This window comes from Serratia sp. MMO-28, assembly GCF_037199905.1.
GTDB lineage: Bacteria > Pseudomonadota > Gammaproteobacteria > Enterobacterales > Enterobacteriaceae > Chania > Chania oryzae.
The window spans coordinates 1-44,999 of sequence record NZ_JBBCVB010000042.1; the positions used below are offsets into that span (position 1 = coordinate 1).

Sequence of the window (44,999 nt, forward strand, 5' to 3'; positions counted from 1 at the left end):
CTGAATAACACCACCTTCTCGTTGGCCGATACCAATGCCAGCGCTCTGGCGTTGGCTGGGCTGACCTTGGGGAATGGCAGCGTGACCACGGTGGGGGTCGCCGGCACGCCGGGCACCGAAACGCTGCGCGCCCTGACGCTCGACGGCGGTACGCTGAACTTTACCGGCGGTGCGCCACTGTCTAGCGCCGAGAGCACCATTACAGCTCAGACCCTGGCCGCTAACGGCGGCACCATCAATCTGGTGGGCGCGGGTTCCTGGGAGAATGTCCTGCCGGTGGTGCCACCGAACCTGTCGATCCTGGATCAGAACCGCGGGGCGACGGCGATGCAGTTGATCAGCGCCACCACGGCCAGCGGGGCCGATACTCTGACGCTGATGATTAACGGTGTGACGGTCGCACCAGGCCAGGGCGTGGTGTCGGGGATCGATCAGAACGCGGTGCATGTGGCGGATGCGACCTATAGCTACTTATTGTCCAATACTAACAACCTGAACGCGACAGGTTTGTACCTGAACTATGGCTTGAGCATGCTCAATCTGCTTCAGGACAGCCCCAACGCGCTGGTTATTGCCACCGATACCAGCCCGGATTCCAACAAAAATCTGACTGCGCAACTGACCGGGGTGGGCGGCGTTGCCTTTGATGCCAGCAACGGTGCGTTGACCGTGACCAACAGCCAGAACAACTACACCGGTAGCACCACGATAAGCGGCGGCGATGTGCTGCTGGGCAGCAACAATGCCTTGGGTGCCACCTCATTGCTGACGGTGGCCAGCGGTGCCAGCCTCAATAGCAACACCTTCAACCAGACGGTAGGTACGCTGACCAACCAGGGCACCGTCACGCTCAATACGGGCGTGCTGACCAGCGGACTGCTGACCAACACCGGTGTGCTTGATCTGGCAGGCGGTACGCTGAACCTGTCGTCAGGGGGCACGTCGGCCGCCCCTGGCGGCTTGACCGGGGCGGGCACGCTGAACGTGAACGGCGGAGATTTGGCGCTGAGCGCGGCCAACGGCGATTTGTCAGCCACTACCCATATTGCATCGGGAGCCTCCGTCACCGCGAACGCGGCCAATGCCCTGGGCACCAGCGCGGTGGATGTTGGCGGTACGTTGAACCTGAACGCCGCAGACACGCTCGCCAACGTGCTGAGCGGGGCTGGGACCATCAATACCGATGCGGCGGTGACCCTGAGCGGCAGCAACGCCTTCAGCGGCACCCACGCTATCAATGCGGGCGGCGCGCTGACGGTCAGCGCGGCCAATAACCTGGGCACCTCGGCGGCCCGGGTCAATCTGGCCGATGCCACCTCACAACTGATATTCAGCGGGTTGAGCGGGGATGTGGCCAATACCCTGAGCGGTGTGGCTAATTCGACGGTGACCGTGAATAACGGGGCCACTCTGTCACTGTCCGGTAATAACAGCGGCTTTGCAGGCCAGTTCGGCATTACCGGCAACAGTGCGCTGAGCGTCAGTCAGAACGCCAATTTGGGCACCGCGTCGGTCACGGTTGATGGCGGCAGCCAACTGGTGTTTGCCGGGTTAACCGGCACGCTGAGCAACCAACTAGGCGGGGAAGGCACCTGGTCGCTGTCTAACGGCAGCAACGTGTTGCTGAACAATGCCAATGCCTCGGCCTTTATCGGCACGGTGAGTATCAACGGCGGTTCAGTCCTGAACCTGGACAGCATTGATTGGTTCAACCCTGCCGCCACGGTGGATATTGTGAGTGCCAGCGACACCCTGAACATCAGCAACAACGGTGATTTCACCTTTGATAACCGCCTGTTGGGCGCTGGGGTGTTGAATATCAATACCAACAATAACCTGTTCAGCTTTGGCAGTAACGTGGGGGCCGGGTTCATCGGGCGGGTCAATCTGCAGAACACCCAGTTCCAGTTGTCGAACAACAACACCACGAGCAACAGCAACACGGTATTGAATCTGGAAGCCAACAGCCGCACGTCGGTGGGGGACGGGGTACAGGATATCGGCGCGCTGGAGATGAACGGCGGGACGTTGATTTTCAGCAACATCATTGATAACAGCGGGTTGTTAACCTCGGGCGGTACCGTTGCAGCCAACAGCATCGATACCACCGGGGGCGGCACGGTCAGTGTTAACCTGCCGCCGAACGTCTCTCCGAGCCTGGAGGGGATCAGTACGCTGGCACTGGATACCGGGGCGATTGTGGTGGATCTGGTGAAGGGGGCTGCGACCGGCACCGGGCGTGAGCTGACCCTGACAGACGGCAGCAATGCGCCGATCATCCAGGACTATTTTGAAGGCATCACCAACCCGAACAGCAGCGTGGTGGCGGCGATGGGGACCTTTGGTTTTGGTCTGACCACTGGCGATCAGCGTGATGGGTTGTACGTGAACTACAGCCTGAAGAGCATGGATCTGCTGACATCGGGCGATGAGGCGCTGGAACTGGTGGGAACTGCGAGCTTTAACGGCATGCCGGGTAACGAACTCTTTGCGCAAATCACCGGTAGCGGGGATCTGGCGATCACCGAGGCGGATCCGGGCGCGATCATCGTGCTCTCGGGCACCCAGAATGACTACACCGGGGCCACGTGGGTGCGGGCGGGCACGTTGCAACTGAATGCGGATTCGGCCTTGGGGAACACCTCGGAGCTGGCCATCAGCAGCGGTGCGGCGGTAGATATCCACGGACACACGCAAACCGTAGGGGCGTTGAACAGCGCCGTCGACAGCCAACTGGAGCTGGGCGGTGGCACCCTGACGGTGAGTGAAGGCGGTGTGGTTGACGGTGCGTTGGTTGGCACAGGCGATTTGGTACTGAGCAGCGGGACGCTGGCGGTCAATCATAACAACACCGGTTTCAGCGGAACCACCACCCTCGACAGCGGTGCGACGGCGGACGTCACGCAGGCCCAAGGGTTAGGCACCGGTGATGTGGTGGTGAACGGTACGCTGCAACTGGATGGCGCAGCAGGTGGGCTGTCAGCAGCCACCCTGGTCAACGCGTTGCAGGGCAGCGGCAATACCGTGCTGAGCGATGGGGCCTCGGTCACCCTAGGGGGAAATAACAGTGCCTATGTGGGCACCTTCACCACCCAGACGGGCACCACCCTGACGGCGACCCAGGGCGATAACTTCGGTGCTGCGTCGGTCCTCAATGCGGGCAGCCTGGTGCTCAATACCGCCGGCTACTGGGATCTGACTACGCCGATCAGCGGCAGTGGCAGCCTGATGAAACAGGGGAGCGGAACCGTCCTCATCGGTAACAGCCCGGTGAGTGCTGGTATGACGACGGTGCAGTCGGGTACGCTGCTGGTGGGTACACCTCCGGTGGATGCGCCCGTGCAGCAGGCCGCACCAATGGCCTTTGCCCTGGCCTTACCGACGGCGTCTGCCTCGGTGGGCAGCGCCACGCTGACCAGCGACGTGACGGTGCAGGCCAACGGCACCTTTGGCGGTGATGGTCAGGTGATCGGCAACGTGTCCAACGCCGGGAACCTGGTGGTCGGGCGTGCCGCTACCGGGGGCAGCTACAGTGATTTCATCATCAACGGCAACTACGTGGGCAACGGCGGTAACGTCGCCCTGAATACCGTACTGGCCGGGGACAATGCGGCCACTGACCGGCTGGTGGTGACGGGCAATACCTCCGGCACCAGTACGGTCAGCGTCAGCAATATTGGCGGAGAAGGGGCGAAGAACATCAACGGGATCCAGGTGATTAACGTCGGTGGGGCTTCGAACGGGGTCTTTACCCTGAACGGCCGTGCCCAGGCAGGGGTGTTGGAATACTTCCTCTACCAGGGGACACCGACAGACACGACAGACGGCAACTGGTATCTGCGCTCCAACTATCAGGACAAGGTGGTGACCTACAACCCGGAATCCGGGGCCTTTATCGCCAACATTGCCGCCGCCAACACGTTGTTCAACACCCGGTTGGAGGATTTACACGCCGGGGATAGCCGCGACAGCGGTGATGTGAGCGGCACCGAGACGCGCTCCAGTCTGTGGCTGCGTCAGGTGGGGTCACGCAACAAATTTGAGGATGCGTCCGGCCAACTGTCCAACTCAAGCAATCGCTATGTGGCACAGTTGGGAGGCGAAGTGTGGGATACGCAGTTTACCGGGCAGGATCGCTTCGGGTTAGGGGTGATGGCTGGCTACGGGCGCGCAACCGGCACCACCGATTCGGGGGAAACCAGCTACAAATCCGACAATAGCCTGACCGGGTATACGGTCGGGGTGTACGGCACCTGGTATGCGAATGCCAGTGAACGCCATAGCCCGTATGTGCATGGCTGGCTGCAGTACGAATGGTTCAATGCCTCCGTCAGCAGCAGTGCCTACGACAGCGGTAATTACCATCTGCGCGGTGTCAGCACCTCGCTGGAAGGCGGCTATCCGATTGAAATTTATCAGGGTGAGGAGAATAATACCTATATCACACCGCAGGCGCAGTTGACGCTGAACGGGGCGAAGATGAGCGACCTGCAAAACAACGGCTCTCTGGTGCAGCAGGATGGCAACAACAACCTGCAGACCCGTCTGGGGGCCAAGCTGTCGAACGACACGCTGATGGGGAAAGACAAGTCACGTATTCTGACCACCTATCTGGATCTGAACTGGATCCATAACACCCGCCTGCCGGGCGTAAGTTCAGATGGCCTGGGAGTACAGCAAACCGGCAGCCGTCATCTGATCGAAGTGAAAGTGGGGGCTGAAGGCAAGCTCAGTAACAACCTGAGCGTGTGGGGCAACCTGACCCAGCAGATAGGGCAGAAAGGGTATGATGACAAGGCGGCGATGCTGGGGGTGAAATACAGCTTCTAAGCCTGGTGAGATGTTGATGAGCGCGGGCTGCCTAAGCGGGCAGCCCGCGGTTAACAGGGATAATGATTGGCAGGCTGGGGGGCTTCAGGCTGGCTTACTGTTGCTGGTCATGTATTCAATATGTTGATGCCGCATTAAATGTAATATTCGCGTTCAATAAAAGTACCGATGACCCTGTTATGCATTTCGGGTGATTTTGAGTACCCCAGCGTCTTACGATTGAGGCGTTTCAGCCGGTTACGCAACGTCAGATTTTCACGCTCAATACGCTGTGTATACAGTTTTCCAACAATGTGTTTTGTTTTTGGAGGTTCGTCGTTGTAAGCCCTGTAACCATCAGTACACCAAAAGGCCACATTAAAACCTGAAAGCAGTTTCAGCAAGTTACGCAGCGTTTTCTTGCTTCGAGAACCAAAAACATGAGCGATAATCCGTTTCAACCGCGGCTCCCAGGCGTACCACAGCCAGCGCTGCCGTTTCTTGTTGCCGATAAATGACCACATCTCATCTACTTCGCAAATCAGTTGAATTTGCAGGTTATCCCGCGGCAGCGTGGTTACATTCCGCAGCGAGAGTTTTTTAACGTGCGCACGACGGCATTGATACTAATATGTAACGCCCGCGCAGTGTCACGAATACACGCATTATTCATCGCCAGGTCAACGATTTGGTCTTTCATTCCAGGCTGGCAGGCACGATAGGCATAATCAATCTGGAAGGTGCGTTTGCAGGACTGACAATGGTAACGCTGATGCCTCCCTTTGCCATAACCGTGTTTCTTTACAGGAGCTGTCTGTTTAAAAAACGGACACCTTACATCAACTTTAGCCATTTTATCCCACTTTCAGAACTAGAAATTTTACAATGTAATCAATACATTGAATACTTGACCCTTCAACCGTAAAGGTGTCGGTAACAGGAGTGATAACCTTGAATCCAACCGAAGACCAGCAGCACATCATTCGTTTTCTCAATAAACAGCATGTGCTCACGCTGTGCGCCGGTAATGGTGCGGAAATGTGGTGCGCCAACTGCTTTTACGTGTTCGACGCCGAGCGTATGGCGCTGTGGCTGATGACCGAGCCGCATACCCAGCATGGCGGCCTGATGCAGCAAAACAGCACGGTGGTGGGAACCATTGCCCCGCAGCCCAAGAGCATCGCGCTGATCAAAGGCGTGCAGTACCGTGGGGAGATCGCTTTGCTGCAGGGTGATGACGATCGGCTGGCCCGCGAGCGCTACTGCCAACGTTTCCCGGTGGCGAAGGCGATGAAAGCCCCGATCTGGCAGCTCACACTGCAGGAGGTGAAGATGACCGACAACACCTTGGGTTTCGGCAAAAAGCTGCATTGGGTGCGTCCATCATCTTGTTAAAATAGCCTGTTAATAACGCGACCATTAAGGAGAGATGGATTGAAAAGCAGAGATCGAGTTGCACTGGTGCTGGTGGCAGCGTTTGCCCCCCTGGTGATGGCGCAAGAGAGCGGTGTCTCTTTCAGCCACAAGAACTGGGAACTGGTATGTGACAACACCAATACCTGCCGTGCTGCGGGCTACAGCGACGGGGATGAATCCACGGGGTCAGTGCTGTTCACGCGTCTTGCCGGCCCCGGAACGGTGCCTACGGGGGAGGTGACTTTGGGGGATATCGAGTCTGATGGTGCCAACCCGGTGGCAGCGCTGACGCTGTGGATTAATGATAAATCCATCGGTGCCGTCAAAGCGGCAGCGGATGATACCTGGCGTTTATCCGAAGATCAGACCCGTGCCGTGATTAGCGCGGTCAAAGGCAGTAGCCGCGTTGAGTTTAGAGGTGGCCCGTCGCCCTTTGTGCTTTCTGGTGATGGGGCTTCCGCCGTGATGCTGAAAATGGATGACGTTCAGGGGCGCATCGGGACTCCGGGGGCATTGGCACGAAAAGGTGACAAGCCAGAAAGCAGCGTACCAGTGGCCATTCCTGCCCCGGTGATTCAGGCTGTGAAGGTGGCGAAAGCGCAGGAGCGCCCGCTGACTGCGCCAGAAATCGCGGCGTTGAAGCCCAAGCTGTTGGCAACGTTAAAGCCGGATGATTGCGACCGCCTGCAGCCTTCGGCGGATCGTGATGAGGAAGGCGAAGAGGCCATCACTCTGACTCCGCTGGGTGACAAGCATGCCGTTATCTCAGCGTTGTGCTGGCGGGCAGCCTATAACGAGGGCTACGGTTATTGGGTGATCGACAGTGCTTTGCAAGAAGCTCCGGTGTTAGTGACGACGTTGGGGTCGGATTACGGTGAAGGCGTTATTTCTTACAGTCAAAAAGGGCGCGGATTGGGCGACTGTTGGGGAATGGGAAGTTGGGTGTGGGATGGTCAAACCTTCCGCCAGAGCAGTGAAGCCACGACGGGTATGTGTCGTTATATTCGCTTAGGCGGAACCTGGAGCCTACCGACCTTTGTTGCAGATGTGAAACCCGCGCAGTAAGGCGAAAGAAAGCGTGAGATGTTCCGTTGAGAAAGGGCATCTTTGGCGGTTCGGTAGATAATAATGGAGAACGTATGGCAAGGGTATTAATCACCGGGGCTTCCGGCCTGGTCGGCGGCGAACTGTTGCAACTGTTGCAGGCCGATCCGCAGGTAACGGCGATTGTCGCCCCCACGCGGGCGACGCTGGTGCCGCACGGCAAGCTGCAAAACCCGCACGGCGGCGATCTGTCTGAACTGCTGGCGGGGTTGGATCAGCCGGTGGATGTGGTGTTCTGTTGCCTGGGCACCACGCGCCGTCAGGCTGGCAGCGCCGAGGCGTTTCGCCATGTGGATTACCAGTTGGTGATGGCATCGGCACTCGCCGGGCAGCGGCTGGGGGCGCAACACTGCTTAGTGGTGAGCGCCATCGGTGCCAATCCTCGTTCTCCGTTTTTGTACAATCGTACTAAAGGCGAGATGGAGCAGGCACTGCGCGCGCAGAATTGGCCGCGCTTGACGCTGGTGCGGCCTTCTATGCTGCTGGGCCGGGCGAAACCGCGTTTGCTGGAGCGGCTCAGCGAACCGCTGTTTGCGTTGCTGCCCGGTAAATGGCGCTCCGTCGCCGCCAAAGACGTGGCGCAAACCCTGCTGACGCAGGCCTTCAGCGCTGGCAGCGGGGTGAAAATTGTAGAATCAGACCAACTGCACTGTGCGCGGTGATCGCTCTTAGCGCTGGCTCGTTCAGCGCTCATTGATGCCCGGCAGTGGTTAAAATGCCTGCGTTTTTAACCGCTGGTTGCTGCGTGGTTTGTCGAACCGGTTGTAAATTGGCATAAAATTGTTTCCCCAGCGCCAAGAAGATCACCCCAGAAGGTGAGGCATGTGTTACTGTGCCAGTAAAAAACGTTAAATTTACCCCACCGCAAAATACCTTTTCAACGAACTTAATCCTGCCTCCCGCCGGTGTGATATCCAGGCTTAACCGGCCGTTATGGCCGGTCATTGCGCCATCTGGGGCAATCTCCCGCGGTTTGTAATATTGCAGCGCTACAGCCGTGAATGTTGGTTAGTGCTTACTCTCTTCTTACCGATAACGTTCTGATTCACCCTTGTTGCCCAATCGCGGCCAGTAAGGCCGTAGTTCGGCCATCGGTTGAGACGTAAAATTGTGAGTAAGTGCTCACTGGAGGGTCTGGTAGACAGGGGTATTGGTGTGCTGCTGCTGTTGACGAGGCCGCTTTTGCTGTGAACAAAAATCAGTCACCTGAGCTTATGGTGTTGTCACAAATGTGCTAACGTTAATGAATCATGAGCAGTAAATTATTTGAGGAGATGTGAGAATGGAAAGCCGTATCCAGTTTCGTATTGGAAACGAAACAAAGCAATTGGCGCAGAAAGCGGCAGAGGCTAAAGGCACCACCTTAAGTGAAGCCTGTCGTCAGCTAGCCGAACAACTGGCTGCCGAACAACGCATAACCGAAGAGCATGAAAATTGGCTTAAGGGTAAGGTCGACGCTGCTTTTGCCCGCTTACATGAAGGGAGTGCGGTTTATCTCAGTGAATCGCAGGCTGAGCAACGGATGGATGATGTTAAAGCCAAGGTCAGGGCCAGATACGCAGCGAAATAAGGAAAGCCATGCGCATCGAATGGGATGATGTTGCGTTGCAGGATCGGGAACGCATTTTTGAATTTCTCTATCCGTTTAACCCGTTGGCCGCAGAACAGGCCGATGCTGAGGTTGAGCAGGCGGCTAAACGGTTATTGCATAATCCGGATCTGGGTAAACTTTGGTATGGAGAGGCCCGTAAGCTATTGGTCAGCAAAGCCTCTCTGGTACTGGTTTATCGCGTTGTGGGCGATGTCATACAAGTCTTGGCGGTTGCCCATCAGCGCGAAAAATTCCCCGGCTAACGCAGCTTATGCACTACCTGATTGCTGCTACCGCGCCAAATCAGCGCCGGGTCTTTTAATTCCTGCACAAACTTGCCGTCTACCAGCACGTTGATTCGCTCGACGATCTGCTTCTGTGCCTCATTCAGTTCCCCCAGCTTATAACCGGTCCACAGCCAGATATCCTTGCCGGGGCATTCGGCGCGTACCCGCTTCACCAACTGCAATACGGCGGCGACGTTGGCAGGGTGCAGCGGATCGCCGCCGGAAAGCGACAGCCCTTGGCGCGGCACGCGGCTGTCGTTGAGATCGGCCACGATCTGCTCTTCCATCTGCGGCGTAAACGGCAGGCCGGAGTCTAGCCGCCAGGTGCTTTGGTTGTAGCAGCCTTTGCATTGATGTACGCAACCGGCGACAAACAGCGTGCAGCGCGTGCCGGGGCCGTTGACCACGTCGATGGGGTAATACTGGTGGTAATTCATTTTTTATTCCTTTCCCCCTGGCACGGCAGAACTAGTGCTGTTTATTCACACTATGGATAGATATGGTGTAAATCACCACCGCCTCCGGTTTTGCCACATCAGGCGAGACTTTTACTGCAGAAGGAGGGATGACGACCTGAACTTCACCCCCGTCACGGATCAGCTTCACGCTGTCGCGCAGGATCGGCGGCATATTCGCTACCCGGAATATTTCGAAGGCGTTATCAATTTTCGGGCCGTCAACCACGGTACCGTCAATGAGAGTACCTTTATAATTTACCTCAACGGTATCCGTATCTTTCAGGGGCGCGCCAGTGCCTTTATTTTTTACGAAGTAAAACAGCCCCTGCTTGGTCTTTTTGACCCCTTCCTGTTTGGCAAACGCCTCCAGCCACGCTTTATCTGCGGCAACCATTTTGTTTTTTCTGTCCTGCATCAGAACCTTAATCTGTTCATCCAGGACGCGCAGCGTGTCATTAACATCTTGCTCGCTCATTTTGCTCTGATGGTTAAAAGCGTCGCTGAGGCCTGCCAGCAAAATATCTTTACTGAGCGTGATGTGCAGTTCTTTCTGTTGCGCAAGCTGGCTGTCTATGTAGTTTGCCAAGGCTACGCCGGTTGCATAAGCGCGTTTTTGTTCTTCACTGTCTAGCTGCAACGCTGGAGTGGGGCTTTCTGCCTTGTTTTCTGTTTTCTGCTCGGTTGGTGGCTCAGTGGGTAACGGTGGGGCCAACAACGCCGTTGGCGCAGGCTCTGCCACCGGAGTGTTCACGGCCTGAGTGGGTTCAGCCAGGGTATCAGCAGCCCGTTTTTTCTCTGGTACTGCAACATCGATGATGCGTGATGGCGGCATCATTATGGGCGGAATGGCAAGAATTGAGAGGGCTGATGTCTGCGCCGTCGTCACGGGTTCTCCCTCGCTGGTGGCTGATACATAGCCTGGGAGCGCCAGGAGACTGAATAAATACACCTTTTTGAATGAGAAAATAAAAGACATCGCTAAACCTTGAATAAACAATGATTACGGGCAAACAGCAAAAGAGCATAAGAGGTTTGGCCACAAAAGCAATTCTTGCCTTACGGAAAGGTGTCATCCGCAAGGCTTAAAGGATATCGATTAACCTATCTGCCCATTCCCCAGGTGTTTCACCCGGCGTTTTACCTCTTCCTGCTTACCGGCATTGAACGGCCGTGCGTCCGGGCTGCCCAAATAGCCGCAAACGCGGCGGGTGACCGACACTTTTGCCGAATCATGGTTGCCGCATTTCGGGCAGGTGAAGCCTTTGCTGGTGCAGGAGAACTCGCCGGTAAAGCCGCACTCGTAGCACTCGTCGATCGGCGTGTTGGTGCCGTAATAAGGCACGCGGGTGTAACTGTAGTCCCACACGTCTTCCAACGCCTTCAGGTTGTGCTGCAAATTCGGGTATTCGCCGTAACAGATGAAGCCACCGTTGGTGAGCGGTGGATAAGGCGCTTCGAAATCCAGCTTGTCGTAAGGGTTCACCTTTTTCTCTACGTCGAGGTGGAAACTATTGGTGTAGTAGCCTTTGTCGGTGACGCCCGGCACCACGCCGAACTCGCTGGTGTCCAAGCGGCAGAAACGATCGCACAGGTTTTCGCTCGGCGTGCTGTACAGGCTGAAGCCGTAGCCAGTTTCTGCTTTCCAGCTTTCGGTGGCGGCCTTCAGGCGCTCAACGATGGCGATGGCTTTGGCGCGCAATTGCTGATCGTCATACACGTGCTTCTGCCCACCGAATAGGGCGTTGATGGTTTCATGCACGCCGATATAACCCAGCGAGATCGACGCCCGGCCATGTTTGAAGATCTCGGCGATATTGTCGTCGGCTTTCAGCCGCACGCCGCACGCCCCTTCCATATACAGAATCGGTGCCACGCGCGCCTTGATGCCTTCCAGGCGTGCAATGCGCGTCATTAACGCCTTTTTCGCCAGCAGCAGGCGTTCATCCAGCAGCGCCCAGAAACGGCTTTCATCGCCGTGCGCTTCCAGCGCGATGCGCGGCAGGTTCAGGCTGATCACGCCGATATTGTTGCGGCCATCGTGGATTTGCTCGCCGTTTTCTTCGTATGTCCCCAAGAAGCTGCGGCAGCCCATCGGCGTTTTAAACGAGCCGGTAACCTTCACCACCTGATCGTAATTGAGGATATCCGGGTACATGCGCTTGCTGGCGCATTCCAGCGCCAATTGCTTGATATCGTAATTGGCATCGCCAAATTTGTGGTTCAGGCCGTCGCGGATGGCGAACACCAGCTTCGGGAACACCGCCGTTTTGCGGTTTTTGCCCAGCCCGGCGATGCGGTTTTTCAGGATCGACTGCTGGATCATGCGCGATTCCCAGCTCGTTCCCAGGCCAAAGCCGAAGGTGACAAACGGCGTCTGGCCGTTAGCGGTGTGCAGGGTGTTCACTTCGTATTCCAGCGACTGGAAGGCGTCGTAACACTCTTTCTCGGTACGCGCCATCGCATAGCCTGCCACATCCGGGATCTGCCACTGCTGCGCGATCTCTTGGTGCTTGCGGAAGCTGGCGGTGACAAAAGGCGCCAGGATCTCATCGATCCGGTTGATGGTGGTGCCGCCATAAATATGGCTGGCCACCTGGGCGATGATCTGCGCGCTGACGGCGGTGGCGGTGGAGATCGACTTCGGTGGCTCGATCTCGGCATTGCCCATCTTGAAGCCGTTGGTCAGCATGCCTTTCAGATCGATCAGCATGCAGTTGAACATTGGGAAGAACGGCGAGTAGTCGAGATCGTGATAGTGGATCTCGCCCCGTTCATGCGCCAGCACCACGTCGCGCGGCAGGATATGCTGCTTGGCATAGTGCTTGGCGACGATCCCGGCCAGCAGATCGCGTTGGGTGGGGATCACCTTACTGTCTTTGTTGGCGTTTTCGTTCAGCAGCGCCACGTTACTTTGCTCCACCAGGCCGCGGATCTCCTGGTTCAGCCGCCCGCGCAGTTCGCGCGACACATCGCGATCGTGACGATATTCAATGTAGGTACGTGCCAGTTGCTTGTAGTGGCCAGCCATCAGTTGGTTTTCAACCGCCTGCTGGATCTCATGGATGTCGACACGCGGGCGTTGTTCCATCTGTTGAGCGACCACACGGGCGACGGTAGCGCAGTAGTCGGCATCGATCACACCAGCGGCCAGCGCGGCCCGCTCAACGGCCTGCTTGATGCGCTCTTCGTCAAAAGAGACCTGACAGCCGTCCCGTTTAATCACTACTGGTTTCACGTTGTTACTCCTGTTCCCGTTGGGGAACGTTACACCCGCATGTTGGGGTATTGGCACATTTTCGGCTTATCCACAGGGCAATGCCGCAGAACACAAGGGCTGCGGGGGAGTGTGGATGACGCTGTGGATAACTACTATATATAGATAATTAATTTACTGTGAGCACTATATATGGGTGTGTCGTCGGCTTTTTTGACCTGGGACAAAGAATTCAGGAGAGCGTTTGAAGGATGTACAACGGTCAATTTCAGGAAGAATGGCAGCCCTTGCTATCAGCGGGCTGAACGCCAAATGGCCGTAACACGCCAAAATCGCCAAAGCGTGATGACGATCGCATCACGCCGGAGGGGGGCGAAAATGGTCCAGTAAAAAATCAACCCAGGCACGCACCCGTGGCGGCAGATCGGCCGAGGCGTAATACAGCCAGATTTGGGTTGGCCGTGGCCAGTATTCCCGCAGTACCGGTTGTAACGTGCCTTGAGCAAAATGCTGTTCCGCATACCATTGTGCCAGGTAAACCACGCCCAGCCCGGCGAGGGCGGCATCCAGCAGCATTTCTGGCTGGCTGATCATCAGGCGGCCAGGCAGATCCAGTGCCTGAGTGATGCCGAACTGCTGTAACCGCCATTTAACGCTGCGCCCGGTGGCTGGGTTGCGGTGCAGCAGGCAATGGTGTTGCCGCAGATCTGCCGGGATTTGCGGCGTGCCCTGCTGGGCCAGATACTCGGGAGCGGCCGCCAGCACCATCTGCATTGGGTAGAGCGGGCGCGCCACTAAGCGGCTGTCGGGATCGATCTGGCTGCCGATCCCAACGTCAAAGCCTTCCCCCACCAGATTCACCACCCGCGCATCCAGTGACAGATCCAGATCGATCTGCGGGTAGCGCGCGAGAAACTCTGGGATCAGCGGCATCAGCATCTGGCGGCCAAAGCCGGGGATCATGCTGACGCGCACCGTGCCGGTAGGCTGCTGCTGTGCGTTACCCAGCGTTTCCAGCGTGGCGGAAAGCGCCTGCCACAGCGGAGCCACCTGAGCCAGCAACGCTTTGCCCTCTTCAGTGAGCAGCACACTGTGGGTATTGCGCTGGAACAGGCGCAGCGCCAGCTTTTCTTCCAGCACGCGGATATTTTTACTCACCGCAGCGGGCGTGACGCCCAACTGGCGCGCGGCGGCGGAAAAGTTTTGCGTCTGGGCCGCACTGAGAAATGCAGGCAGCAGACGGTGCACGTCAAAAGGCAGCGACATCGTGGTTGATACTTTAGGTTGAAATTAATGTGACTGATAACAGCCTACACCGGAAACGGCAGAAATGAAAAAATGGGGCAAGTTAATAACCTATTGGGTTAATAATGCCGGTCAGTTAAACGCAAAACTGCATAATCATGCCGCAATGGCTAAAGGAGTCGCCCCCTGTGGGAGAGGGCCGGGGTGAGGGGACTGGTTAGCCTTAACTGACAAGCATTACCTATTGGGATAGGCTCTATACCCAAAATAATTCGAGTTGCTTGTAGGCGGCAACGGAGTGAAGCCCTAGGAGCATAGATAACTATGTGACTAGGGTGAACGAAGGCAGCCAACACCCAAGCAACTTGAAGTATGAAGGGTATAAATCAATTAAGGATCGAATTATGTCTCGTACTCTCGTGTTAACCGCCCACCGGTCCCCGGATGATTCCCGGATCAACAAAGCGCTGATCGCGGCGCTGCGCCCATTGCCGAACGTCACCGTACATGAACTGATGCGCACTTACCCGGATTACCAGATTGACGTGGCCCGCGAGCAGGAGCTGCTACAAACCCATGATGCCATTGTGATGCTGTTTCCATTTTACTGGTATAGCTCACCGGCGATCCTCAGTGAATGGCAGGATGCGGTATTAACCTACGGTTTCGCTTACGGCAGCGAGGGCAACAAGCTACATGGCAAACCGTTGCAACTGGTGGTGACCACCGGCGGTAATGCGCAGGCCTACTCGCCGGAAGGGTATAACCGCTATCCGGTGGCTGACTTACTGCGCCCGTTTAACGCTATGGCCAATCTGACCGGCATGGATTACCTGCCGCCACACTTGGTGCAAGGGGTATTTGATATGAGCGATGAACGCTTGGCGCAGGAAGCGGCTGGCGTGGTGCAGTTGGTACAGCGTCTTTAAGCTTTTTGGCGCATCTCTGTCAGTAAATCATTCAGGCAACTGGGCTGATGTATCACCAGGTTTTCTTTCTGTTTTTTGCTCAGTTGCTTAACCCGATATTCCAGCTTCAGTGCCGTTGAGCGATCGCCTGCCTGGCAGTGAAAAACCAGCTCCAGTTCACCTTTACCCCGCAGCGCTTTTGCCCCTTTACCGGCCTGATGCTGCGCTATACGCCGCGCCACATCGGTGGTGATGCCGGTATACAGCATGCCGCCCGGCATGCGCAGTATATAAAGGTGCCAGATAACGTCATCCATTGGTGTACAGACCATTTTTCAAAGTGATAGGGAAGAAGGTATGGCCTTAGCCGCAGGGTGTAACACAAGGATAGGTCCCATTACGGCCCTTCGGTGCGCTAGTTCCAGATACTTCAAGCTTAAAACGACTTTGCCATCAACCTCAGGATATGGATATATCCGTCATCAATCAAACCGCAGAGCTTGGGCTGATGCCGGGGCGTTATAAGCAGATTTGTCACTCAAATGGCCCCAGTCCACAGGAGCGTGCCCCAAAAGCCCGTCACCGGTGTTGTCGGGCTTGAACATGGCTTTGCCTTGCTGACGGTTTTTTGGCGTTGCGGCGGCATCACGCTGAATTAAGGGACACAGCCTAAATAAGACTAAAATAATAGGGTGATTATACCCTTCATACTTCAAGTTGCTTGGGTGTTGGCTGCACTCTTTCACCCTGGTCACATAGTTCGCTATGCTCCCAGGGATTCATTCGTTTGCCGCCTACAAGCAACTCGAAGTATTTTGGGTATAGATGGCTAAAACGTATAAAAATTAATCATTCTTACCAGGGTAAGAGACCGATCTGGTGCATAAAAAATTGGTCAAATGACCTATTAATTAACATTAATCACTAATCAGTTAGTTTTATTAATGTCTATCTGCCGTTAATTATTTGGAGTAATAAATAGTAATTACGTATTAAATTAGTTTTTTATTCCATTTATCGGTGTGTTGCTATTTCTTTTAGATGAATATTTTATTTTGAATATTCTGATGCAGATTCCAATTATTTTCTATAACATCTTGCAGTAAAGTTAAGTGATTCTGAACATTTAAAATGTATGTTTTGGTAAGGGAAGGTAAGTGGGGAAAATAGCGTGGACTATTTTGTAAAGTGAATGGTGAAGTATGTTTAAAGTTGAAAAGCCCGATGTTGCATTCCGTCGTCTACTGAATGAACTGCTTCCTTATGCAGAAAAAATAGTGCCAAGGCAGCCGGGGGAAACGACTCAAGGTGTTAAAATAGAGTCAGAGCCTGACTTTTTTAATTTATACCTTTTGGAAAGAGGCAGTGCTAATCTTTGTCGATTAGATGACAACCTTATCGTTTCTACAGTTTTTTCTCCTTATGTTATTGGTTTGGCCTGTTATCCGGGGGGCGGTGTCTATTATTCGATCGAATTGGGGGCAGATAGTTGTATTTATCAAATACCTAGGACGCGTGCGCAATATTTGATTAATAAGTTAGAGTTGCAAAAGGAGCTTATAAGTATTATTTCTTATAAGTTGTCAAGAATGTGTTTTCGCGATAATTGTATCTTTAAATATAAGTCTGAAGATATTGTGAAAGGCATGTTGGCTCATTTGATGGAGTTTCCTGAGGATTTCAGGAAAAATACCTCTGTACTGGCGTTTATTGAAAAACGCACCACGCTATCACGCAGCAGCATTCAACGTATTTTAGCGACATTAAAAAATGAGAGCAAGGTGCATATCGTTAAATCCCGATTGGTAAATATTTGCGATCTCTCTATGACGCGCAAGTAGAAATAAAAAACCTTATACTTCAAAAGCATGGTGGAGTTTTTCACCCCTGTAACACTCTCTGTGAGAGGAGCGGAAAACCGTTCCACACCCGTGCTTTGACAGTGACGAGCCGATGCCTTTCTGTGATGTTATTCATTCATCGCACAGCGACAGTTTTATTAAAGAAAAATCAAATTCTTTCAAATTTCAACTCATTTTTAATTAATTTAGGTAAGGAAATCTACATGCACACTTTATCAGCTACGCCCTATACGAGAATATTTTTTACAGAATGGCAACTTGAACCTCTGTCAAGCAAATACAATATGATAATGGACCAGACAATTACGGGTTCTTTGGATATTCATAAGCTTGAACGTGCGGTTAAGTACGTCATTCATAAATATCCTGTGCTGCATAGCCATCTGGTTGAAGAGGATGGGCAGCTTTTATGGCGTAGAAATGCTGAGGCGTGTGTAACAGGATTAGAAAGGTGCAATAGCCTAGAGGCTTTAGCTGAGTTAGCGACGCGACCTTTTGATCTCAATAATGGTCCGCTATTTAGCTATGGTTTCTACCATGATAAAGAAAATGAGGTGTATGAGTTTGTTCTGGTTATGCATCATGTCATCATCGATGGGCTTTCAGTGGCTGACGTTTATACTGAAATGTCGGATTATTATAATGACAGTGTGACAGCGGAAAATCACATTAATGATGACAGATTTTTCTTGGAAAGAGGGCGGGATTATCTGGATAAACTCAACGAGCTGTCTACTGCCAACCCCGCTGAGTATTGGCAGAAAGCATTAACAGGATTACCTAAAAAGAACGAAATTCCTTATGTACATCTTCCTGATTCCTCCCCCATTAATAGGCAAGTAAAATTCTTGCTTCCACTAAGAAAATGGGAAGTGCTTAAAAGAAACGTAAAACATGCTAATGCATTTTTGGTGTTTAAAACGATTTGGGCCTTACTGATTGCACGTTATTGTCAAAGTGAGGCTGCGCATATCGCTTACCCAGTTTCTATGGAAAGCGGTAGCCATCTGAGTTTAGGGGCACAGGTAAATACGGCGGTGTTCCCTTTTTTTGTCCATCAAGGGGATAGTTTTGCTGATATTTATCAGCGTACTTTAGCCCACAACCGCTCTTTGAAGGCCAAACCGGGGTTACGTTTTACCCGCTGGCCGATTTATGAGGTGCTGAAAAATAGCGGGATACGTCCAAATGTCAGTTTTGCCCAAGCGCACTTCAATGAGCTGACACTGGCGTTAACGGGCTGCCAAACACGCTGTAACCACCGTTTTGACCAGAGCTTGGCCAATGCTGAACTGGTTTTGGAATATCAGGAACAAAGCGGGGACATGGCATTTCGTATCCGTTATGAGCCAGAGCTGTTTGCTCCGCAGCAAATTGCCGCAATGGCCGAGCAGTTTCAGTACCTGCTAAATCAGCTGTTACTGCATCCAGACAAACCGTTAGAGAGCTTTCCCCTGCTGACTCCAGCGCAACAGCGTGAGCAACTGATCGATTGGAATCCCCCGCAGTCAAAACAGGCGATGGCACCGGGCACGTTGCACCAGGCTATTACTGAGCAGGCCAAAAAATACCCGCAGCGTATTGCCTTGATCGATGAACGCCAGCAGTTGACCTACCTGGCGTTAGAACAAAAAAGTAGTTGTCTTGCCAGGCGTATTAAGGAGCACTATCAACGCATTACACAGGAAAGTATTGGCCCGGACACCCTCATTCCTCTGTGTCTGAACCGTGGCGTAGATATGATAGTGACCATGCTGGCGATTATGAAAACGGGGGCCGCTTATATTCCGTTGGAGCCACAACTGCCCAAGCAGCGCATCAATTATATTCTTGCCGATAGCGGTGCTCGATTGCTGATAACCGAACAGGGGCTGCGGGCAAAACTGCAGGATATGGCGTTGCCAGTTGAGCTCGGGTTAGTGGATGACCCTGCCGACAGTGGGGCCACCAGCGATGTTCCTTTGGCCGTTGAATCCTCTCCTCATCAGCTGGCTTATGCTATTTACACCTCAGGAACCACGGGGCAACCCAAGGGCGCTTTGCTGGAGCATCAGGGTGTACTCAATATGGTTCGCGAGTTTCAGGCCATCCTCGGACACGCTGATAAAGCGCGGTGCTGCCTGCAATTTGCCTCAGTGGTGTTTGACGCCCATGTGGCGGAAACCTATATCGCTTTGTGTGGCGGCCATACGCTGGTGGTAGCGTCTGAAGAACAACGCCACGACCTGCCTGCGTTATTGGCGCTGATTGAACAACATCACATTGAATTTGCCCATTTGCCGCCCGCGTTATTAAAGCTAAAGCCGAACATTCCGGCCTGTTTATCGCAGATTGTGGTTGCGGGGGAAGCAACATCGCGAGCGTGTCTCGATCACTACACCCAATTGGGGCACCAACTGTTTAACGGTTATGGCCCTTCAGAGGCGAGCGTGTGTGTTGCGATCAATCTTTATCGTTACAACGGGGCGAATACTATCGGGCGGCCACTGCCTGGTGTGCGTCTCTATGTTTTGGATAGCCAGCAGCGGCCACTGCCTATCGGTGTGCCTGGTGAGCTTTGTGTTTCGGGGGTTGGGTTGGCACGGGGTTATCTGAATCAGCCGCTGCTGACGCAGGAAAAGTTTATTGCCAACCCGTTTGCACAGGCGGACGAAAGTGAATATCAGCGGCTTTATCGTACCGGTGACAGGGTGCGCTGGCTACCGAATGGTGAGCTGGAATATGTTGGCCGTGACGATTTCCAGGTCAAAATTCATGGACATCGGATTGAGTTAAGCGAGATTGAACAGGCCTTTGTGGCAGTAACCTCAGTAGCGCACTGTGCGGTCGTGGTTCGTGGGCAGGAGGAGACACCGCGGATCGTTGCTTATTATGTCGCTGAGGTCACGCTCAATGATGAACAGGTAAAACGCCAGTTGGCTGAGCGGTTGCCGGACTACATGGTGCCAGCGGTATTGGTACAACTGATGTCGCTACCGTTAACCATCAACGGCAAACTGGATATGCGTGCATTGCCTGAACCCGGCTACAGCCAGGCTTGTCATGACTATCGCCCGGCCACCACCTATCAGGAAAAGCAGCTACAGGCGGTTTGGCAACAGGTGATGGGGCTTGAAGATATCGGGCTCAATGATGATTTCCTGCGTTTGGGAGGGGACTCCATTACTGCGATCCGCCTGGTGTCGGAGATGCGCAGGATTGGCATGGTGTGCCGTACTCAGGATCTCTATCACTATCGCTCGATTGCTGCTTTGTTGGACAATCTTGCAACAACGGCCCTGCCCAACGCAGTGCAGGCTGAGCAGGGGATACTTAGCCAGGATATTCCCCTGTCACCCACCCAGCTCTGGTTCTTTGAGCAGGAATTCGCGCAGAGCCATTATTGGAATCAATCATTCCTGATCCGTGTGCCAGAGTTGGATCTGGGCAGATTGCAACAGGCGATCGACGCGTTGGCGGTGCACCACGACATGTTGCGCGCCTATTTTACGTTGGAACAACAGGGCTACCGGCAGCATTATCAGGAGCAATCAGCCCCTCGTACTTTACTGCGCTGTCACCGAGCCGAGCTTTCTGATGCTGAATTGGAGGCACTGTTCAGTGCGTGGCAGAGTGGCTTTGATTATCAGCAAGGGCCTCTGTGGCAGTTTGGTTATGTTGAGGGGTATCAAGATGGTAGCGCCCGCATTTTCTTTGCCTGCCATCATCTGATTATCGATGCGGTATCCTGGCGTATTCTGGTGGAGGATCTGCGTCGCTTGTATCTTGGCGAAGCCCTGGGGCCAAAGTCTGCCAGCTATCGGCAATGGGTGAATGCCCTACTGGATTATGAGCCAACCGGTTTGACGGAGGCGGATTACTGGCAGCAGCAGTGTGAGCAACAGCGGGATTATCGCGCTGATTTCGCGTTGAGCGATCGGCTTAACCTGCATTATGGCCAATTGGATTCTATGGCCACTGGCAAACTGATGCGAATGAGCGGGCAGACCAACGATCTGCTGCTCACCGCATGGCTGCGTACCCTGCGCCATTACAGTAATACCCACAGCCACACGCTGATGTTAGAAAGCCACGGACGTGATTTACCCGGTGGCCATCTGGACGTTGGGCGTACCCTTGGCTGGTTTACCGCCCTGTACCCGGTAAACTTTACTCTGGCAGATAACCCGCGGGCGGATGTTGCGCAGGTGCGCGCGGCGTTGGAGGCGGTGCCGAACCAAGGTATCGGCTACGGCGTGCTGCGTGTGCGCGGCGGGGAACATCGGCCAGCGTTGCGCCACCCTGGGGTGATTTTCAACTATCTGGGGCAATTTACCGATCAGGGGGCTGAATGGCAATTGCTGGCCGAGCCATCCGGCCAAAACAGTGATCCAACCAATACCAACCGTGAACTGCTGATACTCAATAGCTGGGTGGCAGACGAGACACTGTGTTTCCGTCTGGACGGCATGTTGACTGCGGCGGCTTTGCTGGACATTGCCCAGCAATTTACCCATCAAGTCCAGCAGTTGATTGAGCAAGACAGCGGGGCACCGGTGGTGATGGGCGAGGAACTGCCCGCAACGCTATGGCAAAGATTGCAGCAAAGCTATACACCGCAAGCGATCTTCCCCTGTAATAGCCTGCAACAAGGGTTTATCTATCATGCAGTCAGCCAACCTGACGATCCGAGCTATCGGGTGCAAATGGTGCTGGATTATCTTACTGAGCTGAATCCTGATACCTATCGGCAAGCGTGGGAAATGGCTGTGGTGCGTTTCCCGATTTTGCGTACTTGTTTCAATTGGCAGTGGCAGCCGTTGCAGGTGATTTGTGCAGAAACGGCAATCGACTGGCACTATGAGGACTATCAGCAGCAGGAGAATTGGCAACAGGCGCTTGACCAGTTGTGCGAGCAACAGCGAGTGCAGCCGTTCGATCTGCAACAGCCTGGTCTGTTCCGCTTACGGCTGGTGCAGATTAGCGCCCAGCATTACTGCCTGGTTTATACCGTACACCACAGCATCACCGATGGGTGGAGCGGCCAGCTTTTGCTGAAGTATGTACATCAAGCCTACCAGCAATTACTGGCGGGGCAGCAGCCCGACAGCCAGCAGGAGGTCACCTACCTGCTGGCACAGCGTTACTATATGGAACAGGCGGAACACTGCCGGGCCTATTGGCAACAGCGGCAGCTCAACCAATGTCAGGCGAATGATAGCTCCTACCTGCTCAGCCTGCCTTATGAGCAAAAAAACAGTAAAAACGTAGAGCAGACCCTGCTTCAACGCCAATTGCCTCCTGCTCTGTATTCATCGTTGCAGCAGCTATCGCTGAATCAGGGGGTGACACTGAACGTGATGTTGCAGTTTGTCTGGCATAAGTTACTGCACATCTACAGCCGACAGGAGGTCACGCTGGTGGGGACTACGGTGTCAGGCCGTAATCTGCCGATTGACGGCATTGAGGACAGCGTTGGTTTGTATATCAACACGCTACCCTTGCGGGTGGATTGGGATAACGACCATAGCTGTTTGCAGCAGTTGCAGGAAATTCAGCGTTCCCTGAATGAACTGGACGAATACTGTTACCAACCTCTGGCTGAACTGAGCTATGGCGGCGAAGCGCTGTTCCACACCTTGCTGGTGTTTGAAAACTACCCGAGTGCTGATACGGCTGATATGCCGGTGCGTGTCCGCTCAACCGCAGAGAAAACGGATTATCCGCTGAATCTGTTGGCGCACACCACCGATGATGGGCTATTGCTTTCACTGGCGTATGCCAACGCGTATCTGACCCGCGATAAAGCGGACACTCTGCTATCTTTGCTGGTCACCCTGCTGGAACATTTGCCAACGCATTTGTATGTTCCCCACCACCAATTGCCGTTGCTAAGGGCCAGCAAACCGGTTCAAGCACCGACGCTGGCACTGGACTCAGCGTTTGACTACCGCTGCGCGCTGCATCAGCGCTTTATGGACTGGGCGTTAGAGCATCCGGATGATATTGCGGTTATTGATGCTTTGGGCAGTTGCAGCTATGGCGAGCTGTATCAGGCTGCTTTGGTGCTGTCGAACCAGATCCGTCAATGCGCAAAACGTGATTCGGCGTTAGTCGCTATTCTGATGGACAAAGGGCGTGCGCAGGTTATTGCCATTTTGGCTACCTTGATGGCAGGGAAAGCGTACCAGCCGATGGACAAATCCTGGCCGGAAAAACGCCGTTTGACGATCGTTGAACAGGCTGAGATCGGGATCGTCCTGTGCGATGAGCCTTGGCAACATCCCGCCTTCACTTCTTTGGTGCTTGATAGCACCGGCAAAGCGTTGGGGATAGCATTACCCGAGTCTTTATTAGCACCACAGCCCGTAGAACCCGACGCGTTGGCCTATGTCATATTTACTTCTGGTTCTACCGGGGTGCCGAAAGGCGTGGCGATCTCACATGCGGCGATCACCAATACGGTTATCGCTATGAATAACCTGCTGAATGTTGGCACAGACGATGCGACTTTTGCTGTCAGTGCGCTAAGTTTTGATGTCTCTGTCTACGACATTTTTGGCATGTTGTCGGCGGGGGGGCGCGTGGTGCTCCCGACGGAGTCGCAACGCTATCAGCCTCAAGCATGGTATCAGCTGTTATTGCAGCATCAGGTGACCGTCTGGTTCTCAACCCCGGCCTTCTTTGATCTGCTGCTTCAGCATAAGGAGCAATATGCCAGCGACTCTGTTTCCCCATTACGTTCGGTGATATTAGGTGGAGATTGGGTCTCACCAATGCTGGCACAGCGCTGCTTTGCCTGGGGGGCACAATGCCGTTTCCTCAACTGTTGGGGCGTTACCGAAGTGGCTATCTGTTCAACCATGTATGAAGTGGGAAAAACGGAGCAGTTCCAGCAAAGCATTCCACTGGGGCCGACCTTGGCAAATCAGTCGCTTTATGTTTTGGATGCCGAACTGAAGCCGTTGCCGCAAGGTGTGGTAGGTGAGTTGTATATCGGTGGCGTCGGCTTGGCGCAAGGCTATTTCAACGATACAGAGCGAACCACTGAGCGTTTTATTTTTCATCCAATGACCGGGGAGCGCCTGTACCGCACCGGAGATCTGGGCCGTACGCTGGAGGACGGTAACATCCAGTTCCTGGGGCGTATCGACAATCAGGTCAAACTCAATGGTTACCGTATTGAACTGGGTGAAATAGAGCGCACCCTCTCTGCCGTACCGGAGATCGGCCAATGTGTGGCGCTAGTGACCGAGAGCAACCCCAGAATATTGCTGTATTACACCGCCAGCCAGGAGATGGACCACACTTACCTGCACGAGTTGCTGGCGCAGACGTTGCCGGAATATATGCGCCCTGCCGATATGATCCCGTTAGAGAGTTTTCCACTCAGCGTCAACGGCAAGGTCGATCGCCGAGCGTTGCCTATACCGGAACAGAGCGTCGCTCAGAGGGCCTATACGGCCCCGAGCACCGAGTGGGAGACGCTTTGTTGTGACCTGTGGGCAGAGATTTTGCGGGCCGAACGCATTGGGGTTGACGATAACTTTTATAGCAGTGGCGGTAATTCCATCCAGGCAATTACCCTCTGTAACCGGCTGAGTCAGGCGTTGGGGAGGGAAGTGACTTTTGCCATGCTCAGCGCTTATCCGACAGTCCGGCAGTTTTGCCAGCACTTGGAACAGCAGACGGCGGTCAATGCGGCTGGGCCCATCGCGGCGCTGGCGCAGACCCGATATCCACTCTCATCATCACAGATGCGTTTGTGGTTTCTTGACGAACTGATGCAGGGCAACGATCTCTATCAAGTTCCGGTGCTGTTTGAATTGGGCGAGGAGATTAATGTTGACGCTTATCTGCTGGCATTACAGGCGGTGGTGACACGCCACCATTTGCTGCGCAGCACGATAGTGCAGAATGCGGACGATGGCACCACGCAGTTTGTATTGCAGCAGCGCCCTCTGCCGCTAGAACGTCTGCACGTGACGGCTGAAGAATGGGAAACCACCCTGGCGGCCGTCATTCACCGGCCTTTCGACCTACGTAAAGAATATCCGCTCCGTCATATGTTGATCGAACGTCGGGAGACTGACGGGCGGGTAACCCGTTTCTCTTTGCTTAACGTGCATCACATCGCTTTTGATGGCTGGTCGGCGAATCTGCTGTTGGCGGAACTTGAAGGGCACTATGCATTCTTTGCCTGTGATACCCCGCTGACGCTGCCCGAGTTGACTATCCAATATTCTGACTATGCCTCTTGGCTGGAGAGCCAGCTAGGCAACGAGCGCGACCAGGCTCGGCAGCAGTTCTGGTTGGATAAAATGCAGGGATATCAGTTGTTAGAGCTTCCTACCGATTATCCGCGGCCAAAAGAGTTTGACCATCGAGGGGCAACGGTTTCTTTTGACATAGATCTTGAGCTGAGTGAACAGTTGCGTAGCCTGGCCCGCACCACGGGTGTAACGCTACACGCGGTATTACTGGCAGGTTTTACTCTCCTGCTGGGTAAATATAGCCATCAGCAAGATATTGTTATTGGCGCGCCGGTGGCTAACCGCTCGCATTCCCAGATCGAACCGCTGATTGGTTTGTTTGTAAACACGCTGGTGCTGCGTAATACCATTGATCCAGAACTGCGCGTTGATGAGATGATCCGGCAGGTGTTTAGCAATACCGTGGCCAGTCAGGAGTATCAGGACATGCCGCTGGAGAAGCTGGTTGAAAGCTTGAATGTCGAGCGCGATCTGTCCAGACAGCCGCTATTCCAGGTCGTGTTCAGCGTTGAGCAAGTCATGGGCGCGCAGCAGGAAAAAGCGATATTTACTCCGCTTGATCTCAATCACTACTACCAGGTAGCGAAGTTCGATCTCGGTCTGATGATTGAAGATGGGCAGCCGCAACTTGCCGCTTACATCAACTACGCCTGTGCGCTGTTTTCTCCTGAGACCATCGACCGTTTTATGCAGCACTATCGGCAATTATTGCGTTACATGGTACAAGCGCCAACGGCAAAAGTAGCCAATCTGAGCCTATTGTCTGGTGAGGAACAGCGTAAGCTACTGCAACCCGCGCTGGAGACTCGGCCATCAGCCGAATATGCCCACGCGATTCATCATGGATTCATGGCATGGGCCAAACAACACCCTAATGATATCGCCTTGATCGATTCACAGGGGAGCTGTACCTATGGTGAGTTGTACCAACTGGCGCTGGTGCTCTCTAACCAAATCCGGCAGGGCAATTTGGGTAGTTCGGCATTAATTGCCGTAGCGATGGATAAAGGGCGGGCGCAGATGGTCGCGGTGTTTGCGGTGCTGATGGCTGGCCGTGCTTATTTGCCGATGGATACCTCATGGCCTGAGAATCGCCGGGCGAGCATCATGCAGCAAGCGGGTTGCCGCCTGGTGCTGGCGGATCGGCCTTGGCAGCAGGAAGCATTTACCACGATTTACCTGTTACCAAGCGGGGTCGCACCAACACTAGCGGTTCCTGAGGTGATACTACCTCCCGAAACCGTAGCCCCAGAGCAATTGGCCTATGTCATCTTTACCTCGGGCTCTACCGGGGTTCCGAAAGGCGTCGCAATTCAACATGCTGCGGCCAATAACACGCTGATTGATGTCAATCAGCGCCTGAAAATTGTCCCTGGTGACGCTACGTTGGCCATCAGTGCGTTGAGTTTTGATCTGTCGGTTTATGATATTTTTGGCCTGTTGTCCGCTGGGGGGCGTTTGGTGATCCCAAGTGAGAAACAGCGCTACCAGCCGGATGCCTGGTGCCACCTGATGTTAGAGCACCGGGTGACGCTCTGGCAGTCTGCCCCTGCATTGTTTGAACTGTTGATGCAGTATGTGGAACGTGAAAAGTTACAACTCAATCGCAGTTTAAGCCGCGTGATGTTAAGTGGCGATTGGATCCCGGTAAATCTGCCACAGCGCTGTCATCGTTGGGCTCCTGACTGCCGCTTTATTAGCGCAGGCGGGGCAACGGAAGCGGCCATCTGGTCGATCATGTATGAAGTGGAGAAAGGGGCGCTATTTCAGCAGAGCATCCCTTACGGCCAAGCGCTTGCCAATCAGTGTTTTTATATTCTGGATGAGCATCTGGTGCCAGTACCGCCGGGCATTATCGGTGAGCTGTTCATTGGTGGGGTTGGGCTGGCGCAGGGATATTTCAACGATCCGGCACGCACGGCGGAACGGTTTATCAAGCACCCGGTAACGGGGGAACGGCTCTATCGCACTGGCGATCTCGGCCGCTGGTTGCACGACGGTAATATTGAATTCTGCGGGCGCGTTGATAATCAGGTCAAAGTAAATGGTTACCGGGTTGAGTTAGGTGAAATTGAAAATACTCTGATGGAAATTGGTGCCATTAAGCAATGCCTGGTGGTGAAAGCCATGGGTGAGCAAGAGCGGTTAATTGCCTATTACGTGAGTGACACGCCCTTGGACCATTCACGCTTGTTGACCCACGTTCAGGGGCGCTTGCCAATGTATATGGTGCCCGCTGCGTTTATTTTCCTGACGGAGTTCACGCTCAATGCCAATGGGAAAATAGACCGCAAACGGCTGCCGTTGCCAGCGGATGATGATGCTACTCGCCAGTATGTTGCCCCGGAAACGGAGCAGGAACGGCAGTTGTGCGCGTTGTGGCAAGAGGTATTGCAGCGAGAGGTGATTGGCGTGACCGATGACTTCTTTGCCAGTGGGGGGAGTTCTATTCTGGCTATTTCGTTGTGCCAGAAAATGTCCAGCTTACTGGCGGAAACCGTGCCGGTGGTGAAGCTGTTTAAATACCGCACTATCCGCAGCATGTTAGCGGTAGAAAACTATCAGTCTGTTCAGCGCCTTAACCGTTATCAGCCGGGTGCGGGGAATCTGTGGATGATTCATCCTGCCTTGGTGGGGTGTGAAACCTACATTAATTTTGCCAAAAGGGTGGAGGGTGAGATCAACTGCCTCGGGGTGGATAACTACAACCTTTACCACTGTCAGCAGCAACTGACCGATTTATCCTCGGTGGCAGCCTACTACTTGGCGCAAATGGAGTCGCAAGGGCTGTTGGAACAACCGGTGATTCAACTCTTGGGTTGGTCATTGGGTGGGCTGATTGCCCTCGAGATTGCCGCTATGTTGGAGGCGCGCGGCGTCAGGGATATCCAACTTTATCTGTTGGACAGTTACTATCAGGCCAAGGTGAACTATCAGGATATGCCAGACTTGCGTAAAAACATGCTTGCAGAGCTGGGCGTGCATGGGGAGGGCGCGAAGCGGGCCTTAGCCGTTGAAGATGCGGAGAATGCCATCGGCCAAGGGCAGATTTCTGGGCGGCTACGGCATACAGAGGTGACCCTGTTTAAAGCCACTCAGATGTCTGCTTACTATCAGGCTTTGGCGGGAGATAAGGGAACCTGGCAGAGTGAGGATAATGGCGTTGGCGCGGTGTGTGATCGGCTGAATATCATCCCGTTAGCGTGCAATCACCATAATATTCTCGATTGCGTCGATGAGATTCGGAGGGTGATAAAGCCGTTGTGATGATAACCGCCAGAGATGGCGCAATTCTCTGAAACCGAGATTGGCAGAGCCGCAAGCAGGCCCTGCCAATCTTTCAAAACTACCCTTTCACCACCCAATACACCGCCTCAAACGGCCGCAGCGTCATGGCCTGCGGTTGTTCTGCCGCATCTGCGTAGTTGCTCATCAAGGGTTGCCACACATCGGCAAGCTCAACGCCTGTGGCGTCCCACGCCAAAGGCTCACGGCTCAGGTTGGCGACAACCAGCAGCCGCTGCCCGTTCCAACAGCGCTGATAGCACCACAATGCCGGGTGTTCCGCGGCCAGATCCTGATAATCACCGTGCGTCAGCAGCGGATACTGCTTGCGCAGGGCGATCAGGTGGCGATAGGCATAGAATACCGAATCCCGATCGGCCAGCGCCGCTTCCGCGTTAATCCGCGGGTAATTCTCCGCGCAGGCGATCCACGGCGTGCCGCGGGTAAACCCGGCGTTGGCGCTGGCGTCCCACTGCATCGGCGTGCGGCTGTTGTCGCGCGACTTGCAGGCCAGAATCGCCAGCAGTTCGGCGTCGCTTCTGCCTTGCGCGCTCAGCTCGGCGTACATATTCAGGCTTTCCACATCACGATATTGATCGATATGGTTAAAACCAGGATTGGTCATGCCGATCTCTTCGCCCTGATAAATATACGGCGTGCCCTGCATACCGTGCAGCAGCATCGCCAGCATCTTGGCGGCGGTGACGCGCAGTTCGCCCTCGTCGCCAAAGCGCGAAACAATGCGTGGCTGATCGTGATTACACCAGAACAGCGCGTTCCAGGCGCGGTTGTGCATGCCTTGCTGCCAGTGGCGGAAAATCCGCTTCAGTTCAACGTAATCCGGCGCAGCCAGCGTCCATTTCTGCCCGTTAGCGTAGTCCACCTTTAAGTGATGGAAGTTGAAGGTCATCGACAGTTCTTTGCCACCCTGCGCCGCGTACTGCTGGCAGTGTTCCAGCGAAGTCGAGGACATTTCGCCCACGGTCATCAGGCCGCGTGGCTGAAATACCTCACGGCTCATTTCCTGCAGGAACTCGTGGATGCGCGGGCCATCGGTATAGAAACGGCGGCCATCGCCCTGGGTATCGTTAGGGAAGTCCTGCTGTTTGGACACCAGATTAATCACGTCGAGGCGTAACCCGTCGACGCCCTTATCCGCCCAGAACTGACACACTTTCTTCAGTTCTTCCCGCACCGGCGGGTGCTCCCAGTTGAGATCGGCCTGCTCGGTGGCGAACAGGTGCAGGTAATACTGGCCGCTGTCGGCATGCCATTGCCAGGCGTTGCCGCCGAACTTGGAACGCCAGTTATTGGGCGGTGCATTACCCTCACCGTCGCGCCAGATATAGAACTGGCGCAGCGGGCTGTGGCGATCCTGCGCCGCTTTAAACCACGGGTGTTCGGTGGAGGTATGGTTGAACACCATATCCATCACGATGCGGATGCCGCGCTGGTGGGCCTGCGCCACCAACTGCTCAAAGTCTGCCAGGGTGCCATAGGCCGGATCGATGGCGCAGTAGTCGGCCACGTCGTAGCCGTTATCCACCTGCGGCGAAACATACACTGGCGTCAGCCAGATGGCGTCGATCCCTAACTCCTGTAAATAGTCCAGCCGCTGGATGACACCCGCCAGATCGCCATAGCCGTTGCCGGTGCTGTCCTGAAAGCTTTTCGGGTAAATTTGATAGATGACACCGTTTTGCCACCAGGGGATAGGATTGCTCATCGGAAGCGTTGCCTCTTTGCTTGTACATTAGGCCCGTCCGCAGACGGGCTTCTTGATTGATTCAGACCGGCAGCTCGCCGCGGCTGGCCTTGCGTTTGTACACCAAGATGGTCAGCAGCAACGGGACCACCACGGCAACCAGGATTGCCAGCGAGTAGATCGGCCAGAATTGCGGTTGGATGGAGAGAATCCCCGGCAGGCCGCCGACGCCGATGCCGTTGGCCATCACGCCGCTCAACCCGCAGATCAGGCCCGCGATGGCCGAACCGATCATCGCGCACAGCATTGGGAAGCGGTATTTGAGGTTGATACCGTACATGGCCGGTTCGGTAACGCCGAGGTAGGCGGAGATCGCCGCCGGTACTGAGATTTCACGCTCGTTGACCTTGCGGCTGATAATGATAATGCCGAGCACCGCCGAGGCCTGCGCGATGTTAGACAGCGCAATCAGTGGCCAGACCGGCGTGCCGCCCATGCTTTGGATCATCTGCATGTCGATCGCCAGCGTGGTCTGGTGCACGCCGGTGATCACCAGCGGTGCATACAGGAAACCAAATAGCGCAGCGCCGATCGGCGCAAAGCTGCCGGTCATCACCACTTTCACCGCCCAGGCTACGCCGTCGCCGATCATGCGGCCAAATGGGCCAATCAGCGTGTGCGCCAGGAACACGGCCAATAGCAGAGAAACCACCGGCACCACCACCAGATACAGATAATCCGGCACGATCTTTTTCAACCGGGTTTCGATCCAGCCCAGCGTCAGGCCGGCGAGGATCGACGGGATCACCTGCGCCTGATAGCCCACTTTCTGAATGGTGAACCAGCCAAAGTTCCATACTTCCGGCACCTGCTGGCCGAGCAGATAAGAGTTCATCAGCTGCGGGGAAACCAGGGTAATGCCCATCACGATCCCGAGTACCGGCGTGCCGCCCATCTTCTTCACCGTTGACCAGCAGATGGCGACCGGTAGGAACATAAAGATGGCTTCACCGAGCAGCCACAGGAAATCGTAAATGGTTTTCCACGCTGGGTGCATCTGGGCCAGCGTTTGGCCGCCAGACATCGGGATATCGCCGATCACGTTGCGGAAACCGAGGATCAGACCGCCGCTGATCAACGCAGGCAGCAGCGGGAAGAAGATTTCGGCGAAGTGCGAGATGGCGCGTTCGAACCAGGTCATGTTCTGGCGTGCGGCCAGCTTGGCCTGTTCTTTGTTGGCTTCGTTACCGCCGGTGGTGGCGATCAGCGCCTTATAGTAATCGCCCACTTCCGGGCCAATGACGACCTGGAACTGCCCGGCGTTGGTAAAACAGCCTTTGACCATGCGCAACTCTTCGATCGCTTTGGGGTTGGCCTTGGCGGGATCGTTAAGCACGAAACGCAAACGGGTAATACAGTGGCTGACGGTGGCGATATTCTCGCTGCCACCCACCAGTACAATCAGGCGATCAATATCCTGCTGCTGAACTTTACTCATGATGAAAACCCTTTTTTAGGCGCAGAGGTGTGGATAAATAAAGCTTAGTCATTCGCGGGTGCTTATGGAATGGGAACGTTCCCATTCTGGGTTGAGGATCACAAAATGGATCATCAAGGGCTCTGGATCCCATCAGAGCAATGCAGCCTTAACATATTGATTATTCTAAATGTTGGTAACGGCTTATGGGTTCGGATTGGCCCGCTAAAGGCCTGCGGTTTTTAACGGGGCGCTGTGATAGGTAGCCGGGCATTGTCAGCCCCGGCAGGGTAATTATTGACAGGCATTGATTAAACGAAAGTTATAACCCTTTCGATTTTAAGCGTGCCACGTGATCAACAAACAGTTGAACAGGGTTGGTACTGCTGGTGACAACCCCGGCAGTTTGATTGATCGCGTCCAGGTGATCCATTGAATAATCGGAGCGGATCACCTTGCCGAGATGCATACTATAGCGCCCAACCAACCCATCATTCTGGAAACGCTCTTTGGTGAACAAAAATGAGAGGGCAACCATTGAAGTATGCAGCGGATCAAAATTATTAAGCCCCTGTTCAATCGGGTTGTAATTAATAACCCCACCCCAAGAATAATAATAAACGCCATTCTCAAACTCTTTACCTTCCCCTCCCCACTGAGTAGGTAACCCCTGCGGATATTTGGCATTGAATTCAGCAACGCCTGCGCTGGTGAGTGAGTTAAGCGCGGCAACGCTGTCTTGTGGCAGGGACGGGCGGCCGGTCATAAGGGAAAGGAATGAGCCGAAAGCGTTCATCACTGCGCCTGCAATCGCCTCTGGAAGGGAGCCAGGTTTCACTGCCAAACGGACCAGATCGGCAATTTCCGAGCCAAAGTTTGCCCCATTTACGGAGGTTACAGATGCAACCAGTTCCGGGTGAATGGCGGCGACGTAGCGACAGGCCAGCGGGCCCTGGCTGTGGCCAATCAGGTTGACCTTGGGGGCACCGGTTAGCCGGGTGACTTGTTTTACAAAACTGAGTAATTGTTCCCCACGAGCTTCATTGCTGTTTTCTGCCGATAGAGTGGCGGTGAATACGGCCGCTCCCGCCTTTTCCAGTGCGGGCTGAATACCGAAAAAGTAAGGGTAGAGCCCCGCAATCTTATCGAAACCACTGAAGCCGTGAACGAGAATAATGGGATATTTTAATGATTGAGACATGATGAATACCTTTCAGGATTATTTGGCCATGTGGCCGAAATAAAGAGTAAGTCGCGGTGATAATTTCTACATGTCATGACTGTTGTATGGGCGGTAATACAAAAAATGCCACATGGTGATGCTGTTGAATATTAATATTCAATAAAGGTATTTATACCCGTCATACTTCAAGTTGCTTGGGTGTTGGCTGCCCTCGTTCACCCCAGTCACTTACTGATGTAAGCTCCTGGGGATTCATTCGGTTGCCGCCTACAAGCAACCCGAATTATTTTGGGTATATATTATTCGACAGCGGCACGAAATACAGCATTGTTGCACGGTGGGTAAAATGATGATGGGCAGCCATCATCAGGCCAGCCTGCTGGGAATAATGATCTGGCGCACACCTAGCTCACCGCTGAGCTGGCCAAGCAGTTGCTGGGCGGCCTGCTGCCCGGCGGTGCCATAGCCGAGTTCGACGGAGAATGTCTCCGGGAACAGGAAGTTCAGCAACGGGGTGTTACCAATGGCGCACACCTGTATTGGCGCAAGAGGTTGTTGCTGTTGCAGGTATTTCATCGCGCCGAGGGCGATGGTATCCGACGCGCACACCAGCGCGCTGGTATGGGGTTCAACCACGCTGGCAGCCAGCTGGAAACCGCTCTGATAGCTCAGTTCACCCAGCGCGGCAACCGGCGGGATCTTCAACTCACGGCAGGTATCAAGATAGGCCTGGTAGCGGCGCATCCCGGTCGTGGCGTCGGTTTCCTGCACGCCGAGATAGCTGATATGGGCATGGCCCAACTGGCGTAAACGCTGCATCAGCAGTTTTACCGCGCCATCATCGTCATAACAGACGGAAGAAATACCGGGATAATCGCGCGCCATTACCACCATTTTCTCCTGCCAGGGCGCTAACATCGCGGCGCTCAGGCCGGTAAAGCCGAACAGGATCACCCCGTCGACGTTGCGCTGCTGCAAGACATGCAGGTGCTCCTGCACCAGGCGGGTTTCAAACTGGCTTTCCATCACGATCGGGTCAAAACCGTGCTGATACAGCAACGGCAGCATGGTGCGCACCGCCTGATTTTCTGACGGTGAATCCAGCCGCGAAACGATGATCGCCACCACCTTGTCGCTTTGGCCGCGCATGGCGCGCGCTGATTTGGACGGCGTAAAGCCGTGGCTGCGGATCACCGCTTCCACCCGCTCACGGGTTTGCGGGCTTACGCTGCCTTCGTTATTCAATACGCGTGATACGGTGGATTTACCCACTCCGCTCAGGCGGGCGATATCCTTGATTGTCAGCCGGTTTTGCATGGTTTACTTGTTGTTTATGTTAAGAGGCCTAGACTGATGACACCCCACAATAGCGTATTTTGCGCTATGAATCTTGGTGCAAAGTGGGGATCTTTGCGCAAAACGGAATGACTGCGGTGGTCATTCAATCTTTTTATTTACCGGAGATGCAGTCTTTATGGACCCCGATCCTAGCCCGAGAACAGTTATTCGGCTTCCCCGGTAAAACCTCCCCGCATTGCGTTGCTGTTTTACCGGAGAAATAAACGGTAAACAGCGGTGCGTTTTCATCGCCCCTGTTGTTGTAATAGAAAGATCTGCCCGGGCGGCCGTGTTGTCGTGCCTGAAAGCCGTTCCTGCGTGCAGATCTCCTGTTCACCCACTGTCGTGAGGCACTGGGTGGTGAGGTGCGAACCATGAAATTCAAAAATATTCCCCGCCAACTGTTCGGCTTGTTTAGCCGCAGCCTGCCGCGCCGCCTGGTGCGGCGTGATGCTTTGCTGGAAAGCGTCAGCGGAGTGGCGCAAGAGCTGCCTGCCGGCTTGGCTCAGCAGCGCCTGGAGTGTGCTGCTGCCAGTGCGATGCAGCTTTATGAGCGCTTTAACAGCCACCCGGAAGGCATTACCGAGCGCGAAGCCGAAGCCGCGCGCAGCCAGTTTGGCGCCAACGTGATTGAAAACCAGCAGGCCGAAACCTGGTGGCGCCATCTGTGGCACTGTTACCGCAACCCGTTCAACCTGCTGCTGACGGTGTTGGGGATGGTTTCCTACGCCACTGAAGATCTGACCGGTGCGTTGGTGATCGGCCTGATGGTATTGATCTCCACACTGCTGCATTTCATTCAGGAAGCCCGTTCCAATAAAGCGGCGGACGCGCTGAAGGCGATGGTGAGCAACACCGCAACGGCGTATCGCAGCGATGCGCTGACCGGTAAAAGCGAACACGTTGAGCTGCCGATCGCCCAATTGGTGCCGGGCGATATCATCAAGCTGGCCGCTGGCGATATGATCCCGGCGGATCTGCGCCTGCTTTCCGCCAAGGATCTGTTTATCAGCCAGGCCGCGCTGACCGGTGAATCGCTGCCGGTAGAAAAAAGGGTCGAATCGCGTACTGCGCTGGATTCGCCGCTGGAGTGCCAGAACCTGTGCTTTATGGGCACCAACGTGGTGAGCGGCACAGCGCTGGCGATGGTGATTGGCACTGGCCGTAACACCTATTTCGGCCAGTTGGCGCAGCGCGTGATCGGCCAGGATGAGCAACCGAACGCTTTCCAGAGCGGTATCAGCAAAGTGAGCTGGCTGCTGATCCGCTTTATGCTGGTGATGACGCCGATCGTGCTGCTGATCAACGGCTATACCAAGGGGGACTGGTGGGAGGCTGCGCTGTTCTCGCTCTCTGTGGCGGTGGGGTTAACCCCGGAAATGCTGCCGATGATCGTCACTTCCACGCTGGCGAAAGGGGCGGTCAAGCTGTCGCGCCAGAAAGTGATCGTCAAGCGCTTGGATGCGATCCAGAACTTCGGCGCTATGGATATTCTGTGCACCGATAAAACTGGCACTCTGACCCAGGATAAGATCGTGCTGGAGCGCCACACCGATGCGTTTGGCGCCAGCAACGAACGGGTGTTGCGCTATGCCTGGCTGAACAGCTTTTATCAGACTGGGCTGAAAAATCTGCTGGATGTGGCAGTGCTGAACTGTGCTGATGAACGCCAACAGCCGGAGTTATTGCAGCATTACCGCAAGGTGGATGAGATCCCGTTTGATTTCGAGCGCCGCCGGATGTCGGTGATAGTAGAGAAAGACACCGAGTATCATGAGCTGATATGTAAGGGCGCGTTGGAAGAGATGCTGGCGATCTGCAGCCATGTGCGCCAGGAAGAAGCGGTGATCCCGCTCAGTGACAGCCTGCTGGCGCGCATTCGCCGCGTGACCGACGATCTGAATCAGCAGGGGTTGCGCGTGGTGGCGGTCGCCAACAAGATCCTGCCCGCGGCAGAGTACGAATACGGCGTGGCGGATGAAGCGGATCTGATCCTTGAAGGGTATATCGCCTTCCTCGATCCGCCGAAAGAGAGCACCGCTCCGGCATTGGCAGCGCTGAAACAAAGCGGCGTCACCGTCAAGATCCTCACCGGTGATAATGAGCTGGTGGCAGCGAAAGTGTGCAGAGAGGTGGGATTGGCGGCCGATCGGGTGCTGCTTGGCCGTGAAGTTGAACAGATGAATGACGACGAGCTGGCGCAGGCGGCGGCTCGTACCACGCTGTTCGCCAAACTGACGCCGTTGCATAAAGAGCGCATTGTACAACTGCTGCGCAAGCAAGGGCATGTGGTCGGCTTTATGGGCGATGGCATTAACGATGCTCCGGCGCTGCGGGCGGCGGATATTGGGATCTCGGTGGATTCGGCGGTGGATATTGCCAAAGAAGCGGCCGATATCATCCTGCTGGAAAAAAGCCTGATGGTGCTGGAACAGGGTGTGCTTGAAGGCCGTCGTACCTTTGCCAACATGCTGAAGTACATCAAGATGACCGCCAGCTCCAACTTCGGTAACGTGTTCAGCGTGCTGATTGCCAGCGCTTTTTTGCCCTTTTTGCCGATGTTGCCGCTGCACTTGCTGATCCAGAACCTGATGTATGACATTTCGCAGATCGCCATTCCATTCGATAACGTGGACGACGATCAGATCACCCAGCCGCAGCGTTGGAATTCCGGCGATCTGGGGCGCTTTATGGTATTTTTCGGGCCGATCAGTTCGATCTTCGATGTGCTGACTTTCTGCCTGCTGTGGTTTGTATTCAAAGCCAATACGCCAGAAATGCAGACGCTGTTCCAGTCGGGTTGGTTTGTGGAAGGGTTGCTGTCGCAGACGCTGATCGTCCATATGATCCGTACGCGCAAAATCCCGTTTATCCAGAGCCGCCCAGCCTGGCCGCTGTGCGTGATGACGCTGGTGGTGATCGTCACCGGTATCGGCCTGACCTTCTCGCCGTTGGCCGGTTTCCTGCAGTTGCAGGCGTTGCCGCTGAGTTACTTCCCTTGGCTGGCGCTGATTCTGGCCGGTTATATGGTGTTGACCCAGTGTGTGAAGGGCTGGTTCGTGCGCCGCTACGGCTGGCAGTAAACTTTGCGGGGGCTACGCGCCCCCTTAAGCGCGGTAGAGCAAGTCGGCATAAATCCCACTCAGTGCGCCATCCGGGGCGAACTGTTTTTTAATCCACTGCGTCACTTGCCCGGTTGCCGCATGCTGTGTGGCGAGTAACATCCGCGAATCCTGCCGCGGGTTATGAATGTTGCGGACGATCAGTAACCCTTCGGCCACCGCCTCGCGCACCATATACTCGGGCAGAAAACCAATCCCTTCCCCCAAAATCTGGCACTGGCACTTGGTGTTGAAATCCGGCACCAGAATCGCTTCTTGGCCGTGCAGCAGCCAGCCCACTTTCTTATTAATGGTGTGGGCGGTGTCTTCCACCATGATGTTCGGATACAGCCGAAGCTGGCTCTCGGAGATCGGTTCCGGCATAAACGCCAATGGATGATCCGGCGCAATGGCGAATACCCAGCGGATGGCACCAATTTCGGTGTAATCAATCCCACCGCCGTCCAGCAGAGTGTCTGGCGCGCCAATGGCGACATTGGCCTGATTATTAATGATCGAGTCCCAAACGCCGTTGTACACCTCGGTAGTTACCGTGATATGGCAGGTAGGGAACTGCTTTTTCAGCGCCTGTAACAGCCGGGCGGTATGCCACGGCGTATAGAGCAACTGATTGATGCAGATGCGCAACCGTGCCTCAATGCCTTGCGAAATGGTGTCGATGCCGCGTTTGATGGCGTGAAAATCGTTCAGCAGATCGGTGGCTTTACGGTAGAAGTAGAAACCGGATTCGGTAAGTTCAATGCTGCGGGTATTACGGTTAAACAGCACCACATCCAGCCCGGTTTCCATGCGCTTGATGGTATAGCTGATGGCAGACGTCGTCAGCCCTAGCTCTTCGGCTGCCTTACTGAAGCTGCCAAAACGTGCCGTGGTGGTAAAAGCCAACAGGTTCTCTTCGGTAAAAATGGAGTTCATGCGTCGGGTTCCGAAGTTATCCTCATACTTGATGGAGGGGGCCAGAGAGTAAAACGAATTTGGCCGCATTGTTGAATGTATTTGTAATTCACCTGAGGGGCAACCAGTATTGAACGGTATTTAACAGTGGTGTTACAACTGGTTTGAGGAAGCTCACACTTCTGATCATTTGTTTGAAGCCAGATGTGGCAAGCGATGAGAGCCCACCGATCGCAGAGAGATTTACCCTGGCAAAAAAGTGAAAACAGCGAAGAAAGCCTGCGCTGTCGCACGCTCTGCTCTGATTGTTGAATACTATTCAACAATGTTTCCCTTTGCGATGAATGATTTTTAAGCGGATGTTTTTCTTTTGTGTCTGTTGCTATTCTCAGTGGCAGTGAAAAGTATCAAAAGCCCACAATAAAAGAGGGAGCCAGAATATGTCTGACCAAGAATTGCTGACTGAATTTCTTTTTGCTGCGGAACAAGGTGACACCGACGCGGTGAAAAAATGTCTGGCCGCCGGTGTAGATATTAATGCCACTAACCGCCAGGGCCGAACCGCTATTACGCTGGCCAGCCTGAATAAACATTACGACTGCGTGGCATTATTAATCTCTGCGGGGGCCGATATTAATAAGCAGGATCAAACCTGTTTTAATCCTTTCTTGATTAGCTGTTTAAATAATGATTTAACGCTGCTGCGTTTGGTATTGCCAGCCAAACCAGATTTGGATCGTTTAACCCGCTTCGGTGGCGTAGGGATCACTCCTGCCAGTGAGAAGGGCCACGTTGAGATTGTCCGTGAATTATTAACGCATACCGATATCAACGTTAACCACACCAATTTTGTCGGCTGGACGCCGCTGCTGGAAGCGATTGTGCTTAATGACGGCGGGGCCAAACAGCAGGAAATCGTTAAATTACTGCTTGATCATGGCGCCAATCCTCATATGACCGATAAGTACGGCAAGTCTCCGCTGACGCTGGCGCGGGAAAAAGGCTATCACCCGATCGCTGAGTTGCTGGTCGCCGCTGGCGCATAATAAAGGAGAAACGCTATCGCACCGCCACTCAGGCAGTGCATTACGGCGCTATCGGCGGAGGGAGCATTCCCCCGCCAGCGGCTAAACGGGTATGTCGAACAGGTGTTTGCCCGTGCGGTCAACCTGTTCGTTCCAGAGCAGCAGATGCTCTACACGTTATTAAGCGATGAATACGATAACGCCCCTAATAGTTGCCGCATAGCGCTCCAGCACTGCGACAAGGTATTTAGCCCCGGTGAACGGGTGCAGTTTTCACCTGCTGGCATTGAAATTGGCCAGAATAAGTGGATTGATTTTTCCCACTGCCAGTTATGGCAACAGCCTGAATACGTTTTAACGGCTGAACGCATAAAATATATTAACTGGCAGCGATGGGGGGAATGGATTAATCAGCACGCCACATCCGGTAATTCACTTTTTCATTACCGTGGAGGGAATATATTTCATCGGGAAATTGCAAGATTATTACAGCAGCATCGTGACGCATTATTCATGGCCGTGCGGCGGAATGAAAAGCCTGACGAGGCGATACATTCCCTTATTGGCTTAGGCATTGGCCTGACGCCTTCCGGCGATGATTATCTGGTGGGGCTGTGCGTGATATTGCTTATTCCTGGCCATCCGGCACAAAAATATCGCGAGAGTTTTATTGCCGCGTTGGCCAATGCGCGGGAGAAAACCACGCTGTTGAGCGCAATAACTTTAGCGGCGGCCATCAAGCAGCGCTATCGGCAGGTGATGAGCAACCTGGTCGCCAAAATAGTGCATGACGATTGCCACCGTATTATTCACACCATTAACGAGATTAAAAAGATCGGCTCAAGTTCAGGTTACGACATGCTGCACGGCATGGCGGATGCCTGCCTCTTGACCTCATATTTTGGAGAAAAATATGCCCATCAGGATCATGGTTAAAAAGAACACCTGGTTTGATTCCGTTTCACTGATGTCGATTTCGACTAAAGCCAACAAACTGGACGGAGTTGAGCAGGCGTTTGTGGCGATGGCCACCGAGATGAACAAAGGCGTGCTGCAGAACCTGGGGTTGTTAACCCCGGAGCTGGAAGAAGCCAAAAACGGCGATCTGATGATCGTCATCAAAGGGGCCAGCGAGGAGGCTAACCAAGCCACGCTGCAGGCGATTGAAGCGTTATTCACCCATAAAGAGCAAGGCACCCGCCATGAGGCGCGCTACGCCACCTTGGCCAGCGCCAAGGCCCATATCCCGGAGAGCAACCTGGCGGTAATTGCGGTAAACGGCCTGTATGCGGCGCGCGAAGCTCGCCAGGCGCTGGAGAACAATCTTAACGTGATGTTGTTTTCCGATAACGTCTCGATTGACGATGAGCTGGCGCTGAAACAGTTGGCGCATGAAAAAGGGCTCCTGATGATGGGGCCAGACTGCGGCACCGCAATCATCAACGGCGCGGCGCTCTGCTTTGGCAACGCCGTGCGCCGGGGCAACATCGGCATCATCGGCGCGTCCGGCACCGGCAGCCAGGAATTGAGCGTACGCATCCATGAATTTGGCGGTGGCATTTCGCAGCTGATTGGCACCGGCGGGCGCGATCTGAGCGAAAAGATCGGCGGCCTGATGATGCTCGACGCTCTGCAAATGCTGGAAGAAGACAGCGAAACTGCGGTGATTGTATTGATCTCCAAGCCGCCAGCGCCTGCGGTGGCGCACAAAGTGTTGGAACGTGCCCGCGCCTGCCGCAAGCCGGTGGTGGTCTGTTTCCTCGGCCACAACGCGCCGCCTGCCGACGAAGATGGGCTGCAGTTTGCCCGCGGCACCAAAGAGGCCGCGCTAAAAGCGGTGCTGCTCACCGGTATCAAGCAAGAATCGCTCGATCTCCACCCGCTCAACTGGCCGCTGATTGAAGAAGTGCGCGCCAAACTGACGCCGCAGCAAAAATACATTCGCGGCCTGTTCTGCGGCGGCACCCTGTGCGATGAGGCGATGTTTGCCGCCTTGGAAAAATACAGCGACGTTTACAGCAATATTCAACCCGATCCGGCGATGCGCCTGAAAGATCTGAACCAGAGCATAGCGCACACCTTCCTCGATTTTGGCGATGACGATTTCACCAACGGCAAACCGCACCCGATGATCGATCCCACCAATCGCATCAGCCGTCTGCTGCAAGAAGCGCGCGATCCTGAAGTTGGCGTGATCGTGATGGACTTTGTGCTCGGCTTTGGTGCCCACGAAGATCCGGTGGGGGTGATGATCGACGCAATCAAAGAGGCCAAGGCGATTGCCGCCCGCGAGCAGCGGCCGCTGGAGATCCTCGGTTATGTGCTGGGGACCGATCTTGATACGCCATCGCTGCAACAGCAGTGCCAGATGCTCACGGACGCGGGGGTGATCTGGGCGAGCAGCAGCACCAATACCGGGCTACTGGCGCGTGAGTTTGTCTGTAAAGGGGAGAAAGCCTGATGAGCCATACGTTATTTAACCAACCGCTGAACGTGATCAATGTGGGTCTTGCGATGTTCAGCGACGATCTCAGAAAACAGCACGTTCCGGTAACCCATCTGGACTGGACGCCGCCGGGCCAGGGCAACGTGGCGGTGATCGCCGCGTTGGACCAGATCGCCGCGCCACATCTTGCCGACAAGATCGCTGCGGCTAACCAATTGGCGCTGGAGCGTATTATTCAGTCGCACCCGGTGCTGGTGGGTTACGACCAGGCGATTAACGTGGTGCCGGGCATGACGCGCCACACCATTTTGCACGCAGGGCCACCGATTAGCTGGGAAAAGATGTGCGGTGCTATGAAAGGGGCGGTGACCGGGGCGCTGGTGTTTGAAGGGCTGGCTGCCAATCTGGACGACGCGGCCAAGCTGGCGGCCTCCGGCGAAATCATCTTTTCGCCGTGCCATGAGCATGACTGCGTGGGTTCCATGGCGGGCGTGACTTCCGCATCGATGTTTATGCACATCGTCGAGAACAAAACCTACGGCAACCGTGCTTATACCAACATGAGCGAGCAGATGGCGAAGATCCTGCGCATGGGGGCCAACGACCAGAGCGTGATTGACCGCCTGAACTGGATGCGCGATGTGCAAGGCCCGATGCTGCGCGACGCCATGAAATTGGCAGGGGAGATCGATCTGCGGCTGATGCTGGCTCAGGCGCTGCATATGGGCGACGAGTGCCATAACCGCAACAACGCGGGGACGTCGCTGCTGATCCAGGCGCTGACGCCGTGGATCATTCAGACCGGTTACCCGGTTGAGCAACAGCGTGAAGTGTTCGACTTTGTCGCCAGCAGCGATTACTTCTCCGGCCCGACCTGGATGGCGATGTGCAAAGCGGCGATGGATGCGGCACACGGCATTGAGTACAGCACCGTGGTGACCACCATGGCGCGCAACGGCGTCGAGTTTGGTCTGCGCATCAGCGGGCTGCCGGGCCAGTGGTTTACCGGCCCGGCACAGCAGGTGATCGGCCCGATGTTTGCCGGGTATAAAGAGGAAGACTCCGGGCTGGATATCGGCGACAGCGCGATTACCGAAACCTACGGCATTGGCGGCTTTGCCATGGCGACGGCGCCAGCGATTGTGGCGTTGGTGGGTGGCACGGTGGATGAGGCGATCGACTTCTCCCGCCAGATGCGCGAGATCACCCTGGGCGAAAACCCCAACGTCACCATTCCACTGCTGTCGTTTATGGGGATCCCGACGGCGATCGATATCACCAAGGTGGGCAACAGCGGCATTCTGCCGGTGATTAACACCGCCATCGCGCATAAAGATGCTGGGATCGGCATGATCGGCGCCGGGATTGTGCACCCGCCGTTTGCCTGTTTTGAGCAGGCGTTGCTGAGTTATCGCGATCGCTACTGCTCATAACCCCGTCGTCTTTCAAGCCGCAGCGTTGTTACCTGCGCTAACTCACCCCAGTCACTTACCTGAGTAAGATCCTGGGGATGAGTTAGCTTGGTGCCTAGCTGCAACTTGAAATCCATAGGGGATAACAATAACAGGGGCTATACGTGAGCCCCAAGGTAGCAAACCAACACCAGAACCAGAATGTTGTTCACCTGCAGGACCGATAGCGATCCCGTGGATCGTAGAGCGTGTTTTAACGACCTGTGAAGGATAGTCCATGAACAGAATAAAATTAGAATGGAAACGCGGTGACTGGGCGGCCTACTTCGGGCTGATGACCAATAACCTGACCAACCTGCTCACCATGATGGGTCTGCTCATCTTTGTGGTGGGTATTCCAAAAGAGATTGTGTATGGGCGCATCGCACCCGCCTTCGGGCTGGCGGTGCTGACGGCCAGCATCTGCTACACCTGGTTTGGCCTGCAAATGGCGCGCCAGACCGGGCGCACCGATGTCACCGCGCTGCCGTCTGGCCCCAGCGCGCCGTCGATTTTTACCGTCACCTTTCTGGTGCTGATGCCGGTTTATCAGCAGACCGGCGATGCTAACTTCGCCATTCAGATTGGCCTGGTGTGGTGCTTTGTCGAAGCGCTGATCCTGGTGGGCGGCTCATTCCTTGGCGAAACCATCCGCAAGATGATCCCACGCACCGTGCTGCTCTCCTGCCTGTCCGGCCTGGGGCTGCTGCTGCTGGCGATGAACCCGATGCTGCAGGCGTTCGAAGCGCCGACCGTCTCGTTTATCGTGCTGCTGCTGATCTTTATCAACTGGTTTGGCAAAAAGCCGATCTTCGCGCGTATCCCTACCGGCTTGCTGTTGCTGTTGGCCGGTACCGCGCTGGCGTGGATCTCGGGCCTGCAAAGCCCGGAAGCGATTAAGGCATCGATGTCTTCCTTTGGCTTCAACCCGCCAGGGGTGCACGTCGACAGCTTCCTGCAGGGCCTGCCACACGCGCTGCCGTACCTGGCTTCCGCCGTTCCTCTGGGGTTAGCGAACTACATCTTTGACCTGGAGAACATCGAGAGTGCGCACGCGGCGGGGGACAACTACAACACCCGCAAAGTGATGATGGCCAACGGCCTTTCTTCAATGCTCGGCTGCCTGATGGGTAACCCGTTCCCAGTGACCGTTTACGTGGGTCACGCCGGTTGGAAAGCGATGGGGGCCAGCATTGGCTACACGCTGGCTTCTGGCGTCACCATGTTTATCGTGCCGTTATTCGGGCTGGGGGCCTTTATGCTGGCGGTGATCCCGATGACCGCGATTGTGCCGATTCTGGTGTTTATCGGCGTGGTCACCGCTAACCAAGTGGTGAGGGAAACGCCGAAAGTGGAGGTGCCGGTGATCTTCATCTGCCTGTTCCCGTGGATCGCCAACTGGGCGCTGACCATGGTCAACAGCGTGATGGGGGCGGCTGGCACCTCGGCCGCTAAACTGGGTGCCGAGCTGTTGCACAGCAAAGGCGTGTATTACCAAGGGTTGGTACATCTGGGGAACGGTGCGCCGCTTGCCAGCATGCTGTGGGGCTGTATCGCCATTTTCGCCATCATGAATAAACCGCTGCGCGGTGCGATCGCGGCAGCAACCGGCGCGCTGCTGGCGTTATTCGGTGTGATCCACTCGCCAATGGTCGGCTTTGCGGAAGGTAACTCGTTACTGTTCGTGGTGGCTTACCTGATGATGGCGGGCATGTTTGTGGTGAAACATTTCCTCGATAGCCGTGAGGAGGCACCTGCGGTAGCCCCGGAGCCTAGCAAGACTGCGTAATTTCAGTAGTTCCCCCCCCTCACCCCAGCCCTTGTATGTTTGTAGTTGATGTAAAAAGATAGGTTGTACCGTGTTCTTACCCGGCGTGGCAGCACGTACGCCCTCTGGGACACCAAGCCCGTGGGAGAGCTTATTGCG

At 54.8% G+C, this 44,999-nt stretch carries 27 protein-coding genes; 15 read left to right on the forward strand and 12 right to left on the reverse strand.

The features are described 5' to 3' along the window. A partial coding sequence (locus tag WG891_RS24615) for an autotransporter outer membrane beta-barrel domain-containing protein (RefSeq protein WP_337265232.1) occupies positions 1-4,830 on the forward strand: 4,830 nt, incomplete at its 5' end. A gap of 134 nt (positions 4,831-4,964) precedes the next feature. Here the strand turns inward: WG891_RS24615 and WG891_RS24620 are convergent. After that, a protein-coding gene (locus tag WG891_RS24620) for an IS1 family transposase (RefSeq protein ID WP_337261375.1) occupies positions 4,965-5,662 on the reverse strand; the annotation gives its coding sequence in 2 pieces (ribosomal slippage) (positions 4,965-5,413 and positions 5,413-5,662; 699 coding nt in all). A 98-nt stretch (positions 5,663-5,760) separates the two neighbouring features. On the opposite strand from WG891_RS24620, the gene WG891_RS24625 reads away from it, so the two are divergent. From WG891_RS24625 to WG891_RS24635, 3 genes are all read left to right on the forward strand, one after another. Then, entirely contained in the window at positions 5,761-6,204 is a 444-nt protein-coding gene (locus tag WG891_RS24625; RefSeq protein ID WP_076942988.1) for a YhbP family protein, read from the forward strand. A 96-nt stretch (positions 6,205-6,300) separates the two neighbouring features. Further along, positions 6,301-7,290, forward strand: coding sequence for a DUF1176 domain-containing protein (locus WG891_RS24630; protein ID WP_337261590.1), 990 nt, complete (start codon positions 6,301-6,303; stop codon positions 7,288-7,290). 74 nt (positions 7,291-7,364) lie between these two features. Further along, positions 7,365-7,991, forward strand: coding sequence for an NAD(P)H-binding protein (locus WG891_RS24635; protein ID WP_337261374.1), 627 nt, complete (start codon positions 7,365-7,367; stop codon positions 7,989-7,991). 28 nt (positions 7,992-8,019) lie between these two features. Here WG891_RS24635 and WG891_RS24640 read toward each other — a convergent pair whose 3' ends face one another. Further along, positions 8,020-8,274 carry a hypothetical protein gene (locus WG891_RS24640; RefSeq protein WP_337261373.1) on the reverse strand — a complete coding sequence of 85 codons (255 nt, stop codon included), beginning with the start codon at positions 8,272-8,274 and terminating at the stop codon, positions 8,020-8,022. A 337-nt stretch (positions 8,275-8,611) separates the two neighbouring features. On the opposite strand from WG891_RS24640, the gene WG891_RS24645 reads away from it, so the two are divergent. Both WG891_RS24645 and WG891_RS24650 read left to right on the forward strand, forming a co-directional pair. Continuing rightward, entirely contained in the window at positions 8,612-8,899 is a 288-nt protein-coding gene (locus tag WG891_RS24645; protein ID WP_076942986.1) for a type II toxin-antitoxin system RelB/DinJ family antitoxin, read from the forward strand. 8 nt (positions 8,900-8,907) lie between these two features. Beyond that, complete coding sequence (locus WG891_RS24650; RefSeq protein WP_337261372.1) at positions 8,908-9,183, forward strand: type II toxin-antitoxin system RelE/ParE family toxin; 276 nt, start codon at positions 8,908-8,910, stop codon at positions 9,181-9,183. Here WG891_RS24650 and nrdG read toward each other — a convergent pair. The 4 genes from nrdG to WG891_RS24670 form a co-directional block, all read right to left on the reverse strand. Continuing rightward, positions 9,180-9,644, reverse strand: a complete 465-nt coding sequence (nrdG, locus tag WG891_RS24655; protein WP_076942984.1) for an anaerobic ribonucleoside-triphosphate reductase-activating protein — start codon at positions 9,642-9,644, stop codon at positions 9,180-9,182. The two genes, WG891_RS24650 and nrdG, sit on opposite strands and share 4 nt — an antisense overlap. A 31-nt stretch (positions 9,645-9,675) precedes the next feature. Next, on the reverse strand, positions 9,676-10,551 hold the full coding sequence (locus WG891_RS24660) for an FKBP-type peptidyl-prolyl cis-trans isomerase N-terminal domain-containing protein (RefSeq protein ID WP_337261371.1): 876 nt from the start codon (positions 10,549-10,551) through the stop codon (positions 9,676-9,678). 210 nt (positions 10,552-10,761) lie between these two features. Next, positions 10,762-12,900, reverse strand: coding sequence for an anaerobic ribonucleoside-triphosphate reductase (nrdD, locus tag WG891_RS24665; RefSeq protein ID WP_156293994.1), 2,139 nt, complete (start codon positions 12,898-12,900; stop codon positions 10,762-10,764). A 336-nt stretch (positions 12,901-13,236) separates the two neighbouring features. After that, positions 13,237-14,145 carry a LysR family transcriptional regulator gene (locus tag WG891_RS24670; RefSeq protein WP_156293993.1) on the reverse strand — a complete coding sequence of 303 codons (909 nt, stop codon included), beginning with the start codon at positions 14,143-14,145 and terminating at the stop codon, positions 13,237-13,239. A gap of 383 nt (positions 14,146-14,528) precedes the next feature. Here WG891_RS24670 and WG891_RS24675 point away from each other — a divergent pair, with 383 nt between their 5' ends. After that, positions 14,529-15,053, forward strand: a complete 525-nt coding sequence (locus WG891_RS24675; RefSeq protein WP_156293992.1) for an NAD(P)H-dependent oxidoreductase — start codon at positions 14,529-14,531, stop codon at positions 15,051-15,053. Here the strand turns inward: WG891_RS24675 and WG891_RS24680 are convergent. Further along, positions 15,050-15,349, reverse strand: coding sequence for a GIY-YIG nuclease family protein (locus WG891_RS24680; protein WP_156293991.1), 300 nt, complete (start codon positions 15,347-15,349; stop codon positions 15,050-15,052). The two genes, WG891_RS24675 and WG891_RS24680, sit on opposite strands and share 4 nt — an antisense overlap. Before the next feature lie 885 nt (positions 15,350-16,234). Here WG891_RS24680 and WG891_RS24685 point away from each other — a divergent pair. Together WG891_RS24685 and WG891_RS24690 are read left to right on the forward strand one after the other, a co-directional pair. Continuing rightward, positions 16,235-16,873, forward strand: coding sequence for a helix-turn-helix domain-containing protein (locus WG891_RS24685; RefSeq protein ID WP_076942978.1), 639 nt, complete (start codon positions 16,235-16,237; stop codon positions 16,871-16,873). Between the two features lie 224 nt (positions 16,874-17,097). Continuing rightward, positions 17,098-28,413 carry an amino acid adenylation domain-containing protein gene (locus tag WG891_RS24690; protein WP_337265233.1) on the forward strand — a complete coding sequence of 3,772 codons (11,316 nt, stop codon included), beginning with the start codon at positions 17,098-17,100 and terminating at the stop codon, positions 28,411-28,413. A gap of 79 nt (positions 28,414-28,492) precedes the next feature. On the opposite strand, the gene treC is transcribed toward WG891_RS24690, so the two are convergent. The 4 genes from treC to treR form a co-directional block, all read right to left on the reverse strand. Next, positions 28,493-30,157 (reverse strand): alpha,alpha-phosphotrehalase, encoded by a 1,665-nt coding sequence (gene treC / locus WG891_RS24695; protein ID WP_337261370.1) that lies wholly within the window; start codon positions 30,155-30,157, stop codon positions 28,493-28,495. A gap of 61 nt (positions 30,158-30,218) precedes the next feature. Beyond that, on the reverse strand, positions 30,219-31,634 hold the full coding sequence (gene treB, locus WG891_RS24700; protein ID WP_337261369.1) for a PTS trehalose transporter subunit IIBC: 1,416 nt from the start codon (positions 31,632-31,634) through the stop codon (positions 30,219-30,221). Between the two features lie 301 nt (positions 31,635-31,935). Then, entirely contained in the window at positions 31,936-32,814 is an 879-nt protein-coding gene (locus tag WG891_RS24705) for a lipase family alpha/beta hydrolase (protein WP_337261368.1), read from the reverse strand. A gap of 348 nt (positions 32,815-33,162) precedes the next feature. Beyond that, a complete protein-coding gene (gene treR / locus WG891_RS24710; protein ID WP_337261367.1) occupies positions 33,163-34,113 on the reverse strand; it encodes a trehalose operon repressor TreR in 951 nt (316 codons plus the stop codon). A 395-nt stretch (positions 34,114-34,508) separates the two neighbouring features. Here treR and mgtA point away from each other — a divergent pair, with 395 nt between their 5' ends. After that, on the forward strand, positions 34,509-37,217 hold the full coding sequence (gene mgtA / locus WG891_RS24715) for a magnesium-translocating P-type ATPase (RefSeq protein ID WP_337261366.1): 2,709 nt from the start codon (positions 34,509-34,511) through the stop codon (positions 37,215-37,217). A gap of 24 nt (positions 37,218-37,241) precedes the next feature. Here mgtA and WG891_RS24720 read toward each other — a convergent pair whose 3' ends face one another. Further along, entirely contained in the window at positions 37,242-38,171 is a 930-nt protein-coding gene (locus WG891_RS24720; protein ID WP_076942971.1) for a LysR substrate-binding domain-containing protein, read from the reverse strand. A gap of 419 nt (positions 38,172-38,590) precedes the next feature. Between WG891_RS24720 and WG891_RS24725 the strand changes: the two genes are divergently transcribed. The 5 genes from WG891_RS24725 (at position 38,591) to WG891_RS24745 (ending at position 44,861) form a co-directional block, all read left to right on the forward strand. After that, positions 38,591-39,196, forward strand: a complete 606-nt coding sequence (locus WG891_RS24725; protein ID WP_337261365.1) for an ankyrin repeat domain-containing protein — start codon at positions 38,591-38,593, stop codon at positions 39,194-39,196. A gap of 102 nt (positions 39,197-39,298) precedes the next feature. Next, positions 39,299-40,111: a DUF2877 domain-containing protein gene (locus WG891_RS24730; protein ID WP_337261364.1), complete on the forward strand. Its 813-nt coding sequence runs from the start codon at positions 39,299-39,301 to the stop codon at positions 40,109-40,111. Beyond that, complete coding sequence (gene fdrA, locus WG891_RS24735) at positions 40,089-41,636, forward strand: acyl-CoA synthetase FdrA (protein ID WP_337261363.1); 1,548 nt, start codon at positions 40,089-40,091, stop codon at positions 41,634-41,636. The genes WG891_RS24730 and fdrA overlap by 23 nt, the downstream gene beginning before the upstream one ends. Continuing rightward, on the forward strand, positions 41,636-43,054 hold the full coding sequence (locus WG891_RS24740; RefSeq protein ID WP_337261362.1) for a DUF1116 domain-containing protein: 1,419 nt from the start codon (positions 41,636-41,638) through the stop codon (positions 43,052-43,054). Before fdrA ends, WG891_RS24740 begins: the two co-directional genes overlap by 1 nt. 256 nt (positions 43,055-43,310) lie before the next feature. Continuing rightward, positions 43,311-44,861, forward strand: a complete 1,551-nt coding sequence (locus WG891_RS24745; RefSeq protein ID WP_076942966.1) for a xanthine permease — start codon at positions 43,311-43,313, stop codon at positions 44,859-44,861. Positions 44,862-44,999: the final 138 nt, after the last annotated feature.

Excerpts from the sequence above, each read along its gene's own strand:
- WG891_RS24630 (WP_337261590.1), top strand. The coding sequence starts at position 6,301 with ATGGCGCAAGAGAGCGGTGTCTCTTTCAGCCACAAGAACTGGGAACTG.
- WG891_RS24635 (WP_337261374.1), top strand. The coding sequence starts at position 7,365 with ATGGCAAGGGTATTAATCACCGGGGCTTCCGGCCTGGTCGGCGGCGAA.
- WG891_RS24640 (WP_337261373.1), bottom strand. The coding sequence starts at position 8,274 with ATGACCGGCCATAACGGCCGGTTAAGCCTGGATATCACACCGGCGGGA.
- WG891_RS24645 (WP_076942986.1), top strand. The coding sequence starts at position 8,612 with ATGGAAAGCCGTATCCAGTTTCGTATTGGAAACGAAACAAAGCAATTG.
- WG891_RS24650 (WP_337261372.1), top strand. The coding sequence starts at position 8,908 with ATGCGCATCGAATGGGATGATGTTGCGTTGCAGGATCGGGAACGCATT.
- nrdG (WP_076942984.1), bottom strand. The coding sequence starts at position 9,644 with ATGAATTACCACCAGTATTACCCCATCGACGTGGTCAACGGCCCCGGC.
- WG891_RS24670 (WP_156293993.1), bottom strand. The coding sequence starts at position 14,145 with ATGTCGCTGCCTTTTGACGTGCACCGTCTGCTGCCTGCATTTCTCAGT.
- WG891_RS24675 (WP_156293992.1), top strand. The coding sequence starts at position 14,529 with ATGTCTCGTACTCTCGTGTTAACCGCCCACCGGTCCCCGGATGATTCC.
- WG891_RS24680 (WP_156293991.1), bottom strand. The coding sequence starts at position 15,349 with ATGGATGACGTTATCTGGCACCTTTATATACTGCGCATGCCGGGCGGC.
- WG891_RS24685 (WP_076942978.1), top strand. The coding sequence starts at position 16,235 with ATGTTTAAAGTTGAAAAGCCCGATGTTGCATTCCGTCGTCTACTGAAT.
- WG891_RS24690 (WP_337265233.1), top strand. The coding sequence starts at position 17,098 with ATGCACACTTTATCAGCTACGCCCTATACGAGAATATTTTTTACAGAA.
- treC (WP_337261370.1), bottom strand. The coding sequence starts at position 30,157 with ATGAGCAATCCTATCCCCTGGTGGCAAAACGGTGTCATCTATCAAATT.
- treB (WP_337261369.1), bottom strand. The coding sequence starts at position 31,634 with ATGAGTAAAGTTCAGCAGCAGGATATTGATCGCCTGATTGTACTGGTG.
- WG891_RS24705 (WP_337261368.1), bottom strand. The coding sequence starts at position 32,814 with ATGTCTCAATCATTAAAATATCCCATTATTCTCGTTCACGGCTTCAGT.
- treR (WP_337261367.1), bottom strand. The coding sequence starts at position 34,113 with ATGCAAAACCGGCTGACAATCAAGGATATCGCCCGCCTGAGCGGAGTG.
- mgtA (WP_337261366.1), top strand. The coding sequence starts at position 34,509 with ATGAAATTCAAAAATATTCCCCGCCAACTGTTCGGCTTGTTTAGCCGC.
- WG891_RS24720 (WP_076942971.1), bottom strand. The coding sequence starts at position 38,171 with ATGAACTCCATTTTTACCGAAGAGAACCTGTTGGCTTTTACCACCACG.
- WG891_RS24725 (WP_337261365.1), top strand. The coding sequence starts at position 38,591 with ATGTCTGACCAAGAATTGCTGACTGAATTTCTTTTTGCTGCGGAACAA.
- fdrA (WP_337261363.1), top strand. The coding sequence starts at position 40,089 with ATGCCCATCAGGATCATGGTTAAAAAGAACACCTGGTTTGATTCCGTT.
- WG891_RS24740 (WP_337261362.1), top strand. The coding sequence starts at position 41,636 with ATGAGCCATACGTTATTTAACCAACCGCTGAACGTGATCAATGTGGGT.
- WG891_RS24745 (WP_076942966.1), top strand. The coding sequence starts at position 43,311 with ATGAACAGAATAAAATTAGAATGGAAACGCGGTGACTGGGCGGCCTAC.